Consider the following 57,671-nt stretch of genomic DNA (forward strand, 5'->3'; position numbering starts at 1 on the left):
CGTCACGACCATGGGCCTGATCGCATTGCCGACCATGCTCCGCTATGGCTACGACGCACGCCTCGCCAGCGGGACCATCTGCGCCGCCGGCACGCTCGGCCAGATCATTCCGCCCTCGGTGATCCTCGTGCTGCTCGGCGACGTGTTGTCGAACGCGTATCAGCAGGCCCAACTCAAGCAAGGCATCTATGCACCGAAGACGGTGGCGGTCGGCGACCTGTTTTCCGGCGCGCTGATTCCCGGACTGGTGCTGGTCGCGCTGTATCTGGTGTACATCCTGTGGACATCCTGGCGCCATCCGGAGCGAGCGCCGGCGATCCCCATCGCGGAACGCAGCGCGATCGGACCCGGCGATCTGCTGAAGGCGCTGGCTGCACCGCTGGGACTGATCCTGGCGGTGCTCGGTTCGATCCTCTACGGCGTCGCGACGCCCACTGAAGCCGCAGCCGTGGGCGCGGTCGGTGCCATGCTGTTCGGCCTGCTCAACCGCGAACTGAATCTGGCCCGCCTGCGCGAGGTGATGCAGCAGACCGTGCTGGTCAGCAGCATGGTGTTCCTGATCCTGATCGGTGCGGCCTTGTTCTCGCTGGTCTTCCGCGGCTTCGGCGGCGACGACGCCGTGCACGCCCTGCTCAGCGACCTGCCCGGCGGCAAGTGGGGCGCGCTGCTCGCGGTCATGACCGTGATGTTCCTGCTCGGCTTCGTGATCGACTTCATCGAGATCATCTTCGTCGTCGTGCCCTTGACCGCACCGACCCTGCTCGCGCTCGGTATCGACCCGGTCTGGCTCGGCGTGCTGTTCGCGGTGAACCTGCAGACCAGTTTCCTGACGCCACCGTTCGGCTTCGCGTTGTTCTACCTGCGCGGCGTCGCACCGCCGACCTTGCGCACCGCCGACATCTATCGCGGCGTGGTCCCTTTCATCGTGCTGCAGGTCGTGATGCTGCTGATCATGTGTCTGTGGCCCGAGCTCGCGACCTGGCTGCCGGGCGTGATGGCGACGCGCTGATCAGGCCAGATTCGGTCGCCCGGGCCAGCGCAACAGGACCCGGGTGCCGCCCTTGTCGCCGCGCTGGATTGCGAAGTCCGCGCCGCATTTCGCCGCGCGCGCCTTCATGCCGCCGATGCCGTGGCCGCCGACCGCCAGCGTCTCGGGCAGCCCGACGCCGTCGTCCTCGATGCGCAACTCGATCGCATCGGCGGTGCGCTCGAAGGCGATGCGGATCTGGCGAGCGCGGCCGTGGCGCAGGGCATTGTTCACGGCCTCCTGGACGATCCGGAACACTTGCAGCACCGCCTGCGGACCGAAACCGGGCAAGCTGGTCGCCGGATCGATCGCCCAGACCAGATCGATGCCGGCCTCGCGCAGCTGCGGCGCGATGCGCCCACGCAGGCTGCCGAGCGCGAAGGCGAGGTCGTCGTCGACCTGGCTCAACGAATCGACGATCAGCCGCAGGTCGGCCAACCCGTCCCGAAGCGCAGCAAGCAAGCGGGCCGGCTCGAGCACGCGGTCCCGCGACAGCACCAGCAGGCTCGCCAGTTGTCCGCCGACGCCGTCGTGCATGTCCTGCATGATGCGGCGGCGTTCCTCGGCCAGGGTTTCGACGCGCTGCATCGCGCCGATGCGCTCGAAGCCGCGACGCAATTCCGCCTCGCGTGCGGCCACGGCGCGTTCGAGCTCGCCGACATAGTCGTACATGCGCCGCTGGTTCGCACTCACGCGACGCGCGATGTCGAGCAGGAAAGCCACCGTCAGGAAGAACGCGCCGAACGCCACCAGCGAGATCTCCCACATGCCGAACCACAGCGTCGACTTCAGCGCGTCGTAGCCGCCGCACAGTGCAGCGACGCTGAGGAAGCCGATGGTCCACGGCGCAAACCGGTCATCGGCGTGGGCCACGGCGTATTGGCCGCAACGCCAGATCAGGTAGGGCGCGACGATGGCGCCGAACAGGCGCAGCAAGTTCCCGGGCCAAACGTGCTGCTGCAGGACGGTCACGTCCGGCAACAGTTGCAGCGACATCGTGAACAGCAGGAGCACCGGATACAGCCAGAGCAGCACGCGCGAAAAGTACCCCGAGGCCACGCCGAGCACGGCATCGGCGAAGCGCGGCGTGAAGCAGACACAGGCGAATGCGCCGGCGAAGTACATCAGGGTTCGCAGCCAGAACGGCCCGCGCAGATCGGGCACGATGCCTTGCAGCAGCATCGCGATCGCTCCGACCGCACACACGCCGAACCAGAAGTACACCGGATCGCGGCGAGCGATGACCAGTGCGAGCGCGATCAGCGCGGTCGCGAGCGTCAGCAACGCCGACACCTGGTGGCCGAGCGGACCGATCCAGCGCGCGCGGCTGTATGCGCTGCGCAGGTCTTCCCCGCGACCGACCCAGAATGGCATCAGGATCAGCGACCGCGCCGACGACGACCCGCGCACGACCACCGCGACATGATTGTCGCCCGGGTGCAGCAAGCCGCCCGGGAATGGCGCGTACAAGGGCCAATGACGTCGCACTGCGCTGTGCGCGATCCCCCAGTCCGGCCCGAATCGATGGCCGTTCACGAAGACCTGGGCGTTGTCGTTGAAAAACTGCAGGTAGACCGCGTATTCGGTGTCGGGGTCAATGCGTTGCGGCACGACGACGCTGGCGACCAGGTACAGAGAATCGCAATCGTCACGGCATCCGATCCAGGGCAGGTCGGTATCCGCGGTCGTCGCGGGCGCACGCGCGATCGCCAGTGCGTCGGCATAACTCGCCACCTGCCGTGCGTGCACTCGGGTCACCGCCGGCAGGTCGGGCACGCGGGAGAGGCTGAGCCAGAGGAACAGCGCGAAGGCGAGCAGATTGATTGCCGCGACGATGCCGAAGAAGCGCAGCAGCGGGAGCAGCGGTCGCAGCATCAGCGTTCGAGCGAGATCAGTCCGTCCTGCACGGCGCGGTACACGGCTTCACCGCGCGATCCCACCGCCAGCTTCGGATAGATGTTCTTGATGTGGTGCGCCACGGTGTTCGCGCTGATGCCGAGTTGCTGGGCCGTCTCGCGGTAGCTGTAGCCGCGTGCCAGGCGTTCCAGCACATCGCGCTCGCGCTGCGTCAGCAGCGGCTCCGGCGTGGCCGCGGCAACCGGCTCCTGGCGGCGCACGCGCAGCAGCAGGTAGCGCGCCACCGCCGGCGAGATCGGCGACGCGCCATCACGCGTCTGCGCCAGTGCGTCGAGCAGGTCCTCGCTGCTGACGTCCTTGAGCACGTAGGCGTCGATTCCCGCCTCGACCGCGTCGACCACGTTCGCCTCGTCGCTGAACACGGTGAACGCGACGATGCGGGGTGGCTTCGGCAATGCGCGCAGCTGCGGCACCAGACCAATGCCGCGACCATCGGGCAGGCCAAGATCGAGCAGGACCAGATCGGCCGGACGCTGCAGCTGCTGACGCGCGTCGCGCAAGCTGTGCGCGATCCAGGCCAGCGCGAACTCGGCACTGCCCTCGATGATGCCGCGCAAGTGCAGGCTGAGCGCGGCATCGTCCTCGACGATCGCGACGAGCGCGGGTGCCGGGGCAATCATGGTCATCTCGCGTCGACTCCGGATCAGGCCGTAGTGGGTGATGTTGCCACGCGCGCCTGCCCTCACGTCGGGCAGGCGCGACCATTGGCGCGGCCTGTCCCCAATTCATGGGATGTCCCCCGGTGCCGCACGGCGCAAGGTCGCGTCGAACCCGGGAGCAAACCGCGATGTGGCGAATCCGAGGATGGCTCGTGCTGATGTCGATCGTGCCGCATTGCGCTGCGGCAACGCTGCAGCATGACGCCACCCTGGCCCCCGGCGTCAGTGGCGAACCCGAGGGCAATGACTTGTTCGGCAGCAGCGTCGCGCTCGCCGGCGACGTGCTCGTCGTGGGCGCCTTCAGTGACGAGATCGCGCTGCTGCCCGGCCAGAGTGACGCGGGCAACGTCGGATCGGTCTACGTGTTCCGGCGCGTCGGCCCCGTCTGGCAGTTCGAACAGCGGCTGGTCGCACCCGACGCCGAAGCCGGCGGCTGGTTCGGCTTCGATGTCGCGACCGATGCGGGCCGACTGCTGGTCGGCGCCCCGATGCACGACACGCCCGCACCCGGCACCGGCGGCCTGATCGGCGACCAGGGCGCGGCTTATGTCTACCGCCATGACGGTGGCGGCTGGGTACTGGAGCAAAAGCTGGTGCCGCAGGTTGCGCTTGGTGCCTTTGCCCATTTCGGTCATGCAGTGGCACTGCAGGACGATACGGCCATCATTGGCATTCCCGATTGGGGCGGCGGCGGTGCCGATGCGTTCGTACGCGACGCCAATGCCCAATGGACGCACCAGGCCCGGCTGCTCGCGACCACGCCCTACAGCGGACCGAATGCATTCGGCCGCACCGTCGCGCTGGATGGTGTCACGGTCGTGATCGGCGCGCCGACCGAAGACAACGGCGGCATCTCGAACAGCGACAGCGGCGCCGCCTATGTGTTCACGCGCTCGGGGCAGACCTGGAGTCAGCAGGCGCGACTGCTGCCGGTTCCGAGCGCCTCCGGCCAGGCTTTTGGCGAGGCCGTCGCAGTGCTCGGTGACCGGGCCCTGGTCGCGGCGCGCGACGAGACGGTGAACGGCCTGGGCTCGGCCGGTGCCGCCTACGACTTCCGGCGCAACGCCGGTTCTTGGGGCGCCGCGTCCCGACTGACGGCCGCCGCGCCTGGCCTGTCCTTCCGCTTCGGCAACAGCCTGGCCCTCGTCGGTCAGCGTGCGGTCATCGGCAGCTATTGGCAGTCGGGAGACGGCGGCAGCCAACAGGGCGCGGCGCAGGTCTTCGACGATGGCGGCAGCGGCTTCGCCTTCACGCAGATGCTGATTGCACCGCCCACGACACGCGGTGCGTTCAACCAGTTCGCCAGCGATGTCGCCGCGAGTGGCGCGCGCGTGGCGATCGGCGAGCCCGGGTTCGATGGCAGCAGCTTCAACGCCGGACGTGCGCACGTGTACCTCGACGACGCCGCCGCGGTATTCCACGACGGCTTCGAATAACGTCGCGCATCGCTATCATCGGGGTTTTCCCGCACCGATCTGAACATGTCGTCGCCTCGATATCCCGCGCCCGGCGCCGCCACGCCGACTGATCGATCGGACCCGCGCACGGTCGGCCTGTCGGCCTCAGCCGTCGAGCGATTGCAGCAGGGCGCGGACGCGATCCGCGATGGTGCGATCGATGCCGCACGCACAGCGCTCGACGCCGTACTGGCCGAAGCACGCGATCATCCCGAAGCACTGCGATTGCTGGCCGTGGTGCAGTTGCGCCAGCAGCGTCCGACCGATGCCATCGCGAGCCTGCGCCGTGCGCTGGCGGCCTGGCCCGACGACGGCCTGCTGCGCAGCGACCTCGGCAATGCGCAGGCCGCGGCCGGCGACATCGACGCTGCGATCGCGAGTTGGCGGCGTGCCACCGAACTCGCACCCGATCAGGCCATGCCCTGGTTCAATCTCGGTCGCCAACTGCAATTGCGCGGCGACAGCATGGCGGCGGGCAAGGCGCTCGAGCGCGCGGTCGATATCGCACCCGACCTGCTGCCGGCAAGGATCCTGCACGGTGATGCACTGGTGCATCTCGGCCGGTTCGACGACGCGATCGCGCACTACCGTGCCGCGCTGGCCCTGCATCCGGCGTGCGGCGATGCCTGGCGCGGCCTGGCCAACATCAAGACACGCGCGCTCGACGAGAATGATCGTGCGCACATGCACACGCTGCTGCAGGTCGCGACGACCGGCGACAGCGATCGCATCGCGATCGGTTTTGCGCTCGGCAAGGCCGAGGAGGACGCCGGACATCACGCCGAAGCGCTGGCGGCATTGACCGCCGCGAATGCGCTGCAGCGGCAACGCGCGCCCTGGCGCGAGGCGCCGCTGCGCGACTACGTCGACCAGATGCTCGTGGCGACCGCACAATTGCCGAAACCGCCCAACCCGGACTTCGGCCGCGAGGCGATCTTCATCGTCGGCCTGCCACGTTCGGGCTCGACCTTGCTGGAACAAATGCTGTCGGCACACCCGCAGATCGAAGGCGCGAGCGAACTGCCCGATCTCGGCGAGGTGCTGATGGCCGAGTCGCAACGTCGCGGCCTGCCCTGGCCGCACTGGATCGGCAAGGCGACCGCGCAGGACTGGCTGCGGCTCGGCCGCGATTATCTGAAGCGCACGGCGCATTGGCGCAACCGCAAGCCGCGCCATACCGACAAGCTGCCGGAAAACTGGAAGTTCGTCGGCGTGCTGCGCGCGATGCTGCCCGGCGCGCACATCATCGACATGCGCCGCGATCCGCTCGAGACCGCCTGGTCCTGCTACAAGCAGCAGTTCTACCAGTTGCCGCATTTCGGCTGCGATTTCGCCGACATCGCGGCCTACCTGCAGCATTGCGAACGCGCGCTGGATGCTTGGCGTCCACGCGACCCTCGGCACATCCACGTGCAGCACTATGAAGCGCTGGTCGCGCAACCGGAAGCCGAGTTGCGACGCCTGTGCGCCGCACTCGGGCTCGACTTCGTGCCGGCCTGCCTCGACTACACGGCCTCGTCGCGCAGCGTGCGCACCGCGAGCGCCGCGCAGGTACGCGAACCCCTGCGCGCCGACACCGCGCGTGCCCCGCGTTACGGCGCCCTGCTCGATCCGCTACGCGCCGAACTGGCGCGGCGCACGCGCGCCTGAAACGACAAAGCCCCGGTTTCCCGGGGCTTTGCGCGGTCGCATCAGACACGATCCACTACATCGTGATCGACCAGCTGTTGATGTAGCCGGTGTCGCCGGCGCCATTGTCGTTCACGCGCAGTTTCCAGGTGCCGTTCAACAGCTCGGACGACAGATTCAGCGTCATCGTCTTGTTGATGTTGTCGGTGCCCGAACCGGTGCGGTTGTGGATGTTGTACAGCGTGCCGTCCGGCGCCACGAGGTCCACCTTCAGGTCGCCCTGGTAGGTGTGCACGATCGCGACCGTCACCGACGCCGTGCTCGGGGCATTGCCGCTGCGGCCACTGACCGTGATCGGCGAGTCCACCGTGGTGTTGTCGCCAATCGCGTAGTCGGTCGTGTTGCTGTAGGTCTGCGTTTGCGGCGGTGGCGTGCCGGTGCTGTAGCTGCCCGTCAGGCTCAGGCCCGAGAACGCGGTGTAGCCCTTGACCAGCACGTAGTAGGTGCCGGTCTGCGCCGTCGCGATCGCGCAGGTCTCGGCGTTGGTACCGCTCTCCGACTTGCAGGTGTAGCTGGTCGTCGTCGGTGCGCTACCGAACTTGACGTACAGGTCGGCATCGCCGCTGCCGCCCGTGGTCACGAACTTCAGGCTGGTGGCACCTGCCGGCACGTTCATCACGTAGTTGACGCTGCCACCCGCCGCCGCCGACAGGTTGTTGACCGGCACGCCATTGCTCAGGATCAGCGCCGTGCCCGAGGACACCGTGACTGCACTCGACTTCGTGTGCGTGGCACCGGCGTTGTCGGTGACGGTGAGCGCGACCGTGTAGGTGCCGGCCGCGGCATAGGTGCGGCTCGGATTGGTCGCGGTGCTGCTGCCGCCGTCGCCGAACGTCCAGCTGCGCGAGACGATGCTGCCGTCGGCATCGGTCGAGCTGTCGGTGAAGGTCGCGGTCAAGCCCGAGGTCGTGAACGCGAAGTTCGCGACCGGCGCCTGGTTCGTCGGCGTGCCGCCACCGGTGGTCTTGCCGAGTTCGCCGAGGAAGGCGAGCCCGAGCTTGGCGAACTTGACGCTGTTGGCGGCCGAGCTGCCCATGTTCGCCAGCGTGTCGTTCGGGCCATGGATGTTCGGGTTGTAGCCGCTGCTGCTGCCTCCTTCGAACATCATCGCGGCCGGATAGCCGGCACTGGTCCACGAGGCATGATCGGAGCAGCCGTAGCCGCAGGTGTAGGTGCTGCGCGTGAGGCCGGTCGGCGCCAGGTAGGTGTCGAACAGGTTGGTCAGGAAGGTCTTCATCTCCGCGTTCGAATAGTCGGTGATGAGTTGCATGTCGGCGACCGAACCGGACTTGTAGTTGGTCATGTCGAACTGGAGCATGCCGACCACGTTCTTGCCGGCGGTCTTGAACGACTGCGCGATCGCATTCGAACCGCGCAGGCCGACTTCCTCGGCCGCATACGCCATGAACTTGACCGTGCGTTTCGGCTTCCAGCCGCTGGCCAGTGCAATGCGGATGACCTCCGTCAGCGTCGCCACGCCCGAGGCATCATCGTCCGCACCCGGCGCGACCTGGGTCGTGCTGCCGCCACCGCCGGTATTGATCGAGTCGAGATGGGCCCCCAGCACGAGGATCTCGCCGGGCAGTTCGTTGCCGTTGATCGTCAGGATGACCGAGGGCTGGGTCGAACAGGTGCTGCAGGTGCTGAGTTCGGTGCTGACGTCGGTCCGCGATCCCGCCAGCGTCTGCCAGCGCGAGCGGATCCACTCGGCCGAAGTCCGGCCGGTGCTGCTTGTGTAGTAGCGATTGGTGTTGCCGGCCAGCGTCGTGATCGTGCTGCGGATGTTGGCTTCACTGGCTTGCGGCAACCAGGGATTGACGGTCACGCCGTTGTCGATGGTGTAGCTGACCATCTTGGCGCGGGCGGCCTGCGCCGACGCATCGCCCTGCACGAAAGCTTCGGCATCGGCGCGCGTCTCGAATGCGAAGAAGCCACCGCAACGATTGCGCTGTTCGTGGATGGCGCGGCTGATCGCGTCGATCTGGTAGGCCTTCACTTCGGCCAGCACCAGCTGCATACCGCTGCTGTCGCGCAGGCCGATGCCCTTGCCGTTGCCGACGATCGATTGCAGATGGGATTTGTAGATGTCGGCGGACGTGACGATGTAGACCGGTGCGCCGGGATCGGTGTCGCGGTCGATGGCAGGCGCAGCGATGCCGGCATGGGCATCGCGCATCGCGCCGACCGCCAGAATCAGGGCGCAAGCCAGCGCCCGCAGGTGCAGCAGGTTCATGGTGTTCTCCTTGGAGACTGCCAAAAAAAACCCCGGCCGAAGCCGGGGTTCTCTCGAGTATCGGACTCAGCTCATCGCCGGTCGCTTACATCGTGATCGACCAGCTGTTGATGTAGCCCACGTCACCCGACGCGGCATCCTGCACGCGCAGCTTCCAGGTACCGTTCAACAGTTCCGACGACAGGTTCAGCGTCACCGTCTTGATGATGTTGTCGGTGCCCGAGCCGGTGCGGTTGTGGATGTTGTACAGCGAACCGTCCGGTGCCACGAGGTCCACCTTCAGGTCGCCCTGGTAGGTGTGGACGATGTTCACCGACACCGAGGCCGTACTCGGCGCATTGCCGCTACGACCGCTGACCGTGATCGGCGAATCGACCGTGGCATTGTCGTTGATCGTGTAGTCCGCAGTGTTGCTGTAGGTCTGCGTCGAGCCGCCACCACCGCCGGCGGTGTAGCTGCCGGTGATCGACATGCCCGAGAACGCCGTGTAGCCCTTGACCAGCACGTAGTAGGTGCCGGCCTGCGCCGTGGCGATGCTGCAGGTCTCGGCATTGGTGCCGCCTTCCGACTTGCAGGTGTAGCTCGTCGTGGTCGGCGCGCTGCCGAACTTGACGTACAGATCGGCATCACCGGTACCGCCCGCGGTCACGAACTTCAGACCCGTTGCGCCGGCCGGAACCACCATCGTGTAGTTCGTCGAGGATCCAGCAGCACCGGCCTGGCCGGTCAGGGCCACGCCATTGGTCAGCGTGCCACCACCGGACGGCGGCGGCGTCGTGGCGCAGGACACGCCCACCGAGGTGAACGCAGCGGTCACGTCAGCCTTGACGAAGCCGAGATCGGTCGCGGCCGTTTCGGCACCGCAGGCGCCCTGGTTGAAGGTGCTGCTGGCCGTCCAGTACAGGTCGTTGGCACGTGCGAAGACCTGGAAGGCCTTCTTCGTGGTCCAGCCGGTCTTGGTCGCGAGCAGGTAGAACGCCTTGTTGTACACGCCGGACGAGTAATGCACGTCCATCGAACTGGTGAAGTTCGCGGCATTGTCGATCGAACGACCATCCTGCGGCGGGTTGTTCATGTAACGCAGCGCGCCGGTGGCCTTGAAGATGTCCTTGCCGACCTGCCAGTCGTTGGTGCCCTTCATGAAGAATTCGGCGGCCTCACCGGCCATGTCCGAATAGGCTTCGTTCATGCCACCCGACTGACCCGAATAGGTCAGGTTCGAGTTCTGCTCGGTGAAGCCATGCGAGACCTCATGCGAGGAGACGTCCAGCGACACCAGCGGATAGAAGGTGCTGGCGCCATCGCCGAAGGTCATCGCGGTGCCGTTCCAGAACGCGTTCTCGTAGTTGCTGCTGTAGTGCACCTTCATCTGCAACTGGAAGGTCAACGGCGCACGGCCGAGATACGACTGGTACATGTTGTAGATGACGCCGCCGAAATAATGGGCGTCGTTCAGCGGCGAGTACGCGCCGTTGATGGCCTTCACGGTGTTGCGCGGGCAGGTGTAGGCAAATGCCGTCGTGCCGGTCGTGCCGCCGTTGAGGTTGATCGTCTTGACGTTGGTGTTGTTCATCGTGCAGGACGTGCCGCTCTGGGTCACGTCATTGAAGCCGTAGGTGGTGCCGTATTCGTACTGGCCGGTCTTGGCATTGCCGCCGGGGCCCGTGCCCACGAGCGCATGTGCCAGGCCATCCCACATCTGCAGGGTCTTGCCGCTGTTCGCATCGAGGATGGTGAACATGCGGGTCGGTGCGCCGCCGCCGGCCTTGTCGGCCAGGACTTCGACCAGGAACGCCATGTGCGCGGCACCGGCGTCGTCGACGAACACGACCTTCTGCGAATTCTGACGCTCGATGATCGCACCGCCGAGACGCTTGCCGAGCGAGGCACGCTTGCCGAGTTCAAGGGCGCTGGCTTCGTCGAAGCGCGACTTCGCGCCGAGCGCGAGTTCTTGATCGAGGCCGACGACCATGCGGCCGAACAGGTTCTTGATGCCGGCCTTGTCTTCGCTGACGACGACGTGTTCGCCGAACACCGGGATTCCACGATGAAGCTGTTGGTAGCGGTAGTGCTTGGTACCGTCGGCATCGACGGACTCTTCAAGCAACCTCAGTTTCGACGATGCATCCAGACCCAGCATTTCCGCGTGACGTTCCGGCGCTTCGGCAATGAAGCCGATGTCCGCAGCGACCTTCGCGTACTGCAGGTTGATCGCCTTGACGTCTTGCTGGTGCAGGTCAGGGCGCTCGGCGGACATCGCCGAGCCGGCCGCGATGGCCAGCGCAAGCGCCGAGAAAGAGGTGAAACCACGAACCACAGGCTTATGCGTGAAATTGCCCACTGTACGATTCCCCTTTAAGGAATGGATTTCATTATTTTGAAGATCTCCCCGATGTCTTCAGAGGAATCGCCGCGACGCAGACCGCACTTCACTGTGCCGGCTCTGCGCCGGTGGCAGTCGAGTGCTGAAAGCGCGCGATGGAAAACCCCCTGACCATCGCCCCGCCTGTCCCGGAACCGGGAAGGCCGGGCGACTATACGCAGGATGAATCGAAGGTCACGCTGCTTTGCAACAAATCGCGTAGTTCGCCGAATTTGCGACGTAGTTCACATTGACAAAACTGCGGACTTCAGGCTCGCGACTGGAAATACGGCACTTCCGAGACCGCCGACCAGGCCCGGACCTGCTCGCGGTAAGCGACGAAGCTGTCGTGCACGCGTTTCGCGAAGGCGTCCTTCGCGGCCAGCTCGGCGAGCACCGCGTCGGCCTGTTCGCGCAATGCCGCCAGCACGCTGTCGGGCAATCGCCGAAACTCGACCTTGTGGATCTCGACGAGCTGCTTGAACGCATCCTGGTTGCGTGCGGTGTACTCGGCGAGCATGTCGTCATTGATGGCACGACAGCACGCGTCGAGGATCGCTTTCAGATCATCCGGCAATGACTCGTAGGCCGTCTTGTTGACCATGCATTCGAGCGTCGGGCCCGGCTCCTGCCAGCCCGGGTAGTAGCAATACTTCGCGGCGCGATAGAGGCCGAACGCAAGGTCGTTGTAGGGACCGACCCATTCCGCCGCGTCGATCGCGCCTTGCTGCAGCGAGGTGAAGATTTCGCCGCCGGGAATGTTCACCGGCACCACGCCCAGCCGCGCCATCACCTCGCCGCCGAGACCGGGAATGCGCATCTTCAATCCCTTGAGGTCGTCGACCGAGGTGATCTCGCGGTTGAACCATCCGGCCATCTGCACGCCGGTGTTGCCGCAGGGAAACGGCACCAGGTCGAACTTCGCGTAGAGCTCGCGCCACAGCTCCAGACCGCCACCGTGATAAAGCCAGCCGTTCATTTCCTGCGCGTTCAAGCCGAACGGCACAGCGCAGAAAAAGGGTGCTGCCTCAGACTTGCCTTTCCAGTAATAGGCACCGCTATGGCCCATCTCGGCGGTGCCACGCGACACCGCATCGAATACCTCGAACGGCGGCACCAGCTCGTTGCCGGCATAGATCTTCACGGTCAGGCGTCCGCCGCTGGCCCGGTCGAGCATCTCCGCGAGGCGCACCACGCTGGTGCCGAGTCCCGGGAAGTTCGGCGGCCATGACGTCACCATCTTCCATTGGAAGCGTTGCTGGCTGTTGTGGGTGGCGCCCTGCGGTTTGGGTGCGCAGGCGGCGAGTGCCGCCACGCTGCCGGCGGCGATCAGTTGGCGTCGTTTCATCGTCCATTCTCCGTCGAAGCGGCGAGTCTAGCCGGCAACGCCATTGGTCCGACCGCTGGTCGGCAGCGCCCGCCTCGCCCCTCTGGCTCGGGAGCCGTTCAGAATGCGGTGTTATTCTCGATTCACGTTTGGTGACAGGAAACGCCGCCACTGCGCGTTTTCCCGAACGACCCATTGGGGAGATGAGCCATGAGAAGCAAGGTTGGTCATTACGATGTCGTCTGCGAACTCGGTCGCGGCGGCATGGGTGTCGTGTACAAGGGCTACGAGCCGGCACTGAACCGCTATGTCGCGATCAAGACGTTGTCGGAGTCGCTGTCGCACGACGAATCGGTGAAGGAACGCTTCCTGCGCGAGGCGCGCTCGATGGCGCAGCTCAACGATGCGCACATCATCCAGATCTATTTCATCGGCGAGGAAGACGGCCAGCCGTTCTTCGCGATGGAGTTCGTCGAGGGCGAGTCGCTGTCATCGTACCTGAAGCGCGAAGGCAAGATGAAGCCTGGCCAGGCCGCGAAGGTGATCCACCAGACCGCGCTCGGCTTGTCGATCGCGCATGACAAAGGCGTCGTGCATCGCGACATCAAGCCCGCGAACCTGATGCTGACCACCCGCGGCACGATGAAGATCGCCGACTTCGGCATCGCGCTGGCCCAGCACGATTTCTCGAAGAAGCTGACCGGCACCGGCGAGTTCGTCGGCACGCCGGGCTACCTGTCGCCGGAAGTCTGCCTCGGCAAGCCGGTCGACCTGCGCTCGGACGTGTTCTCGCTCGGCATCGTGATGTTCGAGATGCTGACCGGGCGCATGCCCTTCACCGACGAATCGCCGCTCGGCCTGCTGCTCGAAGTGGTCAAGGCCGAAGTGCCGGATGTGCGCCAGCTCAATGCCGACGTCGACCCGGAGCTCGCGCGGATCCTGACGAAGATGGTCGCCAAGGACCCGGCCGATCGCTATGCCAGCTGCCATGAGCTGGTCGCGGACCTGCAGAAGCATCCGGCGGTGATGGCCGGCGGCCCGATCTCGGTGCAGGCGAAATTGCCCGCCGCCGCGTCGACGGTGATCGGCATGGCCACGCCGGCGGAAGCCATCGCGGCCGCAACGCAGCGCGAAGCCGCACTCAAGGCAACACCCGCGACCCCCTTGCCGCAGGTGCGTTCTGGCGCGCCGACGCCACTGACGAACCCCCAGGTGGTGGCACCGCCGCCGGCACCGGCTGCTGCGGCGGCACGCCCTTCGGTCATGGAGAGCCAGCAGAAGCGTTCCGGTGCATCGAACCTGGTCTGGCCGATTGCCGCCGTGGTGACGCTGGGCGCGCTCGGTGCCGCCGGTTATGCGTTCAAGGATCGCATCGGCGGCCTGTTCGGCGTGACCCCCAACGTGGTCGCAGTCAACGATGCCCCGCAGGATGTGCCGGCCGCGGTCGCCGCCCCCATCGCGCCGACGACACCGCCGGCCGATGCCGCAATTCCGGCCAGCGACGCGACGCTGCCTGCATCCGATCCCGCTGCCGACGATGTTCCGACCCAGACCGGCCTCGCCTCCGCGGACAGCGATGATGATTCGAGCGCCGAGCCGGCACCGGGACTGGCCGTGCTCGATGAACTTGCACAACGCCGCAAGGACATCGAAAACGATCGCGCGGCACCGCCCGTCGGCACCGGCCCGGCGGCCTTCCGCGGCGACAAGGCCGCGACGGATCGCCCGGCGATCGCGCGCAACTTGCCACCACCGCCGGAACGTCCGCGCCGCCCGAGCGGCCCGCCGCGCGTCATGGTCATCAGCGTTGGCGATCCGGCGATCGCACAGGCCGCAGAATCGGTGATCGAGGAAGCGCTGGAGTCTTCGGGTTTCCTGCTCGCCGACGAGGAATCGACACCCGGCATCGCTGCGCTGATCAACGCCGGCGCACCGGACATGCCGCGCCTGTTCGCCGCCCTGGCACGCGCCAACAATGTGCGTGCGGTGACCGTGATCCGTGCCCAGCCGCTCGGATCGACGCCAATCACGTTCTATGGCCAGACCGACACGTTGTATTCCGCGAATCTGACGATCAAGACCTGGGACGTGTTCGAAGGCCAGCCGCTCGGTCCGGGCGTGACCCAGAAAGTCGACTTCACCAATCTCAGCGCCCCGGACAAGGCCCGTGAAGCCATCGAGGACCGTCTTGGCCGGTATCTCGGCGCGCTGAATGCGTTTCGTCCGAAGGGCGACAACGGCTGAGTCGACTGCCGTCGTTGCGTTGAACCACGAGGGCCGCGCGAGCGGCCCTCGTGCATTCCGGTCTAGCCTCGGCAGCTTGCGGGAAGGATCTTGTTGTCGAGATCGGACGAGCACTTCCACTGCGTGCCGGTCTCGTCCAGCCAGAACCACATTTTCTTGCCCTTGATGCCCGGCAGGCGCGCGACCTCGTCGAAGGTGAACTGCGCGCCGCAGGTACCGTCCTCGAAGCGGCCGGTCCAGACTTCGCTGAAGCCGGCCGGCACGTCCTTCGATTCGAGCGCGAGATCCGACGGGCACTCGCCTTGGCGCGCAAAGGCTTCGCTGATCCGCAGCTTGATCGGTGTTGCGGCCGCGATGTGCTGCATCACCAGGGCGCGCTGGGTGTAGTCGTGGTAGGCGGGAATCGCGATCGCGGCCAGGATGCCGATCACCATCACGCCGACGAAGCCGACCGCGACGGCAATCGCACATCCCGCTCCGGCGCCCATGCCGCTGCGTGCGGGCTTGGCCGCGGTCGCGGTCGCGGCGTTCGGCAAAGGGGGTGGTGCGACCTGCACCTCGGCCAACCACGGAAATTCAGCACTGAATCCGGCCAGCGGCAGCCATCCGGCCTGGCCCTCTCGCCACAGCAGGGTGCGCGCATCGACGCGCCCGTCGCGCCAAAGCTGTGCCAGCGCGTCGCTGTCGACGGGGCCTTGCTGTTGCCGACTGGCATCGGCATAGAACCACTGTTGTCCGCTCATCGTCATCACCCTGTTTTCCGGATCACAGCATGCTCAGGTTGGCGAACGCCAGCACCAGCCATTTGGCACCGCCATCGCTGAAGTTCACTTGCACCCGCGCCGAGGCACCGGCGCCTTCGAAATTCGTCACCACGCCCTCGCCGAAACTGGCATGCGACACGCGCGCGCCGAGCTTGATCGGCGGCAGTTCGACGACACCGCCGCGCAACAAGCCGCGCTCGGACAGGAAGGCCTCGGCGCTGCGACCGAAGCCCCCCATCGGGCGACTGACCTGCACTTTCGGTCGTACTTCCGCGAGCAAGGTCTTCGGAATCTCGCCGAGGAAACGCGATGGCCGGTTGTAGGTCTCCTGGCCATGCCAGCGCCGCGACTCGGCGTAACACAGCACCAGCTTCTGGCGCGCGCGGGTGATGCCGACATAGGCGAGACGCCGCTCTTCTTCGAGCCGGTCTTCCTGTTCCAGCGACTTCTGGCTCGGAAACAGGCCATCTTCGAGACCGACCAGGAACACCAGCGGGAATTCGAGGCCCTTGGCCGAATGCAGCGTCATCAGCTGCACGCAGTCTTCCCAGGCTTCACCCGAGGCCTCGCCGGCTTCGAGGGTTGCGTGTGCGAGGAAGGACGCCACCTCGCTGAGCCCGGCCTCGGCATCTTCGACACTGCGTTCGAAACGTGCGGCGACATTGATCAACTCGTCGAGGTTGTCGATCCGCGATTCGGCCTGGCCCTTGCCCTCGGCTTCGTAGTACGGCTTCAGTTGCGCGGCCTCGATCGCGAAGGTCATGCGCTCGGCCAGCGACGCATCGCTGCTGTCCGCCGCCAGTTTGCCGATCAACTCGACGAAGCCGCGCAAAGCCGATTTCGCCCGTGCCGCGAGGGTGCCGCCGGCCAGTTCCGCCTCGACCGCCGACCACAACGACGAACGGGCATCGCGGGCACGCAGGCGCAAGGCATCGAGGGTGCGATCGCCGATGCCGCGCGGCGGCGTGTTCACGGCGCGCTCAAAGGCGGCATCGTCGTCGCGCGACAGAGCCAGTCGCAGATACGCGAGCGCGTCCTTCACTTCGGCGCGCTCGAAGAAGCGCAGGCCGCCGTAGACGCGATACTTCATGCCCTGCACCATCAAGGCCTCTTCGAACAGGCGTGATTGCGCGTTCGAGCGATACAGGATGGCGGCATCGCGCGCCGAGCCGCCCTCGCGGATCCAGCGCTGGATGCGTTCGATCACGAAGCGGGCCTCGTCCTGCTCGTTGTAGGCGGCATACAGGTCGATCGGTTCGCCGGCACCGGCGCTGGTCCAGAGTTCCTTGCCGAGCCGGCCGCCATTGCGCGCGATCACCGCGTTCGCGGCATTCAGGATGTTCGCGGTCGAGCGGTAGTTCTGCTCCAGCTTGATCGTCACCGCGTTCGGGAAATCGCGCAGGAACTGCTGCACGTTCTCGACCTTGGCGCCGCGCCAGCCGTAGATCGCCTGGTCATCGTCGCCGACCACGAAGACGCTGGCGCGCTCGCCGGCGAGCAGGCGCACGAAGGCGTACTGCAGCGTGTTGGTGTCCTGGAATTCGTCGATCAGCAGGTGTTCGAAGCGGCTGCGGTAATGGCTCAGCAATTCGCCGTCGCGCAGCAAGGTCTCGTGCGTGCGCAGCAGCAGCTCGCCGAAGTCGACCAGTCCGGCACGCTGGCAGCGCTCCTCGTAGGCGACGTAGATGTCGATCAGGGTGCGCGTCGCCGGGTTGTAGTCGGTCGCGATCGCGCCCGGGCGCTTGCCCTCGTCCTTCATGGTGTTGATGAACCATGCCGACTGCCGCGCCGGCCAGCGCGACTCCTCCAGACCGAGATCGGCGATCACGCGCCGGACCAGCCGCACCTGATCGTCGGCGTCGAGGATCTGGAAGGTCTCCGGCAACGCCGCTTCGCGCCAATGCTGGCGCAGCAGGCGGTGCGCGATGCCGTGGAAGGTGCCGACCCAGAGTCCGCGCGTGCCTTGCGGCATCAGCAGCTCGGCGCGGCCGCGCATCTCGCCGGCAGCCTTGTTGGTGAAGGTGACCGCCAGCACCGACCAGGGCGATGCCCGCTCGACTTCGGTCAGCCAGGCCATGCGATGGGTGAGCACGCGGGTCTTGCCGCTGCCGGCGCCGGCAAGGACCAGATAATGGCCGCGCGGCGCGCACACGGCTTCACGCTGCGCGGGATTCAGCGCGTCGAGCAAATGGGAAACGTCCATCCGCGGATTGTACCGGCCAGGGCGCGGTTCCATCCCTTCGTCCGCACCGATGATCCCGCCGCGTCGCTGCACATCGCGCCGGCACGGCACAATGCCGCCATGACGACTCCCAGCCCTCGCTCCGGATGGCGCGCCTTGCGCAATCGACCCATGACCTGGGTCGCACTGTTCTGGTTCAGTCTCGGCCTGCTCTACGTACCACAGCAATTGATCATGGCCGCGGTGCGTGGCGCCAGCGATCCAGACCCGGTGATCATCCTGTCGAACTTCGGCATCTGGATCATCTGGGCAGCGTTCACGCCGGTGGTCTGGCGCATCACGCAACGCTGGCCGATTCGCGAGCAGCACACGGCGCGCAGCTTCGGCGTGCACGCGCTGGCCGCCTTGCTGCTCGCGGGCGTGCATCTGGTGCTGATGGTGCTGTGGCTGAAATTGATCGGACGCAGCGAAGCGCCGGACAAGCTCGTCGTGCTGCAATTGTCCGGCGTCACCGCCACCAACATCATGCTGTACGCCCTCACCGCCATCGCCTGCCATGGCTACGCGTGGTGGTTGCGTTATCTCGAGGTCGAACGGTCGCGCATCGAAGCGCAGCTGACGGCGTTGCGTGCCCAGCTCGATCCGCATTTCCTGTTCAACGCCCTGAACGCGCTGGCCGAGCTCGCCCACCAGGACGCGGCGCTGACCGAGCGACTGATCCTGCGCCTGTCGGAACTGCTGCGGCGCTCGCTGTCGGGCAGCGACCAGCATTTCGCGACCCTGGCCGAGGAACTCGATTTCCTCGAAGCCTATCTCGACATCCATCGCGCGCTGATGCGCGGACGCTTGCAGGTCGACATCGATGTCGCCGCCGACCTGCGCGGCGCCGCCGTGCCCAGCCTGTTGCTGCAGCCCCTGGTCGAGAACGCCATCCGCCACGGTCTCGCACCGAAGCGCGAAGGAGGTCGCGTGTGCGTGCAGGCACGACGCGATGCCGGCACGATTGAAATCATCGTGTCCGATGACGGCGTCGGCGGGCGCGCCCCGTTGCGTGAGGGCATCGGCCTCGGCAACCTGCGCCGTCGCCTCGACGTGCTCTATCGTGGTGCCGCGCGCATGCAGGCGGCGGGCCGCACCCAAGGCGGTTTCGAAGTGCGCCTGTTGTTGCCGCCCCCACCCGTGGAGATCGCATGAACGCACCGCTGCGCTGCCTGATTGTCGACGATGTGCAACTGGCGCGCGACCGCCTGCGGCGGCTGCTCGGCGCCATCGAGGGCATCGAGATCGTCGGTGAAGCGGACAATGTCACGGATGCGCTGGAACGGGTGCACGAGCATGCGCCGGACCTGGTCTTCCTCGACATCGAGATGCCGGAACGCGATGGTTTCGCGCTGATCGCGAGCCTGCCCGAGAACCTGCGTCCGGCCATCGTGTTCGTGACGGCCTATGACCAGCATGCGGTGCGCGCGTTTGCAGCCGATGCCATCGACTACCTGCTCAAGCCGGTGGAATCGGAACGCCTGAAGGAGTCGGTCGAGCGCGTGCGGGCTCGGCGTGCCCAATGGTCGCCGCAACTGGTCGCGCAGCTGCAGCAGCTCGGCGGCGAATCGCATTATCCGGATCGGTTGTCGCTGCCGGTCGACCACGGCATTCGCCTGCTCGCGCTGGATGACATCGACTGGATCGAGTCGGCCGGCAACTACCTGTGCATTCGCACCGGCAACGAGACCCTGATCCTGCGCGAAACCCTGACGAAAATGGAAACGCGCCTCGACCCTAAACGCTTCGCGCGCATCCACCGCTCGCGCATCGTCAACCTGAGCCGGGTCGCGAAACTGCTGCCGCTGTACAACGGCGACCACACCGTGGTGCTGAAGGACAGCACCGAACTCGGTCTGTCGCGCACCTATCGCGACGCGCTGTACCGGGCGCTGGGGATCGAGCACTAGATCGCGGGGCGGAGCCCACTCTCACCCGATCAGTGTTTGGACTTGCCTGCCGGAATCGAGTTCATCATCTTGTCGACCCAGGCGATGCCGATGGCCGAGAGGATGAAGGCCATGTGGATGATGGTCTGCCACAACACGCCGTCCCAGGTCACCTTCGCGCCCGGCAATCCGATCTGACCGGCTTCGATGAAGGTCTTCAGCAGGTGGATCGAGCTGATGCCGATGATCGCGGTCGCAAGCTTGACCTTGAGTACGCCGGCGTTCACGTGCGACAGCCATTCCGGCTGGTCCGGGTGGCCCTGCAGGTGCAGGCGCGAGACAAAGGTCTCGTAGCCGCCGACGATGACCATGACCAGCAGGTTAGAGATCATCACGACGTCAATCAGGCCGAGGACCGCAAGCATGATCTGCTGTTCGCCGTAAGTCGTCGCGTGCATGGTCAGTAGCACGAGTTCCTTGATGAACAGGAACACGTAGACCGCCTGCGCAATGATCAGGCCGAGATACAGCGGCAGCTGCAGCCAGCGCGACGAGAAAATCAGTGTCGCCAGTACGCCCAGTTGCTTGGTGTCCGTTTTCGCGTCGTTGTCGCTCATGTCCGCCGTCCGATGTTCAATGGCCGCGCAGTCTAGCGGCGCCGCGTGAATGTCTCATCCATGCAACTGCACGCCGGGCAGGCCGAGCACGAAATCAGCGCCCATCAGTTGCGAGGCGGTGTAGAAGCCGCCGGCCGGTTTGACCGCAAGGATGTGATTGAGGATCGCGAACGCCGAGTGTGCGGTCAGGTCGTAGCCGTTCGGTGTGGTCAGTACCTTGCGGATCTCGCGCCCCCCGGCACTGCGCACTTCGCCCCAGACCGTGGCGCCGGTCTGGCCTCGCCGGTCATCGCTCGGTCCCGGCCCACGCTTCTCGACTTGCGACTTCAACCAGCGCTGCACGACGCCCAGCCCGAGCAGGGGCCGCACCCAGTTCAGGCGGCGCACGCGCTCGGCCGTTTTCGGTGGCACGCCCATGTACACCTCGATGTTCGGGATGCCGGTGGACACGAAGGCGGTGTAGACATCGCCCCACGGAATCGTCATCGCGAAGCGGCGCTCGCCGTTGAACTCGAACTCGCGCGTCTTGTAGGCCAGCGGCACACGCACCAGCTCGCCATTGCGGCGCACCATGCCGCCATTCGCGAGTCCTTCAACCGCAGTCTTGGCGGTGCCCTGGCTGGGCCCGCCACCCGCGTCGAAGGCGAGCACCAGCTCGTGCGCTTCGGGCAGATCGCGTTTCAGGATCGCGGCCAGCGAATCGGTTGGCACGACATCGAAGCCGGTGCCCGGCATCACCACGATGCCGCGTTCACGCGCACGCTCATTCTGCTCGTGACAGTGCTTGAACACCGAAATCTCGCCGGTGATGTCGAAATAATGCGCACCGACCTGCAGACAGCCTTCGAGCATCGGCGCCGCCGTCGCCGAAAACGGTCCGGCGCAATGCAGCACCGCATCGATGCCACTCAGCGCCGATGCCAGCGTGTCCGGATGATCGAGGTCGAAAATGCGGGCCGGCAGATCATGCTGTTTCGCCAGCGCGTTGATCGCCTCGCTGTTGCGCCCCGCCAGTACCGGGCGCTGGCCGGCCTTCAAGGCGAGATCGAGAATCAGCTTCGCGGTGTAACCGTTCGCGCCATACAACATCCAACCGCCCATGCGTCAATCCCTCATTGTCTGCACGAAGTGTAGAGGACCCTCGCGATACACGCCGTGACGCGCACTCAGCCTAGCGAGACCGCCCGCACGCGCGCGTGTTCGGCGATCAGTGCCGCGAACTCGGCGCTCAACGCTTCCGGCAAGTCATGGCCCCAGCCCCGAAGGGTATGCAGGCGCGCACCGGGAATGACCCGGGCGAGATCGTGGCCGTGTGCGAGCGGCACCATCGCATCGTCGGTACCGTGCAGGATCAGGGTCGGCGCATCGAGACGGCGCAACAGCGGCGTGCGATCGCCGTCGCCGAGGATCGCGGCCAGCTGGCGCGCGACACCGGTGCCGGTCGGGGCGCGCCGCAGGCTGGCGTCGGCACGACGAACCATCTCGTCCCGCGGCATCGGATAGGCAGGGCTGCCGATCAACTCGAACAGTCGCACCCAGTAGTCGATCGCGGCATCCAGGCTGATGCGCGAACTCGGGCGCGACAGCATCAGCTTCAGCACCGATGCCGAGGGCAACGGCAGGCCGAGCCGGCCGCTGCTGGTCGACATCAGGGTCAGCGACCGCACCCGCGCGGCATGCCGCGCCGCGATGTGTTGCGCAATCATCCCGCCCATCGAGATGCCGAGCACGTGCGCCTGCGCGATGCCGAGATGATCGAGCACGGCCGCACCATCATCGGCGATGTCGGGCAGCGTGTACGGCGTGCGATACGCCCGGCGCAGCAGGCGCGCCGCGATCACCCGATGCAGGGGAGGCACGCCCTGCGCGTCGTAGCGCGTGCTCAGGCCGATGTCGCGATTGTCGAAGCTGATGCAGCGGAAACCCTGCTGCACAAGGGCGTCGAGCAGCGATTGCGGCCAGGCCGTGCGCTGCATGCCGAGGCCCATGACCAGCAACAGCGGCGGCCCGGCATCCGGTCCATGCACGGCGTAATCGATCTCGACGCCGCCACGCTGCAGTCGATCCGACAGCGTCACCTCAATCTTCCGCGAGCACGATGATTCGGTCCGCATCGGTGAAGGTGACGGCCTGCGACTTCTTCGGATTCACCTTGACGCCATAGCCGCGATCCTTGTCCTGGGCATCGGCCGCGATGCGGTAGCCGATCGCGGTTTCGCCGCGTTGCGCGGCCGCTTCGAGCAGGGTGTGGAAATCCATCGCGACGCCGGTACGCACGTAGTCGCCGATCGGGCGGATGTAGATTTCCGAGCCCTCGGCACTGAACAGGGCGCGGAACACTCGGTCGAGATCCCGGTTCTCGGCGAGCTGCGCCAGCATCAGGCTGACCAGCTTGTCGCTGACGATGAAGTCGTCGGCCTTCGCCACCTGGGCCAGCGCGCGATTGCGCAGGTCCATCATCTCGCTGACGATCGACAGGTCGACGTCGGCAGCATCGGCAATGTTGCGCAGGTGCAGCAGCGCGATCAGGGTCTTGGCATCGGCCTCCTGGATCGGCAGGTGCGTGTAGCTGAGCAGGATGATGTGCGCGTAATGGCAGACGCCAAGCTTGTCGAGCGTGGCGCGGTCATCGATGTCGCCCTCGGCAAAGCGGACGCGCAGATGCTTCATCGAGGTCTGCAACGCGACCAGCGCATCGCGCGCACCGTCGCGCTCGCACAGCACCACCAGTTCCGAACCCGGCGCGACGTATTGATCCAGCTCGCGCACGATCGCCACGGCCTTGTCGTTCCAGCCGAGGATCAGGATGCGCTCGGTCACGGCCGTGCGTTCGCGCGGCTGCTGGATCAGGTCGGACTGGGGCGCACGGGCAGCCAGGTCCATGCGGATGGTGTCGTCGTCTTCGCTGATCGCGATGATCTGGTCACCGGGCCCGATCACGGTGTCCATTGGCGGATTCACCAGCACCTCGCGACCGGCACGCATCAGGCCGATCAGGGCCGATTCGTCGAACCCGCCGAGTGCCTCGCGGTAGGTCTTTCCGACCAGGCCCGGCTCATGCTTGAAATAGATCTCGGCGCCATCGAAATCGAGCAGTTCGGTGTAGACGACGCTGAGTCCGGACTGGCGGCAGGTCTGCGCGGTGACGCGTGCGATCAGGTCCTCGCCCTGCACGAAGATCGCCTCGTCGCCACCGACCAGGGCGGCGGCTTCAAGGTTCTTGTCGTCGCGGATCTCGCCGACGATGTGGTATCGCCCGGACTTGCGCGCCGGATTGTTGGTGATCGCCAGCACCGACTTGATGACGTGGATGTCCGGGTTCTCGTCTTCGGGCGCCAGCACGATGATCGAGCGCGCGCCGTGCGGATCGACGACGGCGAGATCATCCAGATCCAGCGGGTCGCCGCTGCGGCAAATGACACGGGTGTTCTTCGTCGTCGCGAACTTGGACTTGATCTCGTCCTCCATCTCGACCTTGTCGCGGTTCGCGAGGATGACGATGCAGGGGCGCTTCTGGTTTTCGGCGGCGATGATCAGCTCACCGATGATCGACTGGATCTTGCTGGACCAGCCGAGGATCAGCGTGTGGTCCTGCTCGATCACGCGCGAGCGGCCCTTGCGCAGCTCGTCGAGCCGCGCCTCCAGGCCCGAGGTGATGGTGCCGATCAGGATCGACACCAGGAAGATGCCGGCCACGGTCACGATGAACATCAGCGCACGCAGGACCCAGCCGCTGTCGCCGGCCAGATTGCCGGCATCGATGGCATGCATCAGGCCGATCCAGGCGCCTTCGATGAAACCGAACTGCGAGGCCGGGTCGGCCGGATCCTGTCCGACCTTGAGCAGGCTCAGGACCAGCGCGGTGACCACGACGACCGCGGTCGAGATCAAGGCCAGCCAAGCAATGATGGCGATCGGGCCGCGCGACAGGGTGTTCTCGAAGCGATAGCGCAGTCGGTCGCGCCAGCTGTTCGTGTGCTGCGACATGAGCGTCCCCGTGACGAAAACGCCACCTTACACGGCGCTGCGACGCCGACGCCAGCACCCCCTCGTGCGGCCTGTATTCAGGCGTGCGGAGGCAGATTGCGGAGGCCACGCCGGCACCCTCCGAGGACCGCACCATGGACGACGAACGCAATCCGCTGACCCGCATGCTCGCACTGGCCGCCGTCCTGGTCGGGATCGGCGGCGGTGCCTGGTACGTGCTGCAGCGCCCGGCGGTCAAACCGACCGTGCCGGCGCCGGTCGCGGTGCCGGTGGCGCCGGTCGCGGCCGATCCGGCCATGCCGCAGTATCCGGTCGAGGCGATCACGCCGCCGGTGGCGACGACCGCGAACGAACCGCTGCCCGACCTGTTCGACAGCGATGCCTATGTGCGCGACGCGCTGAATGCCTTGTTCGCGCATCCGCAGCTGGCGCAATGGCTGGTGTCCGAGCATCTGCTTGCGCGCTTCGTCGCGTTCGTCGATGCCCTGCCGAACCGCAAGGTGTCGACGCAGCTGTGGCCCGCCAAGCCCGCGACCGGCGCGTTCTTCGTCCAGGAGAGCGGTGGCACGACAGTCATCGGTCCGGCCAACAGCGCACGCTACGACGCCCATGTCGCGGTCCTGACCGGCGTCGATACGGCGGCGGCTGTCGCCCTGTACCTGCGCCTGTATCCGCTGATGCAACAGGCGTACCGCGAACTCGGCTATCCGCAGGGCCATTTCAACGACCGTTTCGTCGCCGTGCTCGATCATCTGATCGCCGCGCCGGAGCCGACGGCGCCGATTGTCGTCGCACTGAACGACAAGGGCAGCTGGGCCTATGTCGATGCCCCCCTTGAATCCGCGTCCGCCGGCCAGAAGTTCCTGATACGCCTTGGTCCGAAACACGAGGCCGCGGTCAAGGCGAAGCTGCGCGAACTGCGCTCGGCGTTGTCTGCCGCCCGACCCTGATTCGCCTTTGCCGCCCGGCCGGTCCAGTCGGGCCGCGTTCATTGGAGTGGACATGAACCAGAAGCCCGCCATCACCGTGTCGTCGCGCGATCTTGAACGTCTGGAGGCCGTGCTCGCGACCCTGCCCTTCGACGCTGCGGCCCGAACGCAGTTGCGGTCCGAGCTCGATCGTGCCGACGTGCTGGCACCGGAACAGATGCCCGCGAACGTGGTGACGATGAATTCCGTGGTGCGCTTCCGCACCGGCGCGGGCGAGTCGTTCCAGCGTGCGCTGGTGTATCCACGTGACGCCCGGGCCGATGGCGAGCACGTGTCGGTGCTGGCACCGGTGGGCGCCGCGATGCTTGGCCTGACCGTGGGCGACTCGATCGAGTGGCCGGGTCCGGGTGGCGCGCCGATCGAAGTACGCGTCTCCGAACTCGTGTACCAGCCGGAACGTGCCGGCGACCTGCATCGCTGACGCCGCCGCGGGCCGTCCACGATGATCGGTGACAGCTTCCGCGGCGTCATCATCGCCCTGCTGGCGGTGTTGCTCACGGTCGTTCCCGGCATGCCGAATGCGCCGGTCGCACCGACGCCGGTGTTGATCGGGATCGGTCTGACCTTGCAGTGCCTGTTGCTCGGAGTGCGCTGGTTCGTGCGTCGCCAGGAACGGATCCACGGGGTCGACGGCGCCTGGCTGCCGACCGTGCAACAGGTCGGTGCACTGGTGGCCGACGGGTTGACCGTGCTGCTGGTCGCGATCGCGTTGTTTCAGGGCATGCTCGACCGCGCAACGGCGATCTGATCAGTCGGCCGCGTAGACGCGCTCGCCGCCCAGCCAGGTCTGCCGCACGCGCGTGCGCAGGATCAGTTCCGCCGGCACCCGCATCAGGTCCTGATCGAGCACGACGAAGTCGGCGCGCTTGCCGACCCCGAGCGAACCGACCTCGGCTTCCATGAACGCGGCTTGGGCCGGCCACAGCGTCATCGACTTCAGGGCCTCGTCGCGGGTCATGCGCTGCTCGGGATGCCAGCCGCCGGCCGGCCAGTCCTTTGCATCCTGGCGCGACACGGCGGCGTGGAACGAGATCAGCGGATTGGTCAGCTCGACCGGCAGGTCGGAGCCATTCGGGACGATGACGCCGGTATCGAGCAGGGAGCGCCATGCATACGCACCGAGTTCGCGCGTCGGGCCGATGCGCACGCCGGCCCAGTACATGTCGCTGGTCTGGTGGCTGCTCTGCATGCTCGGGATCACGCCGAGTTCGGCGAAGCGCGCGAGATCGTCCGGATGCAGGATCTGCGCATGCTCGATGCGGAAGCGGTGGTCGGCCACCGGCACCGCATCCAGGGCTTCGGAGAGTTCGTCGAGCACGACACGATTGGCACGATCGCCGATGGCGTGGGTATTGACCTGGAATCCGGCCTTCAAGGCCCGGGTGGCGACCGCGCGCACGCGCCCGGCCGGCAAGGTCGCCAGACCCGAGTGGCCGGGCGCATCGGCATAGGGTTCGAGCAGCCAGGCCCCGCGCGAACCGAGCGCGCCATCGGCCGAGAGCTTGATCGAGCGAATCCACAATCGGCCGTCGTACAGACCGTTCTGCGCACCGCGTTGCAGGGCCCAATCGATGTCGGCGTCGTTGCCGGCCACCATCACGTAGTTGCGCAGGCCATGGCGACCTTCGCGCGCGAGTGCCTCGTAGACCGCGATCACGTCGCGCGTGACACCGGCATCATGGATGCCGGTCAGGCCCCAGCGCTGCAGTTCCGCGATGGCGCGGGTCACCGCATCGCGCAATTCGTCCGGCGTCGCTGCCGGCATCACCTTCGTCACCAGATCGATGGCGTTGTCGACCAGGACGCCGCTGGGTTCGCCCTCGGCATCGTGTTCGATGCGGCCACCGGCCGGGTCGGGTGTGTCGCGGGTGATGCCCGCGGCCTTCAGCGCCGCTGCGTTGACGAGCACGGCATGGCCATCGACGCGTTCCAGCAACACCGGATGGTCGGCGGTGTTTGCGCTCAACGCCGCGTGTTCCGGGAAACGGGTATCGGCCCAGTCGTTCTGGTCCCAGCCGCGGCCGACGATCCAGCGGCCCGGCACGGTCGCAGCGCGGCGTTCCACGACCCGGGCGATCACCGCGTCGAAGGACGCAGTCCCGCGCAAGTCGATCGTCTGCAGGCTCTGGCCGAGACCAAGCAGGTGCGCGTGCGCATCGATCATCCCGGGAATGACGGCGGCACCGTCGAGATCGAGCACTTGCGTCTTCGCGGCGCGGAACGTCATCGCCTCGCGCGTGCTGCCGACGAAGACGACGCGCCCGTCGCGCACGACCAGCGCCTGCACGACCGGATGCGTCGCATCGACCGTGTAGATGCGCGCGTCATGCACGATCAGGTCGGCCGCCGGCGGCGCGGCGGCAACCACGCAAGACGCGATCAGGCCGAGGAACAAGGTCGTTGCACGCATGGTCGATCCCGCCGTGGAAGGATCGCGAGTATCCGCAGCCGGCACGATGCCGACAACCGTTCAGCCGATGCAGTTGGTCTCGATCGCGAGTTCGAGCCGGGTCAGCAGAATTCCGTCCTGCCGCAGCAACTGGCGCAGATCGTCGCGCAGGCAGTGATTGCGCTCGCCTGGCGACAACTCGGCCAGTTGCGGCAAGGAACCGGTGAGTTGGGTGAGCAAGGCGTCGTGCACGCGCGCGTCGACGCCGGCATCGCTGGTCTGCACGCGCTCGGCATCCAGCACCTGGAAGTAGACGCGGCCACCGACGCGCGCGCTGTAGGCGCCGGCATGCACGCGTCGCGGTGCCAACTCGAGATGGCGGCCGAGCAGGGAAACGCGCGTCGCAATCGCCTCACCGGGCAGCAACCAGTGCACACCGGCCGGCAGCACGCCGGCAGGCCGACCGAACCGCTGCAGGCGCGCCGCTTCGCCCTCGCGGACCCGGCGCAGACTGGCCAGGAGGATCAGGGGCATGGTGAGAATGGCAATCAGAAGCCACATATAAATCAGCCTCTTGCGACAATGTCTTGAATCTACTCCTCAAGAATGACTCGGCGCAAGCAGAAGCGGCCGCCGGGGTGGCGGTCAGCAGTCCAAATGCTGGCAATTCAGGCGCTCGCCGCCAGCAAAGCCCGCGTGTGTGCGTGCCGGGGTCGCGCCAGCACATCGACGGTCGTGCCTTGTTCGACGACACGGCCCTGTTCAAGCACGAGCACGCGGTCGCAGAGTGCGCGCACGGCGGCGAGATCGTGCGAGATGAAGACGAGACTCAGGCCACGTGCCCGTTGCAACTCGCGCAACAACGCGAGGATTTCGGCTTGGACCGACAGGTCGAGCGCCGATACCGCTTCGTCGCAGACCAGCAGCTCGGGCTCCAGCGCGAGCGCACGGGCGATTGCGACGCGCTGTTTTTGTCCACCCGACAACTGGCGCGGATGGCGTGTGGCCAGCGTCGCGTCGAGTTGCACCGCGGCCAGCAGTTCGAGCACCCGTGCCGACTGCGTGACGGCGTCGCCGATGCCATGCAGACGCAAGGGCTCGCGCAAGGTCTCCGCCACCGTCATCCCCGGATCGAGCGCGGTGCCGGGATCCTGGAACACGATTTGCACACGCCGCCGCCAGGCCTTGCGGGCCGCGCGCGACAGCACGAAGGGGTCGGCACCGGCGATGTGCAGCCGGCGCGCCTGTCCCGCTTGCAGGGCGAGCAACACCCGCGCCAGAGTCGACTTGCCGCTGCCGGAAGCGCCGATCACGCCGAGCGCACCGCCACGCGGCAAGTCCAGATCGATGTCGCGCAGGGCCGGGCGATTGCCGTAGTCGGCCGACAGTGCCCGTACCTGCAACACCGGTTCGCCGGCGACCGGCGATGGCGTGGGACCGCGCTCGATCGCCGCCAGCAACAATCGCGCGTAGTCGCTGGGCGGTGTGGTGAAGAACGTGGCCGTGTCGACCAGCGTATCGATCGCGCCATGGCGCAGCAGCAGAACGCGATCGGCGATGCGCCGGACCATGTGCAGGTCGTGGCTGATGAACAACATCGTCAACCGCCGCTCGCGCTGCAGGCGCGCGAGCAGATCGAGCATCGCGTGTGCGGCCAGCGGATCAAGCGCGGACGTGATCTCGTCGGCGATCAGCAGATCGGGCGACGCGGCCAGCGCCAGCGCGATCATCACGCGTTGCCGCTGGCCACCGGAGAGCTCGTGCGGAAAACGCTCGGCAAACGCCGGCGACGCGTCGAGGCCGACTTCGCCCAGTGCGTCGGCAACCGTGCGGCCGGCCTGGATGCGACGCAAGGCTTCGTCGAGTTGCGTACCGATCCGGCGCAGCGGATGCAGGCTGGCCGCGGCGTCCTGAAAGACCATGCCGATGCGGCGTCCGCGCAGGCGCGGCGACAGGGCCGGGTCGATGATCTCGCCGTCGAAGCGCATCTCGCCGGTGCTCACGGCAGTCGCTGGCAACAACCCGATCACGGTACGCGCCAGCGTCGACTTCCCGCTGCCCGACTCGCCGAGCACGGCCAGGCATTCACCCGCAGCGAGATCGAAGCCGACATCGCGCAGGACCGCGCTGCCGTCGCGATAACGCACCGCCAGTCCGCGCAGCGCAAGTTTGGCCACGCTCATGCCGCACCGCGTTGCTGCAGACGCGCGCGCAACGCATCGCCGAGCAGGGTGAAGGCGATCAGCAGCAGCGCCAGGAAACCGGCCGGCGCCAGCAAGACCCATGGCGCGTCCTCCAGTTCCTGAACGCCTTCGGCCAACAGGCCGCCGAGACTGACCGAAGGCTCGTCGAGCCCCAGACCGAGAAAGCTCAGGAAGGACTCGACCAGAATGGCCTGCGGTATCGCGAGGCTGAGGTAGACGACGGCAAACCCGAGCAGGTTCGGCGCGATATGGCGGGTCAGCAGCCACCACGGACCGGCGCCGAGCGCACGCGCGGCCTGCACGAAGGGCAGCACGCGCAGGCGCGCTGCTTCGGCCCGCAGCATGCGCGCGAGATCGATGCAGGCATAGGCACCGACCGCGACCACCAGCAATGTGCCGCTGCGCCCGAACAGGGTCAGCAGCAGCACCACGATCAACAGGAAGGGCAGCGCCGACACGACATCCAGCGCACGCATCATCAGGCGTTCGGCGCCCCCGCCCAGCGTGCCGGCGAGTGCGCCGTAAGCGAGCCCGAACAGCAGCGCGATCGCGCCGGCGCCGAAGCCGAGCAGCAGCGACACACGTCCGGCCAGCAGCGTGCGCACGAACACGTCGCGACCGATCGCATCCGAGCCGAGCCAGTGGCCATGGGTGATGCCCGGCGCGATCTGCAACTGCGCCCAATCGGTCTGCCAGGCATCGAAGGGACGCAACCAGGGCCCGATCAGACTCGCAGCCGCGAGCGCGAGGAACAGGCCGATCGCGATGCGCAGGCTGCGTTCGCCGGGCATCGTCAGCGCGGCAGCAGGGCCGCGAGATCCAGGCCCGCGAGCCGCCGCGGTTCGCCCAGCCAATGACCTTGTGCGTATTCGGCACCGCATTGGCGCAGTGCGACCAGGGTCGCATAGGAATCGACATGCTCGCCGATCACGGCCAGCTTCATCGACTTCGCCAGATTCGCGATCGACTCGACCATGGTGTGATCGAGCTCATTGTCGGCCATGCCCTCGACGAAGCTGCCTTCGATCTTCACAAAGTCGACCGGCAGGTGGCGCAGGTGCGTGAACGATGAAAACCCGGTACCGAAGTCGTCGAGGGCAAAGCGACAGCCGAGTTCGCGCAGCTGATTCATGAACCGACGCACGGTGTGCATCGACGTCATCTCGCTGGTCTCGGTGATCTCGAACACCAGCGTCCGCGCCGGCACATTGGCAGCACGGATGGCATTGGTGATCAGCGCCATCGATTCGGAATCGGCCAGGGTCTGGTTCGACAGGTTGATGTTGAACGCGATACGACCGAACAGATCGCGGCGGCTACCCAGTTCGGCCAGTGCGTGCTGCACCACCCACAGGTCGATCTTCGGCATCATCCCGACACGTTCCGCCAGCGGCACGAACACGCCCGGCGAAACGTATTCGCCGCGCTTGTCGCGCATGCGCAGCAGCAGCTCGCACAAGATCTCGTGGCCCGGCGCACCGAGCCGCCAACCCTGCTGTTCGGTGATTTCAGATTCGTTCTGCGGCAGCGCCGCCAGCGGCACGATCGGCTGCACGTCGAATTCGAAGCGGTTTTCCTCGATCGCTTCGCGCAGCTTGGCGGTCCAGCCGGCTTCCAGTTCGCGCGCGATGCGGGTGTCATGTTCGCCGACCCAGATCTGGGTCTGGTCGCGACCGCGATGCTTGGCGGTCTTGCACGCGACGCGCGCGTGTTCGAGCACGTATTCGGCACTCGGCGTGTCGCGCGACACCACCGCAACGCCCAGCGATACCGTGGCATGGCGACGATGCTGGTTGACCGTGTAGTAGCAGCTGTGTGCGAGCTCGCGGAAACTGTCCGCCAGCGAGAACAGATGGTCGAGCTGGGCGCCGGTCAGCAGCAGCGCGAGGCGATCGCCTTCGAGCCGCGCCAGCACGTCGCCTTCGCGCAGGCGCTTGCCCAAGGCTTCGGCGAAATCGGCGACCAGGCGATCGCCGACTGCGGGACCGCCGGCATCGACGATGTGGGTGTAACGATCGACATCGAAATAGAGCAGCGCGCCGTAGCCGCCGTGCTCGCGTCGGCGCCCGATGTCCTGTGCCAGCAACTGCGCGAAATGACGCCCGTTGAACAATCCGGTGAGCGGATCGTGGATCAACTCCCAGCGCAGGCGATCGGTATTGCGGCGCTCGCCGATGTCGCGGAACACGACCACCGACCCTTCGCGCCGACCGCCGAATTCGAGCGGCAGCACCGAGCACTCCACCGGCACCGCCTCGCGCTCGACATTCCAGAACACGGTCTCGATGCGCGCGACCGACTCGCCGCTGCGATACACCTGCAGCAAGGGCGAATCCTCGTCGCGCAGCGCGCGCCCTTGTTCATCGGAATGATGGATGGCGTGCTGGGCATTCATGCCGAGCAGGGCCGACTCGTCGTCGTGGCCGAGCATGCGCAGCGCCGTCGGGTTCACGAAATTGATCACGCCCTGGGCATCGACGCCGAACACGCCATCGCCGACCGAACCGAGGATGCCGTCGAGGCGTTGGCGTTCGCTGCCGGCGTTCTTCTGCAGACGGATCTGTCGCGCCAGACCGCCCATGCGCGCGAGGAACAATTCCTTGGCCTCGTTCTTGAACGTGCATTCCACCGCACCGGCTTCGAGACAGCGCTTGATCACGTCTTCGCGGTACGTACCGGTGATGATGGCGATGGTGCCGTTCGCGGTCGCCGGCAGCGCCTTCAGTCGCCGGCACAACTCGTCGCCGTTGCCGTCCGGCAGGAAGTAGTCGACGATGAACAGGTCATAGTGTCCGGCGGCGGCCTTGTTGAAGGCTTCGGTGATGGTGCCGGCGGTGTCGCAGTCATAGCCGTTGCGGTCGAGCAGCTGCTTGTAGGCGAGCCGGATGCTGGCCGAGTCGTCGACGAACAGCACGCGTATGCCAAGCTTGTCGACCGGCGCCAGCGGCGTCGGAGACGCGCCGATCGCAGCGAGATCAACCGTCGGTGCCGGCAGCGAAATCGCGCTCTCGAGCTGCGGGCTGGCACTGTCGATCGATCGCGCGGCCACGGGCGCCGCTTGGGGCAGCAACTGGCCGATCACCGTCGGGATACGCGAGAAATTCGACCACAGCAGGAACTGCGCGTCCGGCCGATCCGACACGAAGCTGTCAATGGCCGGGTTCTTTTCGTGGGCGAGCAGCAGCACCGCGGTCTTGCGCACGCGCGGATTGCGCAGGTAGATCAGCAGGTCCTCGAAGTCACGGCTCATGCGTGCCGGCGCGCCGAGAATCAGCAAGCCATAGGGCTGGCCCATGTCGGTAGCGCGGCTGAGGTGGTCGAGCGTGTCGGCGTAACTGGAGAGTTCCGACCAGGAACCGGTCTGCGCCGCCTGCAGCGTGCGGGTCAGCAGATGATGCAATGTCGCCGAACGCTCGACGACCAGAATGCCTGTCACACGACTCTCCCCGATTCGGTTCCGGCGCCGCCGCGATCAGCAGGCGGGCCCGGCATTCTGGCGAGGCGGTGCCGCTTTCGGCAAGCGCAGTCGCTCTCAGTTCGCGAACAGGCCGGCCCCGGCCGGTCGCGCCTTCAAGCGCGCATGATAGGCGGCCAGTCCTGGAAACTCGGCGAAGTTCACGTCGCACCGACGCTGCAATTCCAGCCCGTGCCCGAACAGGATGTCGGCGATGGTGAAGCGCCCGCAGACCCAATCGCGGTCGAGCATGCGCCGATCCAGTGTCGCCAGATGGGTCATCAGGCGCTGGGTCGAGGCTTCCAGCATCGCCGGGTCGGGCTGGAACATCTTGTAGACCATCAACGGATAGGTTGCGGCGTCCATCGTGCTGGCGGCAAAGAAGTACCAGCTCAGGAATTCGGCGCGACCGGCTTCACCCTCGAAAATCGCGAGCCCGGCGTCGCGATGGGTTTCGGCCAGATGCAGGCAGATCGCGGCCGAATCGAACTGGGTGACGCCATCCTGCACGATCGCCGGAACCAGGCCGGTCGGGTTGACGGCCCGATAGGCCGCACCCTTGTGCTCGCCGGCGCGGGCATCGAGACGATGCTCCTTGATCGTGAGTCCAAGCTCGTTCGCCAGCCAGCGCACGCGTGAGCCGCGATCGAAATGGATGAAGCTGTACAGGTCGATCGACGCGCTCATGGGGATCTCCGTCTCTGCGGCGAGATTAGCGCAGAGGCTTGACCGCAGGCAGCCCGAAGCGCGAGGCTGCGCGCCCGATTGGAGGCTGCATGCTCGATCTCGCCACGCTCACGCCCGAACAGTTCGACCCGCTGGTCGGTCAGCGATTTGCCGTGAACGGAACGGCGGACGTGCTGGCGTTGCTGGACGTGGCGCGCCTGAAGTCGCCGTCCCCGCGCACGCAGCCGTTCGCGCTGATCTTCACGTCGCACACGCACCGGCTGGCACAGGCGACGTTCCGGCTGGCGCACCCCGCACTCGGCGAGATCGACGTGTTCCTGGTGCCCTTGCAGCCCGACGCACGCGGTCCGCTCTACGAGGCGGTGTTCAACTGAGCGGTGGTGTCCAGCCGAGAAAGTGGTAGACGCCTTTGTCTTCGCGCAGTTCGAAACCGAGTCGGGCATACAGCCGCTGTGCCGGGTTGTTCGGTTCGACGTGCAGGGTGATGCTGCGGCCTTGTTCCTGCGCCACCTGCATCAGGGCCCGCAGCATGCGCTCGCCGTCGCCGCGCCCTCGCCATTCGGCCAGCAGCGCGATGTCCATCAGCCGGAATTCGCTTGGCGACGCGTACAGGTAGAAGCGGCCCACCGGTACCTGGTCGCGCTCGATCACGCATAGCGCCGCGCCCGGATAGTTGCGCCGATAATGGTCGGCCTGCAGCCGCGACTGCTCGCGCAGGAAGGCGCGCTTGGCCTCGTCCGGCCACGGCACCGGCGCCAGCTCATCCCAGCGGATCGCGGTGTACAAGGCGTCGACGAAGGGCTGGTCGGCCTCGACCTCGTCGCGCAGGCACCATCGACCGGCCTGCCGATTCAGTGCAGCCACGATCTGCTCGATCGCAGACCGCAGGTCCGAAGCCTTCACGCGGCAACAGGACTCACGTCGAGGTCGACGGCGGCGAGGTCGTGGCCATCGCGATGCACGGACAGTTGATATCGACCGGCACCCAGCCCGGACGAGAATGCGCCCTGGACCATGCAGCCGGCCGCCACGAGGCAGTCATCCAGTGCGCGGCCGTGGACCAGCTCGAAGCCGAGCAAGCGTCGGGTGTCGGCATGGAAGCGCAATCCCTGGCTGGCGCCACCCCGACCAAAACTCGCCAGGTCGAACGCCTGGACACCGGAATCGGTCGCAAACCAGGCACGCACGCGCAGCGGCTCGTCGGCCGCCGCCAATTGGCGCGGCGACACGCGCACCTTCAGCGACGCGGCAGAGGAGGACGCATCGCCAATCTCGAGTTGTTGGAACTTGAGTCCGATCTTCCCGGTCGACCCGTCTTCGGACGCAAGCACGTCCTTGATCGGCGCGAACAGGCTGGCGCAGGCGCCCACGCAAACGGCATTTCTCAGGAATGATCGACGTTGCATGGAACTGTCCTCAGGTGCGCGGCGGAAACACGCCTTGCAGCGCGATGCAGAAGTAGAAGGTCAGGTACGGCATCATGTTGTTGTGCGGCTGGTCGCCGCCGGCGGGAGCGATCGTGCTCGTCGACATCGGGACGAGCGTCGCACCCGCGGGCGCGAGATAGGGCAAGGTCCCGATCACGCGTGCCGGCGAGAACCCTGCCGGCGTCTGCGCATCCGCAGGTGCGCCGCTCGCGTTCACCGAGTGGATGTGTGCCGGCATCTCGCTCTCGAGGAGCGTAACGGTCTCCGAACCCCCGGTTTCGCCGAGATCGTGCAAGGACAAGCCTGGCCCTTGCCCCGGGTGCATTGGCGCCCGACCTTGCAAATCCGGGAGCGCGAAGTTGCTCTTGCCATTGCCACCGTACGTGGTGCCCAGAAGCGAGAACAACGCGGTGTTCTGAGACAAGGGCAGCAGCTGCCCATCGCACCAAGCCCAACCTCGTGGCGCAAAGTTGAAGGGGAAAATCCTGATTTCTGCGACAAACGGATCCATGTCCGATTCCTCAGGTTGGGCTCGGGAAAATGCCGAACAGCGAGATGATGAAGTTCACGCACAGGTAGGGCTGGAAGTTCGTGTGCGGCTGGCTTCCGCCTACGGACGACAGCGACTGTGCCGCCATTGCGATGGCACCAGGGGTCGACTGGTAGGGATCGAAGGTCGTGGCCTGGGCAACGACATTGCCTTGCGGATTCGTGTCCGTCGCGGGCGACTGGGTGCCGAGATAGGGGTGAGAATGGGCCGGAATCTGGTTGATGGTCAGGGTGATTTCTTCGGCGCCGCCGGTTTCGGCCAGGGTAAAGCTGTTGCCTTGGTGGATCGGGATACGTCCACGCAAATCCGGCAGTGCGAAGGTCGATTGGCCATCCCCGCCATAGGTCGTGCCGATCAACTGGAACAGCGTCTCGTTTTCGCTGATCGGCAGCAACTGGCCTTCGCAAAACATCCATCCGGCGGGGGCGAAGTTGCCCGCGAACATGCGGATCTCGCCGACATAGGGTTGGGCCATGATCGATATTCCTCAGGTCGGCGACGGGAAGATGCCCTGCAGGGCGATGCAGAACGACAGGGTCAGGTATGGCTGCATGTTCAGATGCGCCTGGGAGCCGCCGATATTCGTGACCGTCGACGCAGCGAGGGCCGTCAGGTTGGTATCCGCAGCGTGGTACAGCGGCAATGTCGTTTTCGCGAACAGGTTGCCTACTGGTACAGCCGGCGAGGCTGCACCGGCCTGCTGGGCGGCATAGGCCACATGGGTGTGCTGGGGCAATTCGGCGATGCTGAGCGTATGCGCCTGTTCGCCACCTCGCTCACCCAAGGTGTGGCCGCTGCCGACGTGAATCGGCGTGCGCCCACGCAGGTCCGGCAAGGCGAAATTCACGCGCCCGTCGCCGCCGAAGGTCGTGCCGAGCAATGAGAACAACGCCTGGTTCTGGTTGATTGGCAAGAGTTGCCCATCACTCAACGCCCAGCCTCTGGGGGGAAAACCGAAACTCATCAAGCGAATTTCGGAAAGGAACGGCTCAGCCATCACACACTCCCTTGGGTCGAGGCGACGCCGCCGCCCGATTCACAGTTGAATAGACAGAGGCCGCTCACGGTGGCACCACGATCGGACCGGGAATCACAGTGCACGCGGCCGATGCCGACGTGCTCGAGCTCGCCGGATTGTTCGCGATAAGTTCGGCATTGGCGGTTGCTGCGCCCGTCGGCACGCGATCGACCAGTTGGCAAGTCGATGTCGCGCCGGTGCGTACCAAGGCCAGACAGACACCGGTCAGGTCGAATGCGCAGCCTCCCGAGGGCACCGCCACGGTGTTGGTCGCAATGTCGGCGCGCAGGGTGTTGCAGGTGGCCGCGCAGTTGGACTGGACGATGATGCCAGACAGGGGGAGGTCTGCAGGTTGCGCGTCGGTGTTCACATTGTTGCTGGTGACGGTGGCGTCCATCGGCCCGGTACCGTTGCGATTCACGATCTCGATCCCTCGACCTTGACGGGTTTCCCGAATCGTCGAACCGGTGACGATGTAGCGCTTCGTGCCATTGTCGTTGCCGACAACACGAATGCCGTTGCCAATCGGCGAACCCGAGCCGGTGACGCCGGCCGTACCGATCGTGTTGTTCGCGATGCGCCCTTGCACCGTCCCGGTGCTCGGAATGCCCTGGTTCGAGTTGAGCGCATGACTGCCGGATGCACGATTCGTCGTGACGATGTTGTTCGATGCGGTAAAGGTCACGTTCGCCGCCTGGATCAACGAAACGTCGACGGCCAGGATGTTGTTGGTGAACGTATTGCCGCTGATCGTCAGGCTGGGCATCGACGTCGTGTTGTTTGCAGCGACCTGCACACCGATGGACTGCGCACTGATGAACTGATTCGACGCGATGTTGATGCTGGTGAAGGTGGGCGCTCCGGTCAGGCCTTCGATCAGTAGGGCATGGTTGCCGGTCGCCGCATTGTTGGCATTGAACGTATTGTTCGTGATTGCCAGCGAGGAAACCGTCGTGCTCGTGTTCTGAAGGTAGACGTGGTTGTGCGCCGAGCCGGTGAAGGTGTTGCTCGTCAACGATGCCGCACCGCTCAACTGAGTCAACTCCAGACCTTCATCGGTCGTCGAATTGCCGTTGTTGACCAAGCTCAGGCCCGTCAAGGTCAGGCCATTCACCGACGCGCCGTTGATGCCGTCGTCGGCGCTGCCGGACACCACCATGGAGCTCAGGCTCACCGGGCCAGTCGAGTTCAGCAGAATGCCGGTCGCCGTGCTGTTCTGCACGGTGCCGCCGGTTCCAGCCGCGCCAGTTCCGGTGACGGTCAGGCCACCCGCACCCGTGGTGTTCAGCACGATGCCGTTGGTTGCACCGTTGGCGGCAATACTCCGGAACGTCAAGCCACCCGCACCGATCGTGGTGTTGGCGACATTCAATGCCGTCGCGGTCGTCGTCGCCAGCGTGTTCGTCGCGCCGGTCACACTGACCGTGCCACCGCCCGTCGCGGCAAACGCGGCGTTCGTGCCGGTGCTTGCGGTCAGGCCACCGGTGAAATTGATGGTCGCGCCGCCGTTGTTGGTCAGCGAGATGCCGGTGCCGGTTTCGGCGACGGCGCCCGAGAACAGGACGGTATCGCTGGCCCGCGTATTCACGTCGACCGCGCGTCCCGAGCTGTTCGTGATCGGGAGGGCGAGCGTGATGTTGCCGGTGCCGCCGCTGATGTTCACTGCGGTTCCGGAGGCCGCTCCCGGATCGGTGATCTGGCCACCGCTGGCTGACAGCGCCGTGCCCGCAAGCGCGCCGAAGGCATTGACCAGCGACACGCCATTGGTCGTCGAATTGGTGCTGCGCAGGAAGTTGAGTGGCAACGAGATCGAGGCGTTGTTGATCGATACCGCCGGACCGGTGCTGGTGTCGACGGTCGCGACCCCTGCAGGCACCGAGATGCGGAAACCGGTGCCGGCCGCCGCGTTGAGTGCGCCCGTGGAGGTGACGCCAAGACCGGTACCGGCACCATTGAAGATGTCGAGATCGGTGAACGCGAGTTCGCCGACAACCGTCGTGAGCAGCAGGCCACCCGTGCCAACACCATCACCGCTGACACCGATGGTCGTCGTGCCGCCAGGTACCGCCACAATCGGATTGCCGGCGACCGTGTCGAAGGTCGCGCCGGTGACCACGATGCCGTTGGCGAGCGCCGCGCCGGTGACCACGTTGTCGTCGAACGCAGTGATTGTCAGCGTGCCGGCGGTGCGCACGATATCGATCGCGTTGCCGGTCGTTGCCTGCAACTGGTTGTCGTGGAGCAGCAAAGTCAGCGCATTGGCACCGGTGCCGTTGGCATTGATGTCGATGCCCTCGGCGCCCGCGTCGATGACGATGTTGTTGCGGATATCGAGCGTGCCCGTGCCGACGAACGCGACATTGGTGGTGACGTCGATGGCATTCGAGGCGCCGCCCGGCGGGTCGATACGGAATCCACCGATGACCGCGGGAATGACATCGGTCGCCGCCACGACATTGCTGCCGGCGCCAGAGTTTCCGATCAACGGACGACACGGTGCGCCGCCGCAAGCAGTGGCCGTCGGGACCGGCACCAGTACCGTAGGTGCGCCATTGGCATTCAGATTGACCGGCAGCGACAGCCCTTCGAATTCGCCAAGCAAGGACTGGCCGTTCTTGAGCACGATGCCGGCGTTCTGGCCATTGGTCGTGCCGGTGCCGAAGTAGACGAAGATCGTGTCGTTCGCGACCGAGGCCGTCTGCGCCTCGACCAGCGTGTCGAACGGCGTCGCCGAGGTTCCGTTCCCACCTGCAGCCGAGTCGTTCTTGACGTACCAGACGCGGTTGAAGCGGGTCAGCGTAACGGTCGCCGGGGCCGAACTGGCCGGGCTCGGTGTGCCGTTGTCGGTGACGATGTAGGTGAACGATTCAGTCGCACCGGCATCACCTGCGGCTGGCACGAAGCTGAAGCTGCCGTTGGCGTTCATGGCGACGGTGCCGACGGCGGCATCGGTGCAAGTCAGTGGCGCGACGTTGTCGGTGCAGGCACCGACCGTGATCGAACTGACGGTGATTGCGTTGCCCTCGACCGGATCACTGTCACCGGTGAGCACGCCAGTACCGGCACCGGTCGTGGTGTTCGGTGTGGTGCCGGCGGCCAGATCGACGCGCAACTCGGTATTGCCGATGAAGTCATAGGCCTCGTTGTCGGCCACGGGCGGATCGTTGACGGGATTGATCGTCAAGGTCGCGGTCGCGTTGTTCGAGGGCTGGCCACCCGCAGTCACCGTGTAGGCGAAGCTGGCCGAACCGAAATAATTCAGCGGCGCGCCAGTCACCCCGACCGTGCAGACGCCGGCCGCACAGGCGCAGGCCTGGGTGACCGTGACATTGGTCGGCGCGGTGATCGCGCAGGCGGTCGCGAGATCGCTCTCCGGGTCGGTATAGCTGAGCGTGATGAGGCTCTGCGTGTCTTCGTTGAAGGCCGCTGGCGTGATATTCGCCGCAACCGGCGGGTCGTTGACCGGCAGAATCGACAGGGTCGCGGTGGCGCTGTTTGACAGCACGGCATTCGCGGTCACCGTGAAGGTGAAGCTTCCCGCGCCGTTGTAGTTGGTCGGCGTACCGGTGACACCGACGGTGCAGACGCCCGCAGCGCAGGCGCAAGCCTGGGTCACGGTGATGTTGGTGGGCGCTGCCACCGCACACGTGGTCGCCAGATCGCTGTCCGGGTCGGTGTAGCTGAGCGTGATGAGGCTCTGCACATCTTCATTGAAGGCCGGCGGGCTGATCGCATTCGCGACCGGGGCATCGTCCACCGGCAGGATCGACAGGGTCGCGGTCGCGACGTTCGAGGCCTGTGCGGCCGCGGTCACGGTGTAACCGAAGCTCGCGGCACCGCTGTAGTTCAGCGGCGAACCGGTCACACCGACCGTGCAGACACCGGCCGCACAGGCACAGGCCTGGGTCACGGTCACGTTGACCGGCGCAGAAATCGCGCAGGTGGTGGCAAGGTCGCCTTCAGCGTCGCTGTAGCTCAGCGTGACGATGCTCTGGGTGTCTTCATTGAAGGCCGCCGGGCTGATCGCATTGGCGACCGGGGCATCATTGGCCGCGGCAACATTGACGGTGCTGGTGACGGCCGTGCTCGCGGCAATGCCGTCGTTCCCGACCCAGGTCACGGTGCGCGCGAGCGTCGACGGATTGTTCGACGAATTGACATAGGTGACAGCGCGCAATGCCGCCTGATAGGTCGCCAGCGGTGCCGAGCCGGTCAAGGTCAACGCGCCGGCGCTGCCGCCGACAACGATGCCTCCCGCAGTGCAAGGCGCGGACGCGCACGCCAGCGCATCTTCAGCGGCGGCGAAATTGGCGCTGATCGTCACGGTCGCGCTAGCCAGCGTCGCCGTGTCCGGATCGGCCACCGTGATCGTCGTGTCGATGGCCGTCGCCGGATCGTTCTCGGTGTAGTTGAGCGTGCCGCCCGCCGTCAGCACCGGCGGTGCATTGGTGGCGGTGAAGCTGAAGTTGAAGTCGGCCGCCATGGTGTCCGGCGGATCGACCGCGTCGGTATCGGTGACTTGCGCCGCGACGACGGTGACGGCACAGGCGCCGAGCGGCAGGTTGACCGTCGGATCGAGCGTGGCCTGATTGGTACCCGTGCCGGTCACGGTGTAGGTCTGCGTTCCGCCGCAGTTGATCGTGAAACTGCTGGTGCCGAAATTCACGTTCTCGCTGAAGTTCACGACGATGTTGCCGGCCGCGCTGGCGCTGCCGCCATTGGGCGGATTGGTGGTCGTGACCGTGGGCGCCGGGTCGGTGGTGGTGAACGAGAACACGTAATTCGCGACCAGATTGTCCGGATTGTCGACCGCGTCGGCATCGGTGACGTTGGCGGCGGCCACCGTGACCGTGCAGGTGCTGGTCGGCGGCAGCGCGGTAGCGGGCGTCATCGTGATCGTGCCGGCGTTGGCGATGGTGTTCGGACTCAGCGCAATCGCACCGGCACCGCAATCGAGCGCGAAGGCGCCGGCGGTGGCGTTGACGTTTTCGCTGAAGTTCACCGTGATCGTCGCGTTCGCGGCGACATTGCCGGCCCCGTTGGCCGGCGTCGTCGTCGTGACTGCGGGGGCGGCGTCGACCGTGAAATTCAACGCGAACGGTGCGGCCATCTGTTGCGGCGGATCGATGACATCCACGTCCGTCACCGCTGCGGCCGGCACGCTCAGCACGCACGGGCCACTCGGCAGGGTTCCCGCATAGGTCGGGGTCACGCTCGCCACATTGCTGCCGGTCGTGTTGCTCAGGGTCACCGGACCGGCGCTGCAGGTCAGGGTGATGCCGGCACCGACATCCACCTGCTCGGTGAAGTTGATCACCAGCGCCTGGTTGTTCGGCACGATCGCGCCTTCGCCCGGCGTCGTGCTCAGCACGGCGGGCGCGGCATCGACATTGACCGCGATGAGGTCGGTATCGGACTGCGGACCACCGCTTCCGGTATTGCCGAGGTCACTGGTCAGCACCGAAATCGTGCCGGTGCCGCCGGCGGCGCTGTTGAAGCTCAGCGTCTGCAGGGTCGCGTTGACGTCGGCGACGATGTCGGTGATCGACACGCTGTTGCTGCCGCTGCCGGTGACGACCGCGCCATTCTGCGCGGTCGCACTCAGCGTGCCGATGGTCGTCGACACCGTGGTCGTGATGTTGCCGGCCGCGGCGTCGAGGTCAGCCACGCTGATGCTGTTCGGGCCGGTAAAGGCCAGCGGCACGCCGACGCCGGTCGACAAGGGGCCCGCCGGTACCGTGTTCACCGGCGCGTCATTGACGGCGCTCACGTTGATGGCGAACGTCTGCGGCGCCGAGGTGTCGACGCCGCCGTTCGCGACGCCGCCGTTGTCCTGCAAGGTCAGCGTGATCGTGGCACTGCCGTTCGCGTTCGCGGCCGGGGTGTAGGTCAGCACGCCTGCCGGGGAGACCGCCGGGCCGGCGCTGAACAGCGCGGCATTGGTGTTGCCGGTGATGTTGAACGTGAGGGCCTGACCCGACTCGTCGGCCGGACCGGCCGAGATTGCGGTCGCCCACGGATTCACCGTCTGCGGCGCCGCGTCTTCCGAAACGGTCTGATCCGCGCCCTTGGTGAAGCTCGGCGCATCGTTCACCGCAGTCAGCGTGATGATGAAGTTCTGCGTCGTCGAGGTGTCGACGCCGCCATTCGTCACGCCGCCATTGTCCTGGATGCGCAGACTGAGGTTGGCCGTGCCGTTCGCATTCGGTGCCGTCGTGAAGGTCAGCGCACCGGTCGGCGACACCGCCGGCTGCACCGAGAACATGCCCGGATTGTCATTCGCGGTGACCGTGAAACTCACCGTCTGCGCGGACTCGTTGGCCGGACCGGCACTGACGCCGGTCGCCCACGGATCCACCGTTTGCGCGCCGATGTCCTTGAGCACGGTGACCGTCGGTCCGACCGTGAAGGCTGGTGCATCATTTACCGGCGTCACGTTGATGACGAAGGTCTGGGGTGCCGAGGTATCGGCGCCACCGTCCGCGGTGCCGCCGTTGTCCTGCAGGGTCAGCGTGATCGTGGCGCTGCCATTCGCATTTGCGGCCGGCGTGTAGGTCAATGCACCGGTCGGGCTAACCGCCGGGCCGGCGCTGAACAGCGCGGCATTGGTGTTGCCGGTCACGTTGAAAGTCAGGGTCTGGCCGGATTCGTCGGCCGGGCCGGCGCTGATGGCGGTCGCCCACGGGTTCACCGTCTGCGGGCCGGCGTCTTCAAGCACGGTCTGGTCGCCGCCCTTGGTGAAACTGGGCGCGTCATTCACCGGTGTCGCGGTGATGATGAAATTCTGCACCGCCGAAGTGTCGACGCCACCATTCGCCACGCCGCCGTTGTCCTGGATGCGCAGGCTCAGATTGGCGGTGCCATTGATGTTCGTCGCGGTCGTGAAGGTCAGCACGCCGGTCGGCGAGACGGCCGGGGCAACACTGAACAGGCCGGGATTGTCGTTCGCGGTGATCGTGAAGCTGAGGGTCTGCGCCGACTCGTTGGCCGGACCGGCACTGATGCCGGTTGCCCACGGGTCGACGGTCTGTGCGCCGATGTCCTTGACGATGGTGACGGTCGGGCCGGCGGTGAAGCCCGGCACATCGTTCACCGGCGTCAAGGTGATGCTGACCGCCGCGGGCAACGAATTCACGATGCCGTCGTTGGCGACGAAGCTGAAGCTGTCGGCCCCGAACTCGTCGGCATTCGGCGTGTAGGTCACGGACGCGGAGGTCGCATTGATCGGCGTGATCGCGCCCAGCGTGCCGCGGGTCGGCGGCGACTGGATGGCAAAGGTCAGTGGGTCGCCATCGCCATCGCTGGCGGTCAGCGTGATGACTTGTGCGGCCGCATCTTCGAGATAGGTCTGCGACTGCGCTGCCGCGATCGGCGCCTGATTTTCGACATCGACGGCATCGACGCGGAAGAACACGCGGCCGTTCTCTTCGGCCCCGAACAGCGCCACCACATCGGCCCCGATGTCCGGGCCGGTCGCGTCACCGGATGGATCGGTCGCCAACGGCGACGTTCCGGACCAGTCGCCGATCGCGCCATCGGTCGCGAAATTCGCGGCCCAGACGGCACCAGCCATCAACAATGCACCGATGGTGGCCATGCCGAGGCGCAGTCGTCGCGACGCCACAAAGACCAGCGCGCCGACCAGCAGCAACAGACCGAAGGCACCCAGGGCGGGAATCGCGACACGGTTGAGGGCCAGGAAGATCGGTCCACCGGCCTGGGTGAGATCGACGAAGTCGGTCGAGGCCAGGGTGCCGTTCTCGCTGGCGAGGGTCAGACGGACCACGCTGGCACTGCCGAACAGTCCGCGACTGGCCGCGAATTCGATGACATCGGCGCCCGACTCGCCGTTGTTGAGGCCGACCGGGTGGGGTCCGCCCGAGGCCGACTCGGCACCGAAGCTGCCGCTGGCACAGGTCGCCGTGGTGACCGAACTGACCGTGGTCCCGGTGACATTGGCGGTGACGCGCACCTCGGCGCCGTTGACCGTGCCGCCCGGAAGGACGACGCTGCAACCGGTGGCAGCATTGACGTCGCGATCGACGTAAACGGCGTAGCGATAATCCTGGGCGGCAGCGCTGCCGGCGATGCACAGTGCCAGAACACCCAGAATATGTGCAGCAATCCGTCGCATACGACCCCCAAGGTCGATCAATGTCGGTAAGTGTGGAAGTGTGCGCGCTGTCACATGACAAACGCAACCGCCCTGATGCAGGTCATGCGCCGGAGGTCGATGCCTTTGCGTTCGCCCTTTGCCGCCAGCATGCGCCTGCTGGGACAATCGCAGCCCGCACCGGAGTCCACCATGAGCTTTCCGAATACTCGACTGCGCCGCATGCGTCGCGACGACTTCTCGCGCCGACTGATGCGCGAGCACGTATTGAGCGCGAACGACCTGATCTGGCCGGTCTTCGTGCACGAGGGAAAGAATCGCATCGAGGCCGTGTCTTCGATGCCCGGCGTGGAACGCGTGTCGATCGACGTGCTGTTGGCGCGTGCCGAGGAAGCCGCGACTCTGGGCGTCCCGGCGATCGCACTGTTTCCGGTGACGCCGCCCGAAGCGAAGTCGCTCGACGGCGTCGAAGCCTGGAATCCGGACGGTCTGGCGCAACGCGCCGTGCGTGCATTGAAGTCGCGCTTCCCGGAACTCGGCGTGATCACCGACGTCGCGCTCGACCCGTTCACCACCCATGGGCAGGACGGCCTCATCGACGAACAGGGCTACGTCCTGAACGACATCACCGTCGCCGCGCTGGTGAAGCAGGCGCTGTCGCATGCCGAAGCCGGTGCCGACGTGGTTGCCCCCAGCGACATGATGGACGGCCGCATTGGCGCGATCCGCGCCGAACTCGAGAACAACGGCTTTCCGAACACCCGCATCCTCGCCTATTCGGCCAAGTACGCGTCGGCGTTCTACGGCCCGTTCCGCGACGCCGTCGGTTCCGCCGGCAACCTCGGCAAGGGCAACAAATACACTTACCAGATGGACCCGGCCAATTCGGACGAAGCCCTGCGCGAGGTCGAACTCGACCTGCAGGAAGGCGCCGACATGGTGATGATCAAGCCCGGCCTGCCCTACCTCGACATCGTGCGCCGGGTGAAGGATGCCTTCGGCGCGCCGACCATGGTCTATCAAGTGAGTGGCGAGTACGCGATGTTGAAGGCTGCAGGCCAGAACGGCTGGATCGACGAACGCGCCTGCGCGCTCGAAGCCCTGACCAGCATGAAACGCGCCGGTGCCGACGCCATCCTGACCTATTACGCGGTCGAAGCCGCGCGCTGGCTGAAGGCATGAAGATCGCGAGCTGGAACGTCAACTCGCTGAAGGTGCGCATGCCGCACCTCGAAGAATGGCTGGCCCTGTCGAAGCCGGACATCGTCGCACTGCAGGAAATCAAGATGGAGACGAAGGCGTTTCCGGTCGACGCACTTCGCGCGCTCGGTTATGAGTCCATCGCCTCCGGCCAGAAGACCTACAACGGGGTCGCGCTCCTGGCGCGTGCGGCGCCGACCGACATCGTCACCGACATTCCCGGGTTCGCCGACGAACAACGACGCGTGCTCGCCGCAACCGTCGGCGACCTGCGCATCGTCGACCTGTACGTGGTGAACGGCCAGGAAGTCGGTTCCGACAAGTATCGCTACAAGCTCGACTGGCTGGCCGCGGTCACCGACTGGCTGCGCGCCGAGATCGCGAAGCATCCGAAGCTGGTCGTGCTCGGCGATTTCAACATCGCACCCGATGACCGCGACGTGCACGATCCGGAAGCGTGGCACGAGCAAGTGCTGTGCTCGAAGCCGGAGCGCGACGCCCTCAAACGCATCCTCGCCCTCGGCCTGCACGACAGCTTCCGCTTGAAGGACGACAGCCCCGGCCAATTCTCCTGGTGGGACTATCGCCAGGCCGCGTTCCGCCGGAATCTGGGACTGCGCATCGATCTCGTGCTGATCAGCGAGGCCTTGCGCGCGTCGTTGCAATCCGTCGGCATCGACCGCGTGCCACGGACCTGGGAACGCCCCAGCGATCACGCGCCGGCGTGGATCGAACTCGGCTGAGCCACGACCGGTGTCGCACGTCGCGGATATCGACGATCCCAGTACAAGGCCGCAGCGAACGCCACGGCGATGGGACCGAACCAGCTGATCAGCTGCAAGGTGCTGCCGGCCAATTCCGGCAGCAGGCGCGGCAGGCCCAGACCGAGGAAGGCGATGTGGGTGGCCACACCATTGCCCATCATCGATCGGTAGTGCTGGCGCAGCCACCATTTCGCATCCTCAGGGCCGCGGCGGATGTCACGCCAGGTGCCGAAGCCGACGCCGATGCCGACAAAGGCGAAGCCCATGAACAGCGGAATGCCGCGCACGTAGCCGAGCCAGAAAATGGCGAGGCCGCTGAGCGCGCTCAGCGCACCGAGCACGCGGAACATCGGACCGCTGAACCGCTGCCAGTCGCGCTTGTCGCGGATGGCGCGCCAGGAATTCCAGCTCGCGGCCGCGGTGATGACGATCAGATAGCTCAGGAAACTCGCCGACACCACCTTGCCGCGTGCGAACAGGGTCGCGGCCATGATCAGGCCGGTGACCATCACCACGGTCATTGCCGCGAGATAGATCTGCCCGACACGGACGTGCAGTGCACCGCCCTTGCGCGCCATGCCGGCGCTCCAGAACCCGATCAGCGCCGTGGTCCCGGCGCCGATATGCAGGAATTTCGCGAACGTGTACAGGTCCATGGCGTCCTCCTCGAAGTGGCGGCCATGGTCGCGTTGCTGCGCCGGTTGCGGCAGACGCCAACGGTCATGTCGCGACCTGCCAGAGGTCATATCGGCTTGCATCGACGACACAACGCCGCGACGCTGGCGCCATGAACCCGCATGCCTCACTGCACTGGCTGCGCCAGCAACTCGAACCGTTGAACCTGGCCGCACACATCACCTGGATCGCGATCGCGGTCGATCTCGCACGCCAGGACTTCGGCGTCGCCCGCACCGGCGTGCCGGCGATCGGGTCATTGCTGCTGCTGGGTTTGTTCGTCGTCGGCCTGATCGCGAACTTTAGCGGCCGACTGCGCGGCGTCGCGAGCACCGTCGCACTGATGGTTCAGGGCCTCAGCGCACTGGCCCTGATCGCGAGTACGCGCGTGTGGTCGACGCCGATCCTGTGCGTCGTCGTCGTCGCCCAGGCCGCATCGTTGTGGCCGCTGCGTGGCCTCGTGCTGTGGATGCTCGCGAGCAATGTCCTGCTCTACGGCATCATCGCCCGCTTCGGCTGGGATGCGGATGCGCTTCTCGGCATCATCATGCAGATCGGTTTCCAGGCCTTCGCGGCACTGATGGCACGCATCGCCGCCGACGCCGAACAGCGTGCCGCGGAACTGCGCGCGATCAATGCCGAGTTGATCGCGACCCGGACCCTGCTTGCCGAGGGTGCACGCGACCAGGAGCGCCTGCGCCTGTCGCGCGAACTGCATGATGTCGCCGGGCACAAGTTGACGGCGCTGAAGCTCAATCTGCGCGCCTTGCAGCAACAACACAGCGGCGGTGTCGCAGACGAGATCGCGCAATGCACGCAACTCGCGGACGAATTGCTAGGTGACCTGCGCGGCGTGGTGCGACAAATGCGCAGCGACGACGGCATCGATCTGGCGCGTGCGCTGAATTCGCTGGCCGCCCCGTTCCGCAAGCCGCAGGTGCAGATCGACCTCGACCCCGAGCTACGCGTCGAATCGCTGGATCTTGCACAGACCCTCGTGCGCGTGGTCCAGGAAGGCATCACCAATGCCGTGCGCCATGCCGAGGCGGAGCGCGTGGTCGTGTCCCTGCGTCGCAACGGTGACCGCCTGCACCTTCGGATCGCCGACGACGGCCGCACACGTGCACCGATCCGCGCCGGCCACGGCCTGACCGGCATGCGCGAGCGCATCGACGAACAGGGCGGCGAGCTCACGATCGAGCACGCCTCGCCAGGCACGACCTTGAACGTGGTGCTGCCGGCATGAACCTGCGCATCGCGCTTGCCGACGACCAGGCGCTGGTTCGCAAAGGCCTGAAAGCCTTGCTGACCCAGCCCGGGATCGCCGTGGTCATCGAAGCCGCGAACGGTGACGAACTCCTGGTCGCGCTCGAATCCACGGCCGTCGACGTGATCGTCAGCGATATTCGCATGCCCGGCACCAGCGGCATCGATGCACTGCGCATGCTGCGCGCGCGCGGCCGCGACACGCCCTGCATCCTGCTCACCACCTTCGATGACGACGCCCTGTTCCGCGCCGCGGTCGACGCCGGCGCGAACGGCTTTCTGCTCAAGGACGTGTCGCCCGAGGAACTGAAGCTTGCGATCGAACGCGTCGCTCGCGGCGAATCATTGCTGCAGCCGGTGACCACGACGAGCCTGTCGCCCGCAATCACGCTGGTCGAGCGCCCGCGTCCGCCATCGTCGAGCACCGATGGCGCGCCGGAGCTGACCGAGCGCGAACGCTCGGTCCTGCGACTGATGGCCGCCGGGCATTCGAACAAGGAGATTGCGCGCAGCCTCGACCTCGCCACCGGCACGGTCAAGAACTACGTCAGCGACATCCTCGACAAGCTGCAGACCGGCGACCGCACCCGTGCGGTGCTGAAGGCCATCCACCAACGCCTGATTTAGGCGCCTGTCGCGCCTTACTTGCCGAGCGTGGCCTGCAATTCGCGCACCTTGGCGGCATGCGCCTTCACGTCGATGCCGTAGCGCGACTGCACTTCTTCGGCACTCAGACCCTCCGGCATCACGCCGCCATTCTGGGCCATGATCTGCTTGGCCAGTGACCGTGACGCCACGGCGCGCTTGGCATCGTCCTCGGCCAGCGCAGGACCGGCGCCATTGTCGAGCACGAAACTGCGACTGCCCGAACGATTACCGCGCACCGGATAGTACGGGCCGTCGCCTGCGGTTTCGTTGCCGAAGTACAGCTCGACCACACCCTCGAAGTCGGACACGTTCACGTCGAGGTAGTAGGCCCAGTACAGGGCGGGGCTGCCCGAAGTGGCAATCGCGTCGGTCACCACGGCCACATGTTCGTCACGGGTGGCGTCGTAGTAGCCCGCCGCATCGTGAAAAGTCAGGGCACTGGTGGTGCAGCGACCGATCAGGGACGTGTCGGCGCGACAACCTTCGAAGAAGTCCGGCGTCGGCTGGCGGTTGATCAGATCGAAGATCAGCACGTCACCGTAATACGGATAGACCGCGTAGTCGCCGCCACGCGAATGCAGGTCGACGACGACCGACCACTCGCCGATCATGCGCTGGATCTCCCGATCCGCTGCGCCGAAGCCACCGTAATAGTCGAGCCGCTCGATCGGCAGGGTACGGCCACCCCAGGTCAGGGTCGCCTTCGACTCGTCGTTCGGATTGAACACGATCTGCACCGGGCCACCGGCATTGGTCAGAATCTGCGGGAAGAAGTACGGACCGCCGATCGCCTGCCCGTTCGCGAAACCGCTGAGCGTGCCGTTGTAGACGTTGTAATAAGTGGCACCGCCACTGACGCTGGTGGTCAGGTTGCCGGCACTGGTGAACCAGGTCGAGCGCCCCTGCGCATCGAACACGTAGGCGGCCATGAACAGGGTCTTGTCCTCGATCTCGATGGCGATGCCGGTGCCCGATTCATTCGGGTTCAGCCAGAAGCCCGAGGCGGGCGTGTAGGCCTGGGCGTCGAACGCCGAGGCAAGAACGAGGGCGAGGGCGGCGACACGTTTCATCGAAAGCTCCTTGGTGGCACGGCGCACGATGCGGCGCCGGCACTGAATCCGTGGTTAACCGCGCCACTATACTCGCGCGCCCGTTCAGCACTGGTGCCCCATGACGCACATCGATATCGGCGCCAACCTGACCCACGAAAGTTTCAGCCACGACCTGCCCGCCCTGCTGGCGCGCGCGCGCGCGGCGTCGGTGGACCGCATCATCGTGACCGGCGCCTCGCGCAGCGGCAGCGTCGAAGCACAGCAACTGGCCGCAGCGCACCCGGCCTTCCTGTATGCGACGGCGGGCCTGCATCCGCACCACGCCCACGAATACGACAGCGACGTCGATGCGCTGTTTCGCGACTTGCTGTGCCATGACGAAGTGGTCGCGGTCGGCGAAACCGGTCTCGACTACAACCGCGATTTCTCCCCGCGCGACGCGCAGCGCTTTGCGTTCGAGCAGCAACTGCAGATCGCGCTCGACGTTCAGAAACCGCTGTTCCTACACCAGCGCGACGCACATGCCGACTTCATCGCCATCCTCGATGCACTGCGTGATCGCCTGCCGCCCGCGGTGGTGCATTGCTTCACCGGAGAACGCAACGAGCTTGTCGATTATCTCGACCGCGGTTTCCACATCGGCATCACCGGCTGGATCTGCGACGAACGTCGCGGCCAGCACTTGCGCGAACTGGTGAAGCTGATCCCGGCCGACCGCCTGATGATCGAAACCGACGCGCCCTATCTGCTGCCACGCACGCTGAAACCGAAACCCAGCCATCGCCGCAACGAGCCCGCCTTCCTGCCGCACATCTGCGCGGAAATCGCGCGTGACCGCGGTGAAGATGCCGCCGTCACCGCCGCGAACAGCGTCGCGACGGCGCAGCGGTTCTTTCGCTTGGCGGATTAGGCCGAGTTGCCGTCCTTCTTGCCGAACAGGCGCTTCAGCAAGGCTGCCGCACCGACGACCAGGAACACCGCGAACTTCTTCAAGCCGAGCAGCAACACGCCGAGCTTCGCGAACAAGCCCATCTTGCCGGCCGCAACACCGCCGACCAGGGCGGCGAGCCCATAGCCGGCGACCTTGTCGGTATCGTCGTTGAAATCGGCGTAACGATGCCCGGCATCGAACTCGACCATGTTCAGCACGCGACCCATGCCCTGCTGGATGCTCGCGAGATCGCCCATGCCGCCGACGGCATTGAGGCTCAGATAGCCGCCACGCCCAAGCGCACGGATGTCGTAGTTGACCGTGTGCTGTTCGGCGCCCCCGAACGCGAGTTCCTTGGCCCAGTGCAGCTTCTTCTTGTCGGCGTCGTAACGCGGCGGGCTGGCCCAGCCGACCAGATCGACACGCCCGTAGCCGGCCTTCTCGCGCTGGTCGTTTGCGGACGCCGTCTCTTCCTGCATGGTCTTGAGCAGATCGCCGTAGTCGATCTTCGCGGCTTCCTCGTCGGACACGTAGCCGTCGTCCGAGTACGTCAACACGACGGCCCAGCTGCGCTCGTCGGTGACCTCCAGCCCGTCGGGAACCAGCATGCCGAGCACGCTGTCATCGGGCGGATTGCCCCAGAGCTGTTCCAGCACGCGGCGCGAATCGGCTGGTGGCAGGAAGCGAAAGCCGCCGTCGAGGTGCAGCGTGGCGTGCGCTGCCGCGACTGGCACGTCACCGCGTTGATACTGCAGCGAAGCGTTGAATTCACGCAACTGCGCCGCCGCATCGGTGGACTCCTGCGCCTGTGCGACGACGAACGGGGACGACAGCAACCACAACGCGGACAAGGCCGCGGACAACACCGACTTCGACATGATGACCCCAGAGGATGGATGGATCGGACCGTGCCGGCAGCCTCCCCGCTGACCGGACGCCTGCAAGTATCGACGCTGGCCGCCTAGGCCCGCAAACCCTTGCCCGTCACCAGCAGGTGCATCGACAACGCACCCAGGGCGATGGTCGCTGCGACCATCACCGCGAAGGCCGTCGCCAGCGGCACGTCGCTGACACCGAGCAGTCCGTAGCGGAAGGCATTGACCATGTACAGAACCGGATTCAGGTGCGAGACCTTTTCCCAGAACGGCGGCAGCAGACTGACGCTGTAGAACACCCCGCCGAGATAGGTCAGCGGCGTCAGGATGAAGGTCGGCACGATCGAAATGTCGTCGAACTTCTTCGCATAGACGGCATTGATGAAGCCGGCGAATGCGAACATCACCGAGGTCAGCAGCAGGGTGGCGAGGGTCACCAGCGGATGGTGCAGCTGGATGCGCGTGAAGCACATCGCCACCACCAGCACGATCGCGCCGACCATCACGCCGCGCGCAACGGCGCCCAGTACGTAACCGGTCAGGATCACCCAGTTCGGGGTCGGGCTGACCAGCAATTCCTCGATGAAGCGCTGGAATTTCGATCCGAAGAAGCTCGACACGATGTTGCCGTAGCTGCTCTGGATCACCGACATCATGATCAGGCCGGGCACGATGAAATCGATATAGCGCATGCCGTGCATCTCGCCGATGCGACCGCCGATGAGGTTCCCGAAGATGGCGAAGTACAGCGTCATCGTGATCGCCGGCGGCACCAGGGTCTGGCCCCAGATGCGCAGGATGCGATTGACTTCGCGGAAGACGATGGTCTTCAGTGCCACCCAGTTGCCGGCCGCGTTCATTTCGCACCTCCCTGTCCGCGCTCCACCAGGCTCAGGAACAATTCCTCCAGTCGATTCGCCTTGTTGCGCAGCGAACGCACGCGAATGCCGGTCTTCGCGAGCGCGTCGAACAACTCGTTCAAGCTGGTGCCCTTGGGCACGTCGGCTTCGAGCGTGGTCGCATCGACACGCTTCAAGTGGACGATGCCGATGTCCGGGCAGATGTCGATCGGATCGGTCAGGTCGAGGATGAAGGATTCGCGATCAAGCTTGGCCAGCAGCGTCTTCATCGCGGTGTTTTCGACGATCGTGCCCTTGTCGATGATCGCGATGTTGCGACACAGACTTTCCGCTTCTTCCAGGTAATGGGTGGTGAGAATCACGGTCGTGCCGGCGGCATTGATGCCCTGCACGAATTGCCACATCGAGCGGCGGATCTCGATGTCGACGCCGGCGGTCGGTTCGTCGAGGATCAGCAGGCGCGGCTCGTGCACCATCGCGCGAGCGATCATCAAGCGCCGCTTCATGCCGCCCGACAAGGTCCGTGCCGCGACCTCGGCCTTGTCCCAGAGCGAGAGTTGCTTCAGGTATTTTTCGGCCCGCTCGCGCGCGAGCGGGCGCGGCAAGCCATAGAAACCGGCCTGGTTCGCGACGATGTCGAAAGGTTTTTCGAACTGGTTGAAGTTGATTTCCTGCGGCACCACGCCGACACAGGACAGGGCGTGCTCGCGCGCCGTGCCGAGATCGTGCCCGAACACCTTGACGTTGCCCGCGGTCGGACGCACCAGCGAGGTGATGATGCCGATCGTGGTGGACTTGCCGGCGCCGTTCGGGCCGAGCAAGGCGAAGAAATCACCGGCGGCCACGTCCAGATCGATGCCGCGCAGTGCGACCACGCCATTGTCATAGGTCTTCTGCAGACCGCGGATGGATAGCGCCAACTCTGTCATGCACCGCTCCGGATTTCGGCGCGCGAGGCTAGCACAGCGGCTAGAATCGCGGCCCCTTCCGGAGTGCACCCATGGCCGAACAATTCGTGTTGCGACTGGCGCGTGCGCACATGCTCGCGCCGACGGTACGCCATCTCGCCTTCGACCGCGCCGACGGCAACGCGCTTGCGTTCATTCCCGGGCAGTTCCTGCAGGTGCATTTCGAGTACGACGACGGCAAGCCGACCAAGCGCAGCTATTCGGTGGCGACAGTCGCGAACGATCCGTACAACCAGGAAGCGCATATCGAGATCGCCGTGTCCTATGTCGACGGCGGTGCCGCAACGAAACTGCTGTCGGCGCTGGCACCCGGAGAAACGGTGCAGGCGAGCGGTCCCTACGGCCGCTTCGTGTTGTTCGATACCGACCGGAACGCGCGCTACCTGCTCGTTGCCACCGGCACCGGCGTCACGCCTTACCGCGCGATGCTGCCGGAACTGCTGCGCCACCATCGCGAACGCGGGATCGAAGTCGTGTTGTTGCAGGGTGCGCGCTCGGCGGTCGACCTGCTCTACGCAAACGAGTTCGATGCGTTTGCCGATGCGCAGCCGTGGTTCCGCTACGTGCCCTGCCTGTCGCGCGAAGCACGGGCAACCGCGCGCGGCGACGATCGCAGCGGCTACGTCCAGCAAGCCTTCCCCGAATTCACGCCGGATGCCGCGCGCGATATCGCCTACCTCTGCGGCAACCCGAACATGGTCGACGCCAGCTTCGAGGCCTTGAAGGCCTTTGGCCTGCCGGTGCCGGCGATCCGTCGCGAGAAATACGTCAGCTCGCGCTGAGTCCGGCGTCAACCAGCTCGACTGACAAACGTCACTCGGCAATCTTTGCCGCACTCCCCTAGGATGCGCGCCATCCCGAGGAGGATGATGATGATGAAGTCGTATTGCGCCGTCGCGATCGGAATCGCGATGGCATTGAGCGCAGCGGACGTGAACGCGAAGCGGACCATCGGTTCGCTGGTGTTCGCGGACTGCGATCTCAAGAACCCGGCCATTGCCGACGTGCTCGGTGCGCAATGCACCACGCTCTCGGTGCCGGAAAACCCGGCCGCGCCGGAAGGTCGCAAGATCGACCTGCGCATCGCCCTGGTGCCGGCGAAGACGGCCAGCCCCGAACCGGACCCGGTGTTCTTCCTGGCCGGTGGCCCGGGCCAGTCGGCACTCGACAGTTTCCCGGCCACCGCAGTCGGCTTCGAACGCATGCGCGAGAAGCGCCACATCATCCTGGTCGACCAGCGTGGAACCGGCGGTTCGAACAAGCTGATCTGCAAGGGCGAGGAAGACGAGAGCGCGTTCTCGGCCGAAGAGGACGCGAGCGCCGAGGCGCAGAAGGCTTTCGCGGAGAAGTGTGCCCGGCAGCTGTCCGACCATGCCGACCCGCGCTACTACACGACCACGGTCGCAGTCGGCGATCTCGATACGGTGCGCAAGGCGCTCGGGGCCGCCAAGGTCAACCTCGTCGGCGGCTCCTACGGCACCCGCGCGGCGCAGACGTACCTGCGCTACTACCCGGACAGCATCCGCAGCATCATTCTCGATGGCGTAGCCCCACAGACACTCGCCCTCGGCAACGACCATGCAAAGAACCTCGAGTCGGCGCTGGCATCGATCTTCAAGCGCTGTCGCGACGACGCGGCCTGCTTCAAGGCCTATGGCGATCCTGCCGAGGATCTGGCCAAACTCAAGCTGCAATTGCGCAGCGCCGAGCAACCGGTGCATTACCGCGACAGCAAGAGCTGGGCGGTGCGCGACGACGCTTTCACATTCGGCCATCTCGCTTCGACCGTGCGCCTGTTCGCGTATTCGCCGGAAGCCGCCGCATTGTTGCCGCATGCCCTGAACGAGGCCGCCGAAGGCCGCTTCGACACCCTGATGGCGCAGTCGGACATGATCCTCGGCGATCTCGGCGAGTCGATCATGCACGGCATGCAACTCAGCGTGATCTGCAGTGAGGACAACGACGGTTTCGTCGTCGATCCGGCCGACGCCGACAGCCTGCTCGGCACCGACATGGTCACCGGCATGCAGGCGCAATGCGCCGGCTGGCCGAAGGGCGAGCGTCCCAAGGACTTCCACGATCCGATCACCAGCGACGTGCCGGTGCTGCTGCTCTCGGGCGAGTTCGATCCGGTCACGCCGCCGCGTTATGGCGACGAAGCCGCGAAGGGGTATCGCAACGGCCGTCATCTGGTCGTGCGTGGGCGCGGCCACATCGTGCTCACCGCCGGATGCATGCCCAAGCTGGCCGCCGAGTTCATCGACAAGACCGACGCGAAGGCACTCGACGCGAGCTGCCTCGATGCCATGCCGGTGATTCCGGCCTTCCTGAACGCCAATGGCTGGGGGCCGTAAGCCATGATCGAAGTACGCGATTTGCACAAGGCCTTCGGCACCGTCAAGGCGGTCGATGGCATCAGCTTCACGGCCGAGGACGGCAAGATCACCGGCCTGCTCGGACCGAATGGCGCCGGCAAGACGACCGCGCTGCGCATGCTCTATACGCTGATGAAGCCCGACCATGGCCACGTGCTGGTGGATGCGCTCGACGCGCAGACCGAGACCGTGGAAGTGCGACGCCGCCTCGGCGTGTTGCCGGATTCACGCGGCCTGTACAAGCGCCTGACGGCACGCGAGAACATCCGCTACTTCGCCGATCTGCACGGGCTCGATGCCCGCGTCGGCGATGAACGCAGCAATGCGCTGATCGCGGCGCTCGGCATGCACGACATCGCCGACCGCCGCACCGAGGGCTTCTCGCAGGGCCAGCGCGTGAAGACCGCGATTGCACGTGCGCTGATCCACGATCCGCGCAACGTCATCCTCGACGAACCGACCAACGGGCTCGACGTGATGTCGACGCGGGCGATGCGCGGCTTCCTGCACAAGCTGCGCGATGAAGGCCGCTGCGTGTTGTTCTCGTCGCACATCATGCAGGAGGTCGGCGCACTCTGCGACCACATCGTGGTGATCGCGAAAGGCAAGGTCGTTGCCCAGGGCTCACCGGATGCGCTGCGTGCGCAGACCGGTGAAGCGAATCTCGAAGACGCCTTCGTGAAGGCGATCGGTACTGATGAGGGACTGTTCGGATGAAATCGCCAATCTGGACCATCTTCCGCAAGGAAGTGCTGGAAAACCTGCGCGACCGCAAGACGGTGATGAACGCGCTGATCGTCAGTCCGCTGCTCGGCCCGCTGCTGTTCTCGGTG

At 66.0% G+C, this 57,671-nt stretch carries 47 protein-coding genes (2 of these 47 cut by a window edge); 19 read left to right on the plus strand and 28 right to left on the minus strand.

What is annotated here, in order from left to right; all coding sequences use genetic code 11:
* A protein-coding gene (locus IPP28_01580) for a TRAP transporter large permease subunit (protein ID MBL0039744.1) crosses the window boundary here: on the plus strand, positions 1 to 1,009 show its 3' portion. Its footprint begins 350 nt before the window's first position; 1,009 of the gene's 1,359 nt are visible here — the last part of the coding sequence; its start codon lies off the left edge, out of view; it ends in the stop codon at positions 1,007 to 1,009.
* Here the strand turns inward: IPP28_01580 and IPP28_01585 are convergent, their stop codons facing one another.
* Both IPP28_01585 and IPP28_01590 read right to left on the minus strand, forming a co-directional pair.
* Positions 1,010 to 2,902, minus strand: a complete 1,893-nt coding sequence (locus IPP28_01585; GenBank protein ID MBL0039745.1) for a hypothetical protein — start codon at positions 2,900 to 2,902, stop codon at positions 1,010 to 1,012.
* Positions 2,902 to 3,570, minus strand: a complete 669-nt coding sequence (locus IPP28_01590) for a response regulator transcription factor (protein MBL0039746.1) — start codon at positions 3,568 to 3,570, stop codon at positions 2,902 to 2,904. Before IPP28_01590 ends, IPP28_01585 begins: the two co-directional genes overlap by 1 nt.
* A gap of 161 nt (positions 3,571 to 3,731) precedes the next feature.
* Between IPP28_01590 and IPP28_01595 the strand changes: the two genes are divergently transcribed.
* Positions 3,732 to 5,039 carry a hypothetical protein gene (locus IPP28_01595; protein MBL0039747.1) on the plus strand — a complete coding sequence of 436 codons (1,308 nt, stop codon included), beginning with the start codon at positions 3,732 to 3,734 and terminating at the stop codon, positions 5,037 to 5,039.
* Between the two features lie 45 nt (positions 5,040 to 5,084).
* Positions 5,085 to 6,710 carry a sulfotransferase gene (locus tag IPP28_01600; protein ID MBL0039748.1) on the plus strand — a complete coding sequence of 542 codons (1,626 nt, stop codon included), beginning with the start codon at positions 5,085 to 5,087 and terminating at the stop codon, positions 6,708 to 6,710.
* Between the two features lie 55 nt (positions 6,711 to 6,765).
* On the opposite strand, the gene IPP28_01605 is transcribed toward IPP28_01600, so the two are convergent.
* From IPP28_01605 to dctP, 3 genes are all read right to left on the minus strand, one after another.
* Entirely contained in the window at positions 6,766 to 8,982 is a 2,217-nt protein-coding gene (locus IPP28_01605; GenBank protein ID MBL0039749.1) for a M20/M25/M40 family metallo-hydrolase, read from the minus strand.
* A gap of 85 nt (positions 8,983 to 9,067) precedes the next feature.
* The gene (locus IPP28_01610; protein ID MBL0039750.1) at positions 9,068 to 11,299 is read right to left on the minus strand and encodes a M4 family metallopeptidase; all 2,232 of its coding nucleotides are present in this window, start codon (positions 11,297 to 11,299) and stop codon (positions 9,068 to 9,070) included.
* A 313-nt stretch (positions 11,300 to 11,612) separates the two neighbouring features.
* Entirely contained in the window at positions 11,613 to 12,692 is a 1,080-nt protein-coding gene (gene dctP / locus IPP28_01615) for a TRAP transporter substrate-binding protein DctP (GenBank protein ID MBL0039751.1), read from the minus strand.
* Positions 12,693 to 12,881: 189 nt separating this feature from the next.
* Between dctP and IPP28_01620 the strand changes: the two genes are divergently transcribed.
* Positions 12,882 to 14,915, plus strand: coding sequence for a serine/threonine protein kinase (locus IPP28_01620; protein MBL0039752.1), 2,034 nt, complete (start codon positions 12,882 to 12,884; stop codon positions 14,913 to 14,915).
* A 62-nt stretch (positions 14,916 to 14,977) separates the two neighbouring features.
* On the opposite strand, the gene IPP28_01625 is transcribed toward IPP28_01620, so the two are convergent.
* Together IPP28_01625 and uvrD are read right to left on the minus strand one after the other, a co-directional pair.
* Positions 14,978 to 15,658 carry a DUF4339 domain-containing protein gene (locus tag IPP28_01625; protein ID MBL0039753.1) on the minus strand — a complete coding sequence of 227 codons (681 nt, stop codon included), beginning with the start codon at positions 15,656 to 15,658 and terminating at the stop codon, positions 14,978 to 14,980.
* A gap of 22 nt (positions 15,659 to 15,680) precedes the next feature.
* Positions 15,681 to 17,882: a DNA helicase II gene (gene uvrD / locus IPP28_01630; protein ID MBL0039754.1), complete on the minus strand. Its 2,202-nt coding sequence runs from the start codon at positions 17,880 to 17,882 to the stop codon at positions 15,681 to 15,683.
* 150 nt (positions 17,883 to 18,032) lie between these two features.
* Between uvrD and IPP28_01635 the strand changes: the two genes are divergently transcribed.
* Positions 18,033 to 19,055, plus strand: a complete 1,023-nt coding sequence (locus IPP28_01635) for a histidine kinase (GenBank protein MBL0039755.1) — start codon at positions 18,033 to 18,035, stop codon at positions 19,053 to 19,055.
* Positions 19,052 to 19,810 carry a response regulator transcription factor gene (locus tag IPP28_01640; GenBank protein MBL0039756.1) on the plus strand — a complete coding sequence of 253 codons (759 nt, stop codon included), beginning with the start codon at positions 19,052 to 19,054 and terminating at the stop codon, positions 19,808 to 19,810. The genes IPP28_01635 and IPP28_01640 overlap by 4 nt, the downstream gene beginning before the upstream one ends.
* Before the next feature lie 29 nt (positions 19,811 to 19,839).
* On the opposite strand, the gene IPP28_01645 is transcribed toward IPP28_01640, so the two are convergent.
* The 4 genes from IPP28_01645 to IPP28_01660 form a co-directional block, all read right to left on the minus strand.
* Positions 19,840 to 20,406 (minus strand): TIGR00645 family protein, encoded by a 567-nt coding sequence (locus IPP28_01645; GenBank protein MBL0039757.1) that lies wholly within the window; start codon positions 20,404 to 20,406, stop codon positions 19,840 to 19,842.
* Positions 20,407 to 20,460: 54 nt separating this feature from the next.
* A complete protein-coding gene (locus tag IPP28_01650; GenBank protein ID MBL0039758.1) occupies positions 20,461 to 21,507 on the minus strand; it encodes a saccharopine dehydrogenase NADP-binding domain-containing protein in 1,047 nt (348 codons plus the stop codon).
* A gap of 65 nt (positions 21,508 to 21,572) precedes the next feature.
* Positions 21,573 to 22,520: an alpha/beta fold hydrolase gene (locus IPP28_01655; GenBank protein MBL0039759.1), complete on the minus strand. Its 948-nt coding sequence runs from the start codon at positions 22,518 to 22,520 to the stop codon at positions 21,573 to 21,575.
* Positions 22,486 to 24,393, minus strand: a complete 1,908-nt coding sequence (locus IPP28_01660) for a potassium transporter TrkA (GenBank protein ID MBL0039760.1) — start codon at positions 24,391 to 24,393, stop codon at positions 22,486 to 22,488. The genes IPP28_01655 and IPP28_01660 overlap by 35 nt, the downstream gene beginning before the upstream one ends.
* Positions 24,394 to 24,527: 134 nt before the next feature.
* Here IPP28_01660 and IPP28_01665 point away from each other — a divergent pair, with 134 nt between their 5' ends.
* The 3 genes from IPP28_01665 to IPP28_01675 are packed head-to-tail and all read left to right on the plus strand — an operon-like array spanning position 24,528 to position 26,130.
* Positions 24,528 to 25,343, plus strand: coding sequence for a DUF3014 domain-containing protein (locus IPP28_01665; protein MBL0039761.1), 816 nt, complete (start codon positions 24,528 to 24,530; stop codon positions 25,341 to 25,343).
* A gap of 52 nt (positions 25,344 to 25,395) precedes the next feature.
* Positions 25,396 to 25,803: a nucleoside diphosphate kinase regulator gene (gene rnk / locus IPP28_01670; protein ID MBL0039762.1), complete on the plus strand. Its 408-nt coding sequence runs from the start codon at positions 25,396 to 25,398 to the stop codon at positions 25,801 to 25,803.
* Positions 25,804 to 25,824: 21 nt separating this feature from the next.
* Complete coding sequence (locus tag IPP28_01675) at positions 25,825 to 26,130, plus strand: hypothetical protein (GenBank protein MBL0039763.1); 306 nt, start codon at positions 25,825 to 25,827, stop codon at positions 26,128 to 26,130.
* Here the strand turns inward: IPP28_01675 and IPP28_01680 are convergent, their stop codons facing one another.
* The 6 genes from IPP28_01680 to IPP28_01705 all read right to left on the minus strand — a co-directional run bounded on the left by IPP28_01680 (position 26,131) and on the right by IPP28_01705 (position 34,116).
* A complete protein-coding gene (locus IPP28_01680) occupies positions 26,131 to 27,792 on the minus strand; it encodes an amidohydrolase (GenBank protein MBL0039764.1) in 1,662 nt (553 codons plus the stop codon). It lies immediately after the preceding gene.
* A gap of 60 nt (positions 27,793 to 27,852) precedes the next feature.
* A complete protein-coding gene (locus tag IPP28_01685) occupies positions 27,853 to 28,305 on the minus strand; it encodes a hypothetical protein (GenBank protein MBL0039765.1) in 453 nt (150 codons plus the stop codon).
* 134 nt (positions 28,306 to 28,439) lie between these two features.
* Entirely contained in the window at positions 28,440 to 29,933 is a 1,494-nt protein-coding gene (locus tag IPP28_01690) for an ABC transporter ATP-binding protein (GenBank protein MBL0039766.1), read from the minus strand.
* Between the two features lie 17 nt (positions 29,934 to 29,950).
* Positions 29,951 to 30,766 carry an ABC transporter permease gene (locus tag IPP28_01695; GenBank protein MBL0039767.1) on the minus strand — a complete coding sequence of 272 codons (816 nt, stop codon included), beginning with the start codon at positions 30,764 to 30,766 and terminating at the stop codon, positions 29,951 to 29,953.
* Positions 30,767 to 30,768: 2 nt separating this feature from the next.
* Positions 30,769 to 33,411 (minus strand): EAL domain-containing protein, encoded by a 2,643-nt coding sequence (locus tag IPP28_01700; GenBank protein MBL0039768.1) that lies wholly within the window; start codon positions 33,409 to 33,411, stop codon positions 30,769 to 30,771.
* A 96-nt stretch (positions 33,412 to 33,507) separates the two neighbouring features.
* Complete coding sequence (locus IPP28_01705) at positions 33,508 to 34,116, minus strand: glutathione S-transferase family protein (protein MBL0039769.1); 609 nt, start codon at positions 34,114 to 34,116, stop codon at positions 33,508 to 33,510.
* Positions 34,117 to 34,205: 89 nt separating this feature from the next.
* On the opposite strand from IPP28_01705, the gene IPP28_01710 reads away from it, so the two are divergent.
* Positions 34,206 to 34,490 (plus strand): hypothetical protein, encoded by a 285-nt coding sequence (locus tag IPP28_01710; protein ID MBL0039770.1) that lies wholly within the window; start codon positions 34,206 to 34,208, stop codon positions 34,488 to 34,490.
* Here the strand turns inward: IPP28_01710 and IPP28_01715 are convergent.
* The 6 genes from IPP28_01715 to IPP28_01740 form a co-directional block, all read right to left on the minus strand.
* A complete protein-coding gene (locus IPP28_01715) occupies positions 34,483 to 34,980 on the minus strand; it encodes a GNAT family N-acetyltransferase (protein ID MBL0039771.1) in 498 nt (165 codons plus the stop codon). The two genes, IPP28_01710 and IPP28_01715, sit on opposite strands and share 8 nt — an antisense overlap.
* 35 nt (positions 34,981 to 35,015) lie before the next feature.
* Positions 35,016 to 35,522: a hypothetical protein gene (locus tag IPP28_01720; protein ID MBL0039772.1), complete on the minus strand. Its 507-nt coding sequence runs from the start codon at positions 35,520 to 35,522 to the stop codon at positions 35,016 to 35,018.
* Positions 35,523 to 35,532: 10 nt separating this feature from the next.
* Positions 35,533 to 36,054, minus strand: coding sequence for a phage tail protein (locus IPP28_01725; protein MBL0039773.1), 522 nt, complete (start codon positions 36,052 to 36,054; stop codon positions 35,533 to 35,535).
* 10 nt (positions 36,055 to 36,064) lie between these two features.
* Entirely contained in the window at positions 36,065 to 36,568 is a 504-nt protein-coding gene (locus IPP28_01730) for a phage tail protein (protein ID MBL0039774.1), read from the minus strand.
* Between the two features lie 12 nt (positions 36,569 to 36,580).
* Positions 36,581 to 37,090, minus strand: coding sequence for a phage tail protein (locus IPP28_01735; GenBank protein MBL0039775.1), 510 nt, complete (start codon positions 37,088 to 37,090; stop codon positions 36,581 to 36,583).
* A 64-nt stretch (positions 37,091 to 37,154) separates the two neighbouring features.
* Positions 37,155 to 45,245 carry a tandem-95 repeat protein gene (locus IPP28_01740; GenBank protein MBL0039776.1) on the minus strand — a complete coding sequence of 2,697 codons (8,091 nt, stop codon included), beginning with the start codon at positions 45,243 to 45,245 and terminating at the stop codon, positions 37,155 to 37,157.
* Between the two features lie 171 nt (positions 45,246 to 45,416).
* Between IPP28_01740 and hemB the strand changes: the two genes are divergently transcribed.
* Positions 45,417 to 46,406 (plus strand): porphobilinogen synthase, encoded by a 990-nt coding sequence (gene hemB / locus IPP28_01745; protein MBL0039777.1) that lies wholly within the window; start codon positions 45,417 to 45,419, stop codon positions 46,404 to 46,406.
* Positions 46,403 to 47,167, plus strand: coding sequence for an exodeoxyribonuclease III (gene xth, locus IPP28_01750; GenBank protein MBL0039778.1), 765 nt, complete (start codon positions 46,403 to 46,405; stop codon positions 47,165 to 47,167). The genes hemB and xth overlap by 4 nt, the downstream gene beginning before the upstream one ends.
* Here xth and IPP28_01755 read toward each other — a convergent pair.
* Positions 47,137 to 47,844, minus strand: coding sequence for a hypothetical protein (locus IPP28_01755; protein ID MBL0039779.1), 708 nt, complete (start codon positions 47,842 to 47,844; stop codon positions 47,137 to 47,139). The genes xth and IPP28_01755 overlap by 31 nt on opposite strands.
* A gap of 131 nt (positions 47,845 to 47,975) precedes the next feature.
* Between IPP28_01755 and IPP28_01760 the strand changes: the two genes are divergently transcribed.
* Both IPP28_01760 and IPP28_01765 read left to right on the plus strand, forming a co-directional pair.
* Positions 47,976 to 49,109, plus strand: coding sequence for a sensor histidine kinase (locus tag IPP28_01760; GenBank protein MBL0039780.1), 1,134 nt, complete (start codon positions 47,976 to 47,978; stop codon positions 49,107 to 49,109).
* Positions 49,106 to 49,756: a response regulator transcription factor gene (locus IPP28_01765; GenBank protein MBL0039781.1), complete on the plus strand. Its 651-nt coding sequence runs from the start codon at positions 49,106 to 49,108 to the stop codon at positions 49,754 to 49,756. The genes IPP28_01760 and IPP28_01765 overlap by 4 nt, the downstream gene beginning before the upstream one ends.
* Before the next feature lie 14 nt (positions 49,757 to 49,770).
* Here the strand turns inward: IPP28_01765 and IPP28_01770 are convergent, their stop codons facing one another.
* Positions 49,771 to 50,847, minus strand: coding sequence for a hypothetical protein (locus IPP28_01770; protein MBL0039782.1), 1,077 nt, complete (start codon positions 50,845 to 50,847; stop codon positions 49,771 to 49,773).
* Between the two features lie 100 nt (positions 50,848 to 50,947).
* On the opposite strand from IPP28_01770, the gene IPP28_01775 reads away from it, so the two are divergent.
* Positions 50,948 to 51,739 (plus strand): TatD family hydrolase, encoded by a 792-nt coding sequence (locus IPP28_01775; GenBank protein MBL0039783.1) that lies wholly within the window; start codon positions 50,948 to 50,950, stop codon positions 51,737 to 51,739.
* Here IPP28_01775 and IPP28_01780 read toward each other — a convergent pair.
* The 3 genes from IPP28_01780 to IPP28_01790 all read right to left on the minus strand — a co-directional run bounded on the left by IPP28_01780 (position 51,736) and on the right by IPP28_01790 (position 54,424).
* Positions 51,736 to 52,638 carry a DUF2167 domain-containing protein gene (locus IPP28_01780; protein ID MBL0039784.1) on the minus strand — a complete coding sequence of 301 codons (903 nt, stop codon included), beginning with the start codon at positions 52,636 to 52,638 and terminating at the stop codon, positions 51,736 to 51,738. The two genes, IPP28_01775 and IPP28_01780, sit on opposite strands and share 4 nt — an antisense overlap.
* Positions 52,639 to 52,721: 83 nt before the next feature.
* On the minus strand, positions 52,722 to 53,495 hold the full coding sequence (locus IPP28_01785) for an ABC transporter permease (protein MBL0039785.1): 774 nt from the start codon (positions 53,493 to 53,495) through the stop codon (positions 52,722 to 52,724).
* Positions 53,492 to 54,424, minus strand: a complete 933-nt coding sequence (locus IPP28_01790; protein MBL0039786.1) for an ABC transporter ATP-binding protein — start codon at positions 54,422 to 54,424, stop codon at positions 53,492 to 53,494. The genes IPP28_01785 and IPP28_01790 overlap by 4 nt, the downstream gene beginning before the upstream one ends.
* Before the next feature lie 71 nt (positions 54,425 to 54,495).
* On the opposite strand from IPP28_01790, the gene IPP28_01795 reads away from it, so the two are divergent.
* The 4 genes from IPP28_01795 to IPP28_01810 form a co-directional block, all read left to right on the plus strand.
* The gene (locus IPP28_01795; GenBank protein ID MBL0039787.1) at positions 54,496 to 55,245 is read left to right on the plus strand and encodes a ferredoxin--NADP reductase; all 750 of its coding nucleotides are present in this window, start codon (positions 54,496 to 54,498) and stop codon (positions 55,243 to 55,245) included.
* Between the two features lie 90 nt (positions 55,246 to 55,335).
* Complete coding sequence (locus IPP28_01800; protein ID MBL0039788.1) at positions 55,336 to 56,817, plus strand: alpha/beta fold hydrolase; 1,482 nt, start codon at positions 55,336 to 55,338, stop codon at positions 56,815 to 56,817.
* Positions 56,818 to 56,820: 3 nt separating this feature from the next.
* Positions 56,821 to 57,555, plus strand: coding sequence for an ATP-binding cassette domain-containing protein (locus IPP28_01805; protein MBL0039789.1), 735 nt, complete (start codon positions 56,821 to 56,823; stop codon positions 57,553 to 57,555).
* Positions 57,552 to 57,671: the 5' end (the start) of a hypothetical protein gene (locus tag IPP28_01810; GenBank protein ID MBL0039790.1), read on the plus strand. The gene runs 453 nt beyond the window's last position; 120 of the gene's 573 nt are visible here — the first part of the coding sequence; the start codon lies at positions 57,552 to 57,554; the stop codon falls past the right edge of the window. The genes IPP28_01805 and IPP28_01810 overlap by 4 nt, the downstream gene beginning before the upstream one ends.

This window comes from Lysobacterales bacterium (genome assembly GCA_016721845.1).
Lineage (GTDB): Bacteria > Pseudomonadota > Gammaproteobacteria > Xanthomonadales > Ahniellaceae > JADKHK01.

Coding starts and splice junctions, on each gene's coding strand:
- IPP28_01585 (MBL0039745.1), bottom strand. CDS start 2,902: ATGCTGCGACCGCTGCTCCCGCTGCTGCGCTTCTTCGGCATCGTCGCG.
- IPP28_01590 (MBL0039746.1), bottom strand. CDS start 3,570: ATGACCATGATTGCCCCGGCACCCGCGCTCGTCGCGATCGTCGAGGAC.
- IPP28_01595 (MBL0039747.1), top strand. CDS start 3,732: ATGTGGCGAATCCGAGGATGGCTCGTGCTGATGTCGATCGTGCCGCAT.
- IPP28_01600 (MBL0039748.1), top strand. CDS start 5,085: ATGTCGTCGCCTCGATATCCCGCGCCCGGCGCCGCCACGCCGACTGAT.
- IPP28_01605 (MBL0039749.1), bottom strand. CDS start 8,982: ATGAACCTGCTGCACCTGCGGGCGCTGGCTTGCGCCCTGATTCTGGCG.
- dctP (MBL0039751.1), bottom strand. CDS start 12,692: ATGAAACGACGCCAACTGATCGCCGCCGGCAGCGTGGCGGCACTCGCC.
- IPP28_01620 (MBL0039752.1), top strand. CDS start 12,882: ATGAGAAGCAAGGTTGGTCATTACGATGTCGTCTGCGAACTCGGTCGC.
- IPP28_01625 (MBL0039753.1), bottom strand. CDS start 15,658: ATGAGCGGACAACAGTGGTTCTATGCCGATGCCAGTCGGCAACAGCAA.
- uvrD (MBL0039754.1), bottom strand. CDS start 17,882: ATGGACGTTTCCCATTTGCTCGACGCGCTGAATCCCGCGCAGCGTGAA.
- IPP28_01635 (MBL0039755.1), top strand. CDS start 18,033: ATGACCTGGGTCGCACTGTTCTGGTTCAGTCTCGGCCTGCTCTACGTA.
- IPP28_01640 (MBL0039756.1), top strand. CDS start 19,052: ATGAACGCACCGCTGCGCTGCCTGATTGTCGACGATGTGCAACTGGCG.
- IPP28_01645 (MBL0039757.1), bottom strand. CDS start 20,406: ATGAGCGACAACGACGCGAAAACGGACACCAAGCAACTGGGCGTACTG.
- IPP28_01650 (MBL0039758.1), bottom strand. CDS start 21,507: ATGGGCGGTTGGATGTTGTATGGCGCGAACGGTTACACCGCGAAGCTG.
- IPP28_01655 (MBL0039759.1), bottom strand. CDS start 22,520: ATGCGGACCGAATCATCGTGCTCGCGGAAGATTGAGGTGACGCTGTCG.
- IPP28_01660 (MBL0039760.1), bottom strand. CDS start 24,393: ATGTCGCAGCACACGAACAGCTGGCGCGACCGACTGCGCTATCGCTTC.
- IPP28_01665 (MBL0039761.1), top strand. CDS start 24,528: ATGGACGACGAACGCAATCCGCTGACCCGCATGCTCGCACTGGCCGCC.
- rnk (MBL0039762.1), top strand. CDS start 25,396: ATGAACCAGAAGCCCGCCATCACCGTGTCGTCGCGCGATCTTGAACGT.
- IPP28_01675 (MBL0039763.1), top strand. CDS start 25,825: ATGATCGGTGACAGCTTCCGCGGCGTCATCATCGCCCTGCTGGCGGTG.
- IPP28_01680 (MBL0039764.1), bottom strand. CDS start 27,792: ATGCGTGCAACGACCTTGTTCCTCGGCCTGATCGCGTCTTGCGTGGTT.
- IPP28_01685 (MBL0039765.1), bottom strand. CDS start 28,305: ATGCCCCTGATCCTCCTGGCCAGTCTGCGCCGGGTCCGCGAGGGCGAA.
- IPP28_01695 (MBL0039767.1), bottom strand. CDS start 30,766: ATGCCCGGCGAACGCAGCCTGCGCATCGCGATCGGCCTGTTCCTCGCG.
- IPP28_01705 (MBL0039769.1), bottom strand. CDS start 34,116: ATGAGCGCGTCGATCGACCTGTACAGCTTCATCCATTTCGATCGCGGC.
- IPP28_01710 (MBL0039770.1), top strand. CDS start 34,206: ATGCTCGATCTCGCCACGCTCACGCCCGAACAGTTCGACCCGCTGGTC.
- IPP28_01720 (MBL0039772.1), bottom strand. CDS start 35,522: ATGCAACGTCGATCATTCCTGAGAAATGCCGTTTGCGTGGGCGCCTGC.
- IPP28_01725 (MBL0039773.1), bottom strand. CDS start 36,054: ATGGATCCGTTTGTCGCAGAAATCAGGATTTTCCCCTTCAACTTTGCG.
- IPP28_01730 (MBL0039774.1), bottom strand. CDS start 36,568: ATGGCCCAACCCTATGTCGGCGAGATCCGCATGTTCGCGGGCAACTTC.
- IPP28_01735 (MBL0039775.1), bottom strand. CDS start 37,090: ATGGCTGAGCCGTTCCTTTCCGAAATTCGCTTGATGAGTTTCGGTTTT.
- IPP28_01740 (MBL0039776.1), bottom strand. CDS start 45,245: ATGCGACGGATTGCTGCACATATTCTGGGTGTTCTGGCACTGTGCATC.
- hemB (MBL0039777.1), top strand. CDS start 45,417: ATGAGCTTTCCGAATACTCGACTGCGCCGCATGCGTCGCGACGACTTC.
- xth (MBL0039778.1), top strand. CDS start 46,403: ATGAAGATCGCGAGCTGGAACGTCAACTCGCTGAAGGTGCGCATGCCG.
- IPP28_01755 (MBL0039779.1), bottom strand. CDS start 47,844: ATGGACCTGTACACGTTCGCGAAATTCCTGCATATCGGCGCCGGGACC.
- IPP28_01760 (MBL0039780.1), top strand. CDS start 47,976: ATGAACCCGCATGCCTCACTGCACTGGCTGCGCCAGCAACTCGAACCG.
- IPP28_01765 (MBL0039781.1), top strand. CDS start 49,106: ATGAACCTGCGCATCGCGCTTGCCGACGACCAGGCGCTGGTTCGCAAA.
- IPP28_01770 (MBL0039782.1), bottom strand. CDS start 50,847: ATGAAACGTGTCGCCGCCCTCGCCCTCGTTCTTGCCTCGGCGTTCGAC.
- IPP28_01775 (MBL0039783.1), top strand. CDS start 50,948: ATGACGCACATCGATATCGGCGCCAACCTGACCCACGAAAGTTTCAGC.
- IPP28_01780 (MBL0039784.1), bottom strand. CDS start 52,638: ATGTCGAAGTCGGTGTTGTCCGCGGCCTTGTCCGCGTTGTGGTTGCTG.
- IPP28_01785 (MBL0039785.1), bottom strand. CDS start 53,495: ATGAACGCGGCCGGCAACTGGGTGGCACTGAAGACCATCGTCTTCCGC.
- IPP28_01790 (MBL0039786.1), bottom strand. CDS start 54,424: ATGACAGAGTTGGCGCTATCCATCCGCGGTCTGCAGAAGACCTATGAC.
- IPP28_01795 (MBL0039787.1), top strand. CDS start 54,496: ATGGCCGAACAATTCGTGTTGCGACTGGCGCGTGCGCACATGCTCGCG.
- IPP28_01800 (MBL0039788.1), top strand. CDS start 55,336: ATGATGAAGTCGTATTGCGCCGTCGCGATCGGAATCGCGATGGCATTG.
- IPP28_01805 (MBL0039789.1), top strand. CDS start 56,821: ATGATCGAAGTACGCGATTTGCACAAGGCCTTCGGCACCGTCAAGGCG.